This is a genomic window from Microcoleus sp. K4-B3, assembly GCF_036704615.1.
In the GTDB taxonomy this organism is placed as follows: Bacteria; Cyanobacteriota; Cyanobacteriia; order Cyanobacteriales; family Microcoleaceae; genus Microcoleus.
The window spans coordinates 1-57,671 of record NZ_JAUBSF010000027.1; the positions used below are offsets into that span (position 1 = coordinate 1).

Here is a 57,671-nt window from a genome sequence, read left to right on the forward strand (position 1 = left end):
TAATCACTAATGCCAAATCGTATATATTGCCCTTTTTGTCAAGTACAATTTATACCAAATTAGATGAGCTTACCCTGAAGAAACAAGGAAGAGGGAACAGTCCTGGATGCACAAACTCTATCTGTAGGGTGCGCATCGGCGCACAGAAACTCTACCAATAGCGGATTGAACCATTTTTTGCGTAAGTTATAAAGTCAGAACGAAGAGGGAAGAAGGAAGAACAGGACTTACGCTGCATTCGTTCTATTTTTACACTATCTGTAGTAGTAAAGTGCGCCGAAGCGCACCCTACTAATAACTACAGGACTTACGCAACTGGTTAAGGTGAGGGCGTGCTGGCGCCCTCACCTTAACCAGTCCGGGGCACTGACAAGTTGACAGTCGCGACTAACGACCAAACTCAAGCCCGCACGAAGGACGTACAAAAACTGTGTGCTATTCATTGGAAAATTGAGCAATTTCCTAGGGAAATTAAGCAACTAACCGGGAGATAATATTGCCAGTGCCGTCAAGCTAGAATTCCAATAAATCATATTGATTACCATGAACTTGTGTGGGGTTTGGGTTCAAAACTTGAGCAGATAAAACTCGTCAAAGAATATATCAAATTAAACACGGGCTGCTATCAAATTATTTAATTGAGCAACTAAAAATTCCCGATGTTCAGATGTTTATTGTCTAATTTTTTGCTGCTGGTACACGGATCTGTGGCAGTTGCGCAAGTCCTGGTAATATTAAAGATGGATTGAGATAGATTTTCATGGTTTACTGGGAAAGGCAGCATTGCGATAAGTTAAGACTAGCAAAAATGCTTAACGGAAAAAAGTTAAAATCTATAAAGCTGAACATCAGGGTCGCGAGAGCAAAATCCCCAAAATAATAGGTAAAACTGATGGCGACAGACATCCGACACCAGCCGGAAAACGGCTACCACTCAGAACCAACTCAGCCTTCCCTAAGAGAAAATCTGAATAGGCGATCGCTCATGCGTTTGCCCAGAAGCCTGAGTGCCGTCGAAACATCGGGCTTTGGCCTCACAGGTCACGCCAATTGGTTTACCATCGCCACAGCGATCCAAGCAGCGATCGGGCCTAGCGCCATCTTCGTCTGGTTGCCCGGTATCCTCATGGGCATGATGCTCAATCTACAGGTAAAACGCATCGGCGAGTATTTCCCAGACATGGCTGGGGGAACGCCCAACTATACCGCCCGAATGCTGAAAAATTATCCGGGTCTGGGAAGCTATGCAGCGATCGGCTACTTTTTAAGCTGGGTATCAACACTGCCAATTTCTGCGATCGTACTGACGCAGCTTATCAAAGTCAACGTCAATAGTTTAGGTTTTAGCTGTCCTGAAACTTTACTAAATATTACCTTCACGCTCCTACCCTTCATTTTGACATTCAGCGGCACTCGCGCCTTAAGTATTCTGCACGCCTTTTTCGTGTTACCGACAGTCGGCGTACTATCCGTTTTTTCCATTCAGGGTCTATTCTGGTTAGCTTTTTCGTCAAACAGTCCCGGCTTTTTCCCCACTATTTGGCCGGAATTCACCTTTATTGACTGGGCTAAATGGTTTTACTTTGCTACCTACATTTTCTACTGCTGTGACTCCGCCGCCAGTTTCGTAGCGGATAGCCGCAACCCTACTAAAACGTTGCAGTTTCTCAAAATTTCCGCACTGGGGATGCTGCCTGTTATTTTGGGAGGCGCTTGGGTACTGATGCGCTTGGCTACCGCTCCTGGTCTGAAAGATGACGTATTCTTGAATTTATTAGCTGCCTGTCAGGTATTATGGGGGCCCTGGGTTCCCACCCTCGTCACCTTTTTGGTCGTCGCAAGCTGTCTTCTGAGTTGCGCGACAATTGTTTCCAACTGCCCCCGGATGCTGTACCAACTTGCCGTAGATGGGCTTATTTCGCCAACATTCGCAGTTGTATCCCGACGGGGTGTATTTGGATTTGGCCTTGTCTTTGTTTTGGTTCTCAGTTTAATCTGTCTAGCTTGGGGAAATGTGCCTCGGCTTGTGGCGATTACTAATGTTGGCTTGGTTTTCTGCCTGATGATGTTCCATCTCTCACTATGGCTGCGGCGGGATCAGCCAGAAGTTCGGTGGCCTGGCTGGTCGCTGGGCTTTTTCGTAGTAGATGCGGTGGTTCTGGTGGTGGGAGGCTTGGCTTGGGGCTGGCAAGACTTTATCATTGGGTTGTTTTTTCCCCTTGGCGTTTTAGCAGTGGAGGCAGGGATAAGTCGCATTGCCTTTGCCCCCTTCCATCCGTCGTGGTGGATTCGGCTTTACCGCAACACAAGCAAGAGCAAAATGCCAGATTTTGTGGCGTTTCAGGTTGTAATTTTGATCTTGCTGATTGTCAGCGCCGTCGCTGTCGGCTGGATTTTTGGCTTCAAATTATATGCTAACTCTACTGTTGGCTTGAATTTATTCGTAGTGCTACTGGTGACAGTTGCTTTTATTGGGGTGGCAGTTGCCTGTTGGACGAGCTTACCCCAAGTCGTCTCAATGGACGAGGCACGAGAGGGAGCAGAACAGCTATTTACTATTGCCCTTGATGCTATTGTAGTGCTGGATGAAAATGGTGTCATTCGTCAGACTAATCCCGCTGCTGAAAGCGTCTTCGGAATAGAGGCTCGTGGGCTAATGGGGTCTCACCTCAACAAATTACTACCCGGATTAGGGGTTCAGCCAGAGCAGTGGCTCAGTCGCAGCGAACAAACTTTCAATTTGTCCGATGGAGACTCGCGCATCCTCGAAGTTGCCATCTCAAACCGATTCTCTCAAGAAGCTTCCCTTTCCAATCAGGATCTGCAACAATATGTGGCGATCGTGCGCGATATCACCGATCGCAAGCAAGCCCAGGAAGCACTGCAAACAGCTAATGAAGAACTAGAAATCAAAGTCGAGGAGCGTACATCTGAACTCACCCATACTGTCGAGCAATTGCAGAATGAAATTGAAGAGCGCCAGCGGATAGAAGCAAATCTCAGAGCGATGCAAAATCAGATTGTTGTCCAAGAAAAACTAGCTTCTCTGGGCAGTTTAACAGCAGGGATTGCCCACGAAATCAGAAACCCCTTAAACTTTGTCAACAATTTCTCAGAACTTTCTGCTGAATTAACAGAAGAACTGTTTGAAAAAATTGAAAATCAAGCAGAACGTTTAGATCCTGAAACCAGTGAGGATATTGCCGAGCTATTAACCGACCTCACAGCTAATCTTAAAAAAATCAATCAACACGGTCAAAGAGCCGACAAAATCGTTGGCAATATGCTTTTGCATTCGAGGGGACAAAGCGGTCAGTGGGAAGCTACAGATATAAATAGTTTATTGGCCGAATATATCAATCTAGCCTATCACGGGATGCGAGCCAAGGAAGCTGCTTTTAACATTACCATAGAAACCGACTATGACAATGAAATTGGCGAAGTAGAGGTCGTGCCACAAGACATCGGCAGGGTTTTTCTTAACATTATTAGCAATGCTTGCTATGCAGCCTATAAAAAGAAACAAGAAATGGGAGAAGTATTTTCACCGCTGCTTGACGTTAGAACTCGAAATATTGGTTCGGCGATTGAAATCCGCATTCGCGATAATGGCTCAGGTATAAAACCAGAGGTACTCGATAAAATTTTCAATCCCTTTTTTACTACAAAGCCACCAGCGGAAGGTACTGGTCTAGGTCTTTCTATCAGTCAGGATGTTATAGTCCAGCAACATCGAGGAGAACTAAAAGTCGAAACAGAAGTAGAAAATTACACAGAGTTTATAATCACCTTGCCCAAAAAAGTAGCCGAAATTAAGGATTTAAAAAAATGAAAGTAATGGTTGTAGACGACGAGGAAGATATCCAGTCACTGTTCAATCAGAAATTTAGGAAAGAAATCAAAGCAGGGCAAATTAAATTTCAATTTTGCCTATCAGCAGAGGCAGCTTTGAACTACTTAGAAAACCAGGACGAAGCATCTATTGTCTTGATTTTATCGGATATTAATATGCCCGGAATGAATGGGCTAGAACTGCTCAGGATTCTCAAAGAAAAGTTTCCTGCTCTAAAAGTTTTTATGATTACCGCTTATGGAGATGAGACAAATTACCAAACCGCAATAGCTTATGGAGCTGATGACTATATTACTAAGCCTGTTAATTTTGATAGACTAAAAAATAAAATAATTAATTTGGAGTAAACTCACAAAGAAACATATTTAGTAATGGGTAATTGCTAACTGCTAATTGAAAGCAGTCCCTCACTCGAGTTAAAATTGCTAGATTGCATTTTCCTTCTGCCCTTCAAAAGCGCTAGATTTTTATGTTTTTTTTAGCCCATAAAAATTAATATGTCAGCAAAAATACTGTTTGTGGATGATGAACCCGATTTAGAATCTCTAATTTCCCAGAAATTTAGAAAAAAGATCCGGGCGGAAGAATGGCAGCTTTTCTTTGCCCACAATGGCGTACAAGCGTTGGAAAAATTGAAAGAACACCCGGATCTAGATATAGTAGTGACCGACCTTAATATGCCTGAAATGGATGGTCTGACTTTACTCTCTAGACTTAATCAGATAGATATCCCCCTCAAAACGGTAGTTATATCAGCTTATGGCGACATGAAAAATATAAGAAATGCAATGAACTTTGGTGCCTTTGACTTTCTAACTAAGCCAATAGATTTTCAGGATTTAGAAATTACCATCAACAAAACGCTGCGCGATGTGCAACAGCTAAAAGAAAACCAGTATTTGCGGCAGTCAGAAGCTCGCGCTAGAGAACAAGCTCAGGATTTACAACAAACTCTGCAAGAGCTAAAAAAGACCCAAGCTCAACTCATTCAGACTGCAAAAATGTCTTCTTTGGGTCAACTGGTTGCGGGGATTGCTCATGAAATCAACAACCCCGCCAACTTTATCTCTGGCAATATCAGCCACCTCAGTGATTATATCCAAAAACTACTGCGCCTGTTACATCTCTATCAGCAGCAGTATACTCCTCCATGTTTTGAGATTCAAACTGAAATTGAAGCCATAGATTTAGAATTTATGATAGTAGATTTATCCCAAATTCTGGCTTCGATGAAATGTGGTGTTGACCGCATTCACAAGATTGTTTTGTCTTTGCGTAACTTCTCAAGGCTGGATGAAGCTAACATAAAGGCTGTTGACATTCACGAAGGAATCAAAAGCAGCCTGCTGATTTTGGATAATCGACTTCAAAAAACGACAACACGTCCAGAGATTGATGTGATCGAGGAGTACAGCAATCTGCCTTTAGTGGAATGCTATGCTGGAGAACTCAACCAGGTGTTTATTAACATTCTTTCTAATGCGATTGATGCTTTGAATGAGTACAATAAACAACGGTCACTCAATGACATCTCCGCTCTCCAGAGCGCCATTACTATTCGCACTGTTCTGCTAGAGGAAAAATCCAGTGTTGTCATTCAAATTCGGGACAATGGGCTGGGAATGACCGCAGACGTGAAAAACCGTATTTATGAACCTTTTTTTACTACTAAGCCGATAGGTCAGGGTACTGGTTTGGGTCTCTATATCAGCTACCAAATTGTACTGGAGAAGCATGGCGGAGCATTGAAGTGTGTTTCAGAGGTGGGGGAGGGAGCGGAGTTCTGGATTGAAATTCCAATCAGACAAACTAAGGCTGAACTCGACCTTATCTAATCAATCGACCTCTACCAAACTCAGAGTATATTCCAGCAGTTTAGTGGGCCATTGCAGAAATCCGCCTTTTCATCACTACTCAAATAATTTATAATAGAATTTAAAGTATATAAATATTACTCATCTGATAAGTTAATCAATCCAAGGAGTTCAAAAAATGTCACCTACAACCGAAAGCGATCTCAAGATGCCAGCTAAAATATTATTTGTGGATGACGAGCCAGATTTAGAATCTTTAATTTCGCAGAAATTTAGGAAAAAAATCCGCACAGGAGAATACCAAGTTTTTTTTGCACATAATGGGGTAGAAGCGCTTTCAAAGTTGCGAGAACAGCCGGATATAGATATTGTACTGACAGACATTAATATGCCAGTCATGGATGGTATGGCTTTGCTCGCGAAACTTAACGAGCTAGTTACTCTGGTCAAAATAGTAGTTATATCTGCCTATGGCGACTTGGGAAATATTAGAAAGGCGATGAACGGCGGGGCCTTTGATTTTTTGACTAAGCCTATAGATTTTCAGGATTTAGAAATTACAATTAACAAAACATTGTCCCACGTGCAACAGTTAAAGGAAAACGAGCGATCCCGCCAAGAAAGAGAGGAGAAATTGCGGCAATCGGAAGTGCGAGAGCGAGAAAAAGCTATCCAACTAGAAGTCGCAATGCAAAAGTTACAGCGCACCCAATCTCAGCTTATTCAGACTGAGAAAATGTCTAGCTTAGGACAGTTAGTTGCTGGTGTTGCCCACGAAATTAATAATCCTGTTAATTTTATTTATGGCAATTTAACTTATGTCAATGAGTATAGTCAGAAGCTATTAAATTTAATCACTCTTTACGAGCAGCACGAAGCCCATAATCACCCTGAAATCGAAGCTTTAATTAATAACATAGAGCTAGAATTTATCAGAGAAGATCTGCCTAAAATGCTGTCTTCGATGACAGTAGGGGCAGAACGTATCCGTCAGATTGTGCTGACGTTGCGGAACTTCTCGCGCCATGACGAAGCTGAGATGAAACCCGTTAATATTCACGAGGGCATCGACAGCAGTATAGTCATTTTGCAGAGTCGGCTCAAGCCTAAGCCGGATTGTCCACCTATTCAAATTATTCAAGAATACGGAGATTTGCCAAAAATAGAATGTTATGCCTGTCAGTTAAATCAGGTATTTATGAATTTGCTGAGCAATGCCATTGATGGCTTGAATTACTATGACAAAAAACGCAGCTTGGAGCAAATAAAAAAAGATCCTAGTACGATTACAATTCGTACTTCTATGCTGAATGACGATTGGGTAAGAATCAGTGTTAAAGACAATGGGCTGGGGATAACAAGTGACGTAAGAACGCATCTGTTTAGTCCTTTCTTCACAACTAAACCTGTGGGTCAAGGCACTGGTTTGGGATTATCTATTAGCTATCAGATTGTGGTGGATAAGCACGGCGGAGATTTGAGATGTTTATCGCAGCCCGATCGGGGTGCAGAATTTGTGATTGAGATTCCCATTAGGCAACGCGCTCAGGTAAAGAGGGAGGCAACTTAATGAGAATTCAACAAAAAATGAGGGTAAAGCCTGGTAGAATCTAGATCGCGATCGCACTTCCCCAATTTCTCTGTAATGTCTGAAGCCTCCCAAACACCGAACGACTTAGCCGAAGCTCTCAACGGCCTCACCGACCTCAACTTTCAACTGCCATATCCCGAAGACTCCGACCTTCCAGAGTTTGATTTTCAGGGGTTGCTGAACTAAGGTATGAATTAAAGATTTCGGAAGGGCTATAAGCCAAGTAGGGTGAGTTTTGTAACTTTCGAGAAAAGTTGCTTCATACCGTGAATCAGCAACGCCTAATTTCAGTTTCTTGAATTTGGGAAAAGTTTTAACTTTCCTCATTTTTCCTTAACCATAAACATGAGATTAAATCAGCGATACATTACTCCACAACAACTGAGGAGTTAATTTTGAGCGTCTGAGATAGCGATTAATTCGGTTATGGCTGACTGTTTCTACATGGTTGCCACTCGGAGAGTTAGCCTCTAGTTGAGAGAACTGCTTAATCAATATTGAGAGTAGTTAAGTTTAGTGCATTTAAGCAGGTTTAATAATTAAAAAATTCTGATTATAACTGTTGTCAATTGACTGTAAGAGCTGTGAGCGTGTTGTTTTTTTATCAGCGAGTCAGAATGCGAATTGATGGGCGGAAATTTACGCCTTTGGTAGCGGTAGCCTCCGGCATCGCACTCAGCGCGAGTGAAAGTCAATAGCCGATTTTAAGTCGTTTGTCAGCTTGTCAGTATCCCAAACCGCTTAAGGTGATGGGTGAGGGCGTGAGCACGCCCTCACCTTAACGAGTTTCGTAAGTCCTGAACTAATAACTAATGACTAATGACTAATGAATTACCTTCCTCCGACGACGACATTTTTAATCCGCAAATGGGGGCCGCCGACGCTTACGGGTAAACCGCTCTGGCCGCCTTTACCGCAACCGCCGTAGGCATAAACCGAGTCGTTTCCTATAGACTCAATATCCTTTAACGTCTGAAATACATTGCCGCTTAAAGTGACATCGCTAACCGGTTCAGCCAATTTGCCGTCGCGAATCATGAACCCTTGAGCCGCCGCAAAGGTAAACATTTCGCCGTTGGTTTGTCCTCCCAACATCCGCACTGCATACACTCCTTCGTCAATGTCGGCAACCATTTCGTCAAAAGAATGTTCCCCAGACTCGATCGCAGTATTAGTCATCCGCACCAAAGGCATAAAAGTAGCGCTCAGAGCCCGGGCATTTCCTGTCGGACTTTCGCCCATTTTGCCCGCCGTCTCGCGATTGTGCATCCGAGCCGTTAAAACTCCATTTTTAATTAAATGCTTGCACTGAGCCGGCACGCCTTCGTCGTCGTATTTCAAAGTTCCCGGCAATCCCGGCACAGTTGCGTCGTCAATTACATTCAATTGTTCGATCGCCACAGGCTTGCCCAAAGTCAGCAATTCCTGCATTTTCGGGTTTTCGTAAATGCCGTCTGCTTCCGACAAATGCCCGAAAGCTTCGTGAATAAACACCCCCGACAAATAAGGGTCTAAAATCACCGGATACTGACCGCCTTTCACCGATTTTGCCTCTAGTTGGCCCACAGCTCGAACGGCCGCACTCTTAACACGATCTTCAATATTTGTCAACACATCGTAATCCGATCGCGAGTGAATCGACTCAAACCCTTGGCGGACGACACCGCCCTCGCCGCGGGCGATCGCCCCGAAACGCCCCGTCACGTCCAAGCGCTCTTGAGCGATGCAAGTGCCTTGAGAATTCACAAAATAAGTAATCCCGAATCTGTCGCTGTAACCGGCCATTGTCGTCTGAATTCGCGGGTCGTAATCTAACAGCAACTGGTTGTAAGATTCGAGCAATTTCCGCTTTTCGGCTAAAGTAATAGAGCGGGGATCGCGGCCCAATTCCACCGCTACATAATCTTGAATCGGGGTAACCTCTGCGAGTAGAGTTTTTTCGCTGCCAACCAAACGAGACTGAACGACAGCTTCTTCAATGCGGTTTTTTAACTCAGCTAAACCGTTAAAAGTTACAAAACTCCAGCCGCCTTTGTGACAGGCGCGGATGCCGCCGGCGAGACTAAAACTGCGGTTGACAGCATCTAACTGAGGGCCGCGAAAACTAATCGCAGTTGACTCACTTTGTTCGAGCCGAACTTCTAGATAATCTACGCGATCGCGGTAAGGTGCGATCGCTTCCATCAACTGTTCTTGCATCAAATTGCCCCTATGAATGATCCGCCGTAGCGCTGAAAAAAATGATTGCTAACCCTATTTTAGCTAATAATTCCCGTCTTTCGGGTGCGCGCCCCCGCACCACAGCGGTGGGGGAGCGCGCACCCTACCCGATAAATGGCGAGTCAGTCGATTTTAGATTTTAGATTTTAGATTTTAGATCGATCCCGTCCTGAGCTTGCGAAGGAATGAATCCGGGGGCTTATGACCACATTACTTTCGGTCAGTCGATTTGAGATTTAAAACTTTGTCCGTAGAATTGAGGATTAGAGGTTTACACATCGCCGGCGTTCGGCGGGCGTCCTAGAACACAAAAAACTCGCGCCGGCTCGCCAAAAGCCCGGTATCCCGGAAATCTTGCATCTGTCTATAGAATGGAACTAAACTAAATCTATCTAAAGACGTAAAGATCTACCTTAACCGCCGGCAGATGCAATACTTTAAAATTAAAAAATTTCAAATTTCACCCTATTTAGCAGCAATTTCGGCATCAATAGCAATTTTGGTCGGAGTTGGCATTTTAGATCGATCGGAACAACAGCGGTTTTGTCAGTACAACCGCGCTAGCACCCTCGATCGGCTCAGCACAGTCCGTTCTAAGCTCGAAAGCTCTTTGAATTCCCGGCTGTTTTTGATGCGGGGTTTGGGGGCTTACCTTTCCAATAACCCAAATATCACCGAACCCGAGTTTGCAGCGACGGCGAGAATTCTGATGGCACAGCAACCGGGCATTCGCGCCATAACTTTAGTTAAAGGCACCACGGTCGCTTACATTTATCCGCAGGACGGAAATGAAGCGGCGATCGGGGTTGACTTGACGGCGCTACCCGAACAGCGGGAAATGGTCGAAGAGGTCATCAACAGCAGAAAAACTTTGCTTGCCGGGCCCGTGAAATTATTGGAGGGGGACGAGACGTTGATCAGCCGATCGCCGATTTTTCTCACACCCTCCGGCGCCGAGCCCGAAACAGGAGTTTACTGGGGCTTGACAGGCCTGTTCGTGGACAAAAATTCCCTGATTGAGGAAGCGGGACTCAACGACTCCTCAGCGAAGCTGCAATACGCTCTGCGGGGCAAAGACGGGAGGGGAGCATCCGGCGCAGTATTTTTCGGTGACGAGTCAATTTTTCAGGACAATCCCGTGGTGCTGGAAGTGACTTTGCCCAACGGTTCCTGGCAGTTGGCAGCAATTCCGGCAGGAGGATGGCCTGCGAATTCGCCGCATCGGGGGTGGCTGCTCTTTGGAGGCGACTTGCTGGCACTTTTGAGCGGGGTGGGGGTTTTTAGCTGGGTGTACAGCCGTGCGAAACTGCGTTCAAGCGAAGCTAAGTACCGGCAACTCGTTGAGAATGCTAACAGCATTATTGTGCAGTTAGACAGTGAAGGCAAGATTACTTTTTTTAACGAGTTTGGTGAAGCTTTTTTCGGGTATTCAGAAGCAGAAATCATCGGCAAAAGTGCGATCGGCACAATTATACCGAAAACAGATTTCTCCGAGAGTGACCTCGCGGCAATGATTCGAGATTTTTTGGCACAGCCGGAAAAATACTTCCAACACGAAAAGGAAAACATCCGCAGCAATGGAGAAAGGGTGTGGATAGCGTGGACAAATAAACCTTTACTAGATGCGAAGGGAAATTTGGCAGGACTGCTTTGTATCGGGACGGATATTAGCGATCGCAAACAAGCTGAAATCGCCCTGCAAGCTTCTGAAGCGGAACTTAGAGCTTTGTTCGCTGCCATGAACGACGTAATTTTGGTGATTGATATTGAGGGACGCTACCTGAAAATTGCCCCGACAAATCCTGGACTTTTATATAAATCGCCGGCAGAACTTGTCGGCAAAACTCTACACGAAATCATGCTGCCCGATCGCGCCGACTTTTTCCTCAGCGAAATTCTAATTGCCGCCGACACACAGCAGATGCGTTCAATAGAATACAACCTGCCAATTGACAACAAAGACATTTGCTTTGCCACTACCATTTCGCCAATGAAAGAAAACACGGTTCTGTGGGTAGCCCGCGACATTACGGAGCGCAAGCAAGCTGAAAATTGGTTAACCGGTCAAAAACAAATTTTAGAAATGATTGCTAAGGGCGCTCCTCTGGGCGATACTTTAAATACTTTAGTTGAAATAATCGAACAGCAATCTAGAGATGTCATAGGTTCGATATTGCTTCTAGCTCCAGATGGCGAACATTTACTGCACGGAGCCGCGCCCAGTTTGCCCGACAGTTACAATGCTGCTATTCACGGCACAGCCATCGGCCCGGATGTCGGTTCCTGCGGCACTGCTGCCTTTAGCCGCCAACAGGTGATCGTTACAGATATTGCCACCGATCCTTTGTGGGAAAATTATCGAGATTTAGCCTTGAGTTTTGGACTGAAAGCTTGCTTTTCTACTCCTATTTTCTCATCTCAAGGTCAAGTTCTGGGAATTTTTGGAATGTATTATGCCCAACCGCGCAGCCCCCATTTTTTTGAGCTGCAATTGATAGAAGCGGTCATAAATTTAGCAGGTATTGCGATCGAACGCAAACAGGCAGAAGAAAGTCTCAAACAACTCAATCAAGAGCTAGAAAATAGAGTGAAACAGAGAACTGCTCAATTGATGCAAACTGAAGAACGCTGGCAGTTAGCACTCAAAGGCAACAATGACGGAATTTGGGACTGGAACTTGCAAACAGGGGAAGTGTTCTTGTCCGAGCGATTTAAGGAAATCACTGGATACGAACACAGCCAAACTCTCGATTACTTGGACGAATGGAACAAGGGTACGCATCCCGACGATTTAGCCTTAGTAATGCAAGCTCTCCAAGACCATTTAAACAAGAAAACGCCGCATTACATCATCGAATACCGCTGGTGGTGCTATAACAGCGCCTACAAATGGATACTCAGTCGGGGACAAGCTTTGTGGGACGCATCTGGAAAAGCAGTCCGCATGGTTGGTTCAATTACTGACATTACGGAGCCCAAACAAGCAGAGGAAGCACTGCGGGAAAGTGAGGCAAGATTCCAAAAGCTGTCTGCTAATTTGCCGGGAATAATTTATCAATATTTGTTGCGTGCAGATGGATATTTCAGTTTTCCTTACATAAGTGCTGCTTGCCGAGAACTTTTTGAGTTAGAACCAGAAGATGTTCTGAAAAATGCGGCTTTGGTAATAAATTTGATTCATCCCGAAGACCGCCAAAATCATGACGCATCTGTTGCTATTTCAGCCCAAAATCTGCAACCTTGGCAGTGGGAAGGACGGATGGTGCTGCCAAACGGTAAGATTCGCTGGTTTCAGATAAATTCGCGTCCTGAAGCTAAAGAAAACGGGGATATTCTTTGGGACGGCATCGCCGTTGATGTTACCGAGCGCAAGCAAGCTGAGTTAGCTTTGCAAGAAAGCCAGCAGTTCATTCAAAAAGTAGCATCGGCTACTCCCGGTATTTTGTATCTCTACGACTTGGAAGAACAGCGAAATACCTACACTAATAATTCACTGCTCGAGCTTTTGGGCTATATGTTTGACGACCTTACAGCTATGGATTCGCCACTGATGCCTCAGTTAATACACTCCGAAGATTTGTTGACGATCGTGAAACATCACGCGAGCTTTGTAGAAGTTGAAGATGGCGAAATTAGGGAAATTGAGTACCGGATGCGGGCAGCAGACGGTCATTTTTTGTGGCTGCAAAGTCGGGATACTATTTTTAGCAGGAATGCTGACGGTCAGGCTAAGGTAATAATTGGAGTTTCCCAGGATATTACGACTCGCAAGCAAGCAGAGGAAGCACTGCGACAAAGCGAGGGACGAGAAAGAGAAAAAGCTCGAGATTTAGAGTCAGCGCTGCTGGAATTGCAATCTACTCAAACTCAGCTCATTCAAACTGAAAAAATGTCTTCTTTGGGGCAATTAGTTGCAGGCATCGCTCACGAAGTTAATAATCCCGTTAACTTCATTCACGCTAACATTGATTATCTCAAACAGTATACAAAACAGTTGCTCGATCTGGTGACTCTTTACGAACATGAGTATCCCGAACCTAATTCAAAAATTGTCGCTCGCATTCAAGAGATAGATTGGGATTTCATGGCTGAGGATTTAACAAAAATTGTGGGTTCGATGCAGTTAGGAACCGACCGCATCCGTCAAATTGTGTTGTCGCTCAGGAATTTCTCGCGGCTGGACGAATCCGCAATGAAGCCGGTCGATATTCACGCGGGAATTGACAGCACTTTGTTAATTTTGCAGCACCGCTTGAAGAGTCGGGACAGCCGCCCGGAAATTGAAATAATTAAGGAGTTTGGGAAACTACCGCCGGTAGAGTGCTATGCAAGCCAACTCAATCAGGTGTTTATGAATATTATTGCTAATGGAATTGATGCTATTGAAGAACGATATCAAAAGTTATCGGTTCCACGATCGCAGATCGAGAAGGGCCGGATTGTTATTTTCACTGGTGTAACGGCCCAGAAGACTGCGATTGTGGAAATTTCGGACAACGGTACGGGCATTCCCGAGGGGGTAGTCGATCGCATTTTTAACCCGTTTTTTACTACAAAAGCTGTGGGGAAAGGTACGGGGTTGGGAATGTCTATCGCGCACTCGATTGTGGTGGAAAAGCACAAGGGGAAGATTGAGTGTATTTCGTCCACAGGATGCGGAACGACTTTTAGGATTCAGATTCCGATCGACAAAGTGTATAAGTAGTAGCGTGCGTCAGTCGATTTTAGATTTTAGATTTTAGATTTTAGATTGACTCGACAGTGGTAGGGTGCGTCAGTCGATTTTAGATTTTAGATTTTAGATTTTAGATTGACTCGACAGTGGTAGGGTGCGTCAGCAGATCCTGATTTTCAGGCGCACAGCCAGGAGCCATAAGCTGACGCACCCTACAAGTTAACGACTAAGATAGATTGAAGCTGCATCAAACCTTTAATTGTATAAAACTTGACATGATGGGATTAATCCTGGAAGCGCTGGAAGCAATGGGACACAATGTCCGCTGGATGTCTTGGAATTTGTTTTTGGCTTTAGTACCGCTGGGCCTGAGTTTTTTGCTGTTCCGCAAACCCCGATCGCGCTGGCTGCTGTGGGGTACGGCCTTTCTCCTGGGCGCTACTTTTTTGCCCAGCACGCGCCACGTTTTGGCCTATCTGAAGCACATTGTGCAAGATGTCGGCAAAACTTACGTTTTGGGGGCGATCGCGATTACGCTGGCATTGATGGCTGTAGATATCTGGGTACTGCGGCAGCGCGGAGTTCGCTCTCTCCGCTGGTGGGGCGGTTTTTTGGCGTCGATCGCCTTTTTGCCCAATGCGCCCTACGTTTTAACTGATATCATTCACCTGATCGAGCAGATTAAAGAGGGGTACTCGGTGTGGACTGTTGCTCTAGCTTTGATCCCGCAGTATCTGGTGTTTATGCTGCTCGGGTTTGGGGCTTACGTGCTGTCGGTGATGAATTTGGGTTACTATTTGAAGCAACAGGGTTGGAGTAGATTTATCCTGGCAACGGAGATAACTATACACGCACTTTCGGCGATCGGGATTTATTTAGGGCGATTTATACGCTTCAACAGTTGGGACATTCTGACTAACCCCGATGCGCTGGTTAACACCGTAATGAACAATTTGATTGGCAAGCGTCCGGTTTTAGTAATGGCTGTAACTTTTGTAGTAATTGCTGTTTTGTATTGGGTAATGAAACAAGTAATTTTAGGGATGAGCCAGCGGTTTTACAGCAGCCAATCGCAGTCGGAGTTAGCCGGCGACAGCGCGACTTCTTCCAGCTAGATAGATTTGAGATTTGAGATTTGCTCCACAACTAACGTCCCAACTTTTTTTATCTCCTGGCCTAATTTCTCTGCAAATATAGCAACGGGCCTGACGATGAAAACGTTCTTAATTGTTAAAACTTTTGATTTTATTGTCTTGGGCATAAGTGCTTTCAGACCCGACTACCGAAAGACTCAGGCTAGATCAGTCTTTCGGTAATGCCATTTTTTTAGCTTAACTCTTGAATAAATTACTGCGGCAATGGGTAATAAAACTTGATATGTTAGAAGAGTCGAAGTAGTTTTGTAAAAAGCAAAGATGAATCGATTTGACCGTCAGTTGTGGCAGAGATTTATTGCGATCGCCCAGCCTTACTTTTATCCTTTAGAGCCTGGAGGCGGCAGAATTTTTTTAGGATTAGTGGCGCTGTTGTTGCTATTTCTGTTCGCTGCGATGTTTGTGGCTGTCAGTGTTGTCAGTTTGGGTGCTCAAGCCTTTTTTCCAGAGGCTTTTAACGGGGTTGCGGCTGGCTTAGCTACTTTGATCAAAGGAATTATCTACTCACCGACAATTGCGATCGTTGGTTTAATGCTAATTCTCCCGCTGGCTGCTTTTGTCTTTTTCAGAAGCAAGTTGATACCGCGCTGGAAGCAGTGGATAATGTTAGCTCTGCTGCTATTTTTGTCGCTGTCTGTTAGCGGAATTAACGTAGTCATTAGCTATATTAGTAATTTTTTCACGACAGCGCTGGCTGAAAAAGATCAGATTACTTTTTGGCGGTTTATGTGGGTTTATGCTGGAGTTTTTATTATCGGTACCCCGATAGTTGTTATTTACGGGTATACCCAAGATAAACTGGGATTGTACTGGCGAGAGTGGATGACTGATAGTTTCCTGGGTAGTTATTTTCAAAACCGCGCTTATTACGAAATCAATTCTCAGAAGGAAATCGACAATCCCGACCAGCGGATTGCTGAAGATATCAATTCTTTCACTAGCACAAGTTTAGAGTTTTTGCTGCTGATATTGGGGGCAGTTATCGATATTATTTCTTTTACAGGCATTCTGTGGTCTATTTCCAAAGGTCTTTCGATCGGACTAATTATTTATGCTGTCTTTGGCACGACAGTCATGGTAATTTTTGGCAAAAGGTTGATATTTTTGAACTTCAATCAGCTCTCCAAAGAGGCTGACTTTCGCTATGGATTGGTTCACATTCGGGACAATGCAGAATCAATTGCTTTTTACCGGGGAGAAGCACAGGAATCTGCTCAGGTAAAACACAGATTTTTAGAAGCAGTTCGGAACTTTAATTTCCTAATTGGTTGGCAGCGGAATCTGGGATATTTTAGAGTTGGCTATAGATATGCAACTTATATTATTCCCTCTTTATTCCTGGCTTCTATCTACTTTGCAGGTGAGATAAGATACGGCGATATTACTCAAGCTGAATTTGCTTTTCGTCAGGTTTCAGAAGCATTTTCTTTGGTTGTATATAGGATTGAAAGCTTGAGTTTATTTGCAGCGGGAATTAATCGTTTAGCCACGTTTAATGAGTCTCTAAGAGATGAAAAAAGTGCTGTACAACTAGACTTCAGAACAATCGATACAGTTATAAGTTCGCAATTGACACTGGAACACGTTACTTTAGATACTCCGAAGCATCAAAAGACTTTAATTAGCGATTTGTCGGTAGCCGTATCGCCCGGTGAAGGACTGTTAATTGTCGGTCAAAGCGGTGCTGGGAAGAGTTCTTTGCTGCGGGCAATTGCGGGTTTGTGGGAATCGGGAACCGGCCGTTTGGCGCGGCCGGAACTCGGAGAAATGCTTTTTTTGCCGCAGCGTCCTTATATGATTTTGGGTAGTTTGCGATCGCAACTTCTCTATCCCAACAGCAGCAGCGAGGTTGATGAGGAAAAATTGCGCCGCGTTTTGGCATCAGTAAACTTAGCAGATTTGCCGGACAGATTGGGCGGTTTTGATGCGGATTTAGATTGGGCGGAGATTTTGTCCCTGGGAGAACAACAACGTTTAGGTTTTGCTAGATTGTTATTGACGGAACCGAGATACACTATTTTGGATGAGGCGACAAGTGCTTTGGATTTGAAGAACGAGCAACAGTTATACGAGCAGTTGCAAGCCACTAAAACTACGTTTGTGAGTGTCGGCCACCGATTGAGTTTAGTGAAATATCACCAGCAGGTTTTGGAACTTTTGGGCGATGGCGATGGGGGTTGGCGGCTGGTTTCGACGGAAGAATACCGCGCTAGTGCGAAGGTTTTTGACTGATAAAGCGCTGCTTTCATGAATTGTGAATTTACCCGGTTGTGGGTTCGCGGTGGGTGGTGGCGCGGTTGGAGATTTATCGTTTGGTTCTACAGATTAATCGCCGCGCCTCCACCCACCCGACAATAGGTTCTACCGGTAGGATCGCAGCAACAATTTATGGCGATCAACTCCCCGTTCCTCATACCATGTTAGATTAAATATTAAATAATTAAAGAATTGAATAATTGAATAATTGGGAATGACTGATTGTGTATGGGTTTGGATCACTGGCTTAGAGTTGCCTTTTTTCAAACTGGTATCACAATCGATAATTGGGTATAAATATCTAAAAATGCCCAAACAACAAAAAGCAAGCTGAACGTTGGTAGATTCGATTCAATTGCTCGCCCGCGAGAACTCACACAATATAATAGAAGATAGATTTTTAGTATAGGCGAGATTCCTACCTTGACTACTCCGATTCCTCAAAACTTTGTGCAAACGATCGCCAAACAGCGTGGCGTCACAGATGCCGAGTTAGAAACTGTGTTTATGGCTCTCGACGGTCAATCTACGGCTTCGATCGCAACCAAGCTTGGCATTAGCGACATCGCGGTTCGCAAAAGACTCGGCGAAGTTTACAAAAAGTTTCAGATCGGGGGGAACGGCCCTGGAAAGCTGTCGGAATTGAGGCATCAGTTGCTGTTTTCATACCACACAGAGCAGGGAACGAGCGATTTTAGTCGAGGTAAAGGATCTCTATTCAACCTGGCGGCCGGGGGCAGACAGCAAGATTGGGGTCAAGCACCGGATGTTTCGGTTTTTTACGGACGGACTGAAGAATTAACTACTTTAAAGCAGTGGATTTTATCAGATAATTGTCGCTTGGTAGCGCTGCTGGGTTTGGCTGGTAGCGGCAAAACAACTCTGTCGGTGCAGTTGGCAAAACAGGTACAGAATGAGTTTGATTTTGTGATTTGGCGATCGCTGCGATCGGCACCAGCACCATCCGACTTCCTCACTAACTTAATTGAACTTTTTTCTAACCAACAAAAACCCGATGTGCCGATCGACCTCAACGGCAAAATTTCGCGCTTGGTTGAAGAGCTGCGGAAGCACCGCTGTCTGGTAATTTTAGACGATTTTGAAGCGGTTCTCAGACCCGAAGAATTAGCCGGACACTACCGCGAAGGCTACGAAGGATATCGAGATTTAATTGTGCGGCTCTGTGAGGTCAATCACAATAGCTGTGTAGTCGTAGTTAGTTCAGAAGAACCTACGGAACTGGCTTTGCTGGCGGGAGAAAAAGTGCGGTCTTTAAAACCTGTTATTTCCGAGGAAATTGCGCGGGAGATTTTCCAAGAAAAAGGTTTATCTGCTCAAGAGCGAGAGTGGGAAATTTTGTTGGCCCGGTACGGAGGCAATCTGTTAGCGTTGAAGATTGTGGCGATCACGATTCACGAATTTTTCGAGGGGAACGTTTTAAAGTTTTTAGAAGCGACGGCGTTATTTATTGAAGAACATATCAGCAATTTGCTCGAGCAGCAGTTTGATCGAATGTCGAGTTCTGAACAAGAGATTGCTTACTGGATTGCTATTGCTCAAAGCCCGATTTCCCTGGCGACTTTGCGAGAGCAGATGTTGGTCAATTCATCGCTTTCGGATTTGCTGAAAAATCTCGATTCTCTGGGCCGTCGCTCGCTGATTGACAAAATCAGTGAGGGCGGGGAAACTGTTTTTATGCTTCAGCCTTTGATCGTGCAATATGTGAGCGACCGATTAGTGGAGCAGATTCGAGCCGAGGTTTTGGAGACGGTTAAGACGCAAGGAATAGAAAGAATGGGGCTGTTGAAAACTCACAATTTGAGCGTCAATATTGCTAAAGGAAAAGGAGGGAAAGAGGCTCGAAGCCATTCTATTTTAGAATTAGTAAAAAATCGATTGCAAGTGTTGTTTTTGAAGACTACAGGCTCTGAAGAACCGCTCAATATCTTGAAGAAAGTTGCCTCATATCTGGAGGATAAATCGATTCTTGAGGTGGGATATGCTAGGGAGAATCTGGCGGCAATTATTTCGGAACTTCAGTGTTAACAAAAAAGCGATCGCTCTTTGACAAAAGCGATCGCCCAATTTTCAACACAAACAGAATTCGATAAAATTATTTGACAATGCCAAAAATCGATGCAGATTCAGACCCTGTAATTTTGCCCAAAGCAGGCGCTTTTTGAGCTTGGGCAATTCTGGGAACCAAAAGTTGATTCGCATAAATCCGAGGATTGTCTTGAGCGATTTGGATGTAAGATTGACGGACTGTGGCGTTCACTGCCACAGTCTTCGCGTCGTAAACTTGCATCGCCATGTTGGGATAAAAACCAATGCCGACAATCGGTATCAAAAAGCAAAAGGCGATCGCCACTTCCCGAGGTTTAGCATCAATAAACGGTGCATCACCAGGCAAAACGCAACTATTACCAAAACAAACCGCTTCATCCAGATTGTTTCTCTGATTTTGCAAATTTAGATCCTCAAGGTCGCAAGCCGCTAGTGTCCCACAGTTGTAAAATAACTGTCGCAGCATCGAGAGCAAATAAATCGGCGTCAAAATCAGTCCTACTGCCGCCAGGAACACTGTCACCGCGCGGAAAGAACCGCTGTACATATCGCTAGTTGCGACGCCCACAAACACTGACAATTCGCTAGCAAAACCGCTCATTCCGGGGAGTGCCAAAGATGCCATCGCGCCTGCGGTAAACAAGGCAAACACTTTCGGCATGACTTTCCCAATCTCGCCCATCTCGTCCATGATCATTGTATGGGTGCGATCGTAAGTAACGCCAGCCAGGAAAAACAATACTGAGGCGATTAAACCGTGGGAAATCATTTGCAACAGCGCCCCGTTGATGCCCAAATCCGTGAAGGAAGCAATACCCAGCAGCACAAATCCCATGTGAGAAATCGACGAATTCGCTAAGCGGCGCTTCATGTTCGATTGGCCGAAGGAATTCAGCGCGCCGTAGATAATATTGACCACGCCGAGCACCGCCATAATCGGTGCAAAGTAAACGTGTGCTTGGGGAAGAAGTTCCAAATTCAGCCGAATCAGTCCGTATCCGCCCATTTTCAGCAATACGCCGGCCAGAATCATCGACACGGGAGAAGATGCTTCACCGTGGGCATCAGGTAGCCAAGTGTGGAAGGGGAAAATCGCCAGTTTCACACCGAAGGCAATCAGCAGTCCCGCATAAAGCAGTAATTCTAAACCCAGTGGGTAGTCTTTCAAGCCTAGTTCTACCATGTCGAAGGTGGGGGTGCCTCCGCCGTAGAATGCCATTGCTAAGGCAGCTATTAAAATAAAGATGGAAGCGCCCGCGGTGTAAATCAAGAATTTGGTAGCTGCGTAGCGGCGGTTTTGTCCGCCCCAAATCGAGATGAGGAGGTACACCGGAATTAGTTCTAGTTCCCAGACAATGAAGAGTAACAGTATGTCTTGGGCGACGAACACTCCTATTTGTGCGGAGTACATCACCAGCATCAAGAAGTAAAAGAGTCTCGGCTTGCGATCGACTTCCCAGGCTGCAAAGATTGATAGTGTCGTCACCAATCCCGCCAACAGTACCAACGGAACTGACAGTCCGTCAACGGAAACAGACCAGTTGAGGCCTAAAGAAGGTATCCAGGAATATTGCTCTACGATTTGGAAACTAGAGATGCTCGGATCGTAATGAGTCCAAAACACCCAGCACATTAATACAAAATCTGCAATACCTACGCCTAGCGCATACCAGCGAATGGTTTTGCCGTCTGTATCCGGCAGAAAAGGGATGGCGAGGGAAGCTAGGAGGGGTAGGATGACAATTGCGGTCAGCCAAGGAAATTGAGCCGCTACCATATTGAGAATAAATACTTAGTTGGAAGTTACCAAAATTATAATACTAAATTTAATTAAAACTTAAGATTTATTCATAAATATTTTTTATATCGAGACAAATGCGTAGAATAATATCACGAATTGCTACACACGTCAATTGATTTTCGATTTTTGATTTTCGATTCAGGACTTACGCACAACAAAATATAGCGTTTTGTAGGTGCAATCTGGCTGAGGTTGAGCGTATTCTGGTAGATGGTTGGGTAAGCCCTGTCTATTAAGGGCGATCGCAAATTAGCTTTCAATCAGCGTTCAATCTGGATCAACTCCCAATTCGCGCAACTTAGCCGCCAATCGTTGTGCCCTTTGTTTTTCCTGGTCAGCCCTTTGGCTTTCCTGCTCAGCCCTTTGTCTTTCTTGCTCAGCCCTTTGTCTTTCCTGGTCAGCCCTTTGCCTCTCTTGCTCAGCCCTTTGCCTTTCTTGCTCAGCTTGTTCTGAACTCCACAGCAACAAATTACCTACATCATCCCACCAGCGCAGCCAGTTCATGGTTTGTCCCAACCTTTCCCCCGACCAAATCCCCAGATATAGTTCCAATTGTGGAATCCACACCCGCCCCTGCTCATTGGCTGAATGTAAAACATACCGCCCATCTTGCAAATAGCGCACTTCTAAAATACCTTCGTAGGGGTCATAAGTGACATAAGTAGGTACTTGAAGAATCTGTTCGTAAAAGTGGAGTTTGCCATAGGGCGGAGTTGCTCTGACTGATAATTCTCCTCCCTCTGCTTCCGAGAGAAACTCCATCACGATCGCCACATTAGCACCTTCAGTATTAGGAGTATAACTACGGCGAATTACCCCCTCTGCTAGAGGATGCACTTGCGACACATAAAACCAGTCTGGAGCTTTGACAACAATCTTTTTATTGACTGTGGCGACTAACCCCAAATTAGAGGCAATCAGCATTTCTGGCTGGATACATCCTGCGGCTCCCAGTGCATCGGTGAGAGCAGCGGCGAGAGAAGGTTGTTGAATATTTTCCACCGGATCGTCGGGTAATACAAAGTTAGCTGGTAGGGGTTCCCAGGTGACGGTTGGTTTGGCTTTGATAGACGGGGCTTCGAGTACCATTGTATTAACCCTCAACCAGAAATGTTTGTGTAAATTTATCTATATTAACTCAAGTTGCGAGTTATTGTAAAAACAAAGAATGTTGAAAACTGATATAAGTATTCAGAGCGATCGAGATAAAGTCAAGAGCCGATCGGCGAAAGATGCAATTAAAGTACGATCGACCAATTGCGATCGCCATTTTTCCGGTATTCCCCCCTCCCCGTAAAAAGCCCCCGCCAATTGTCCGTAAACCGCACCAGTTGTATCCGCATCGTCGCCCAAATTCACAGCCAACAAACAGCCTTCAGCAAAAGAAGAACTGTTGTAAAACGCCCAAAGTGCCGCCTCCAAAGACTTGACAACATAACCCGTACCCTGAATTTCAGGAGGTTGTCGCAGTTTAAAAGAACCCGCCGCAATCTCATCAATCTCTGCCACCAGCGGATTTGCTGCCCAATATCCAGAAATCGGACAATATCTTTCTGAAAGCAACACATCTTTAGCAACTCCGTTCACCGCCCCCGCAATTAAAGCACCAAAATAGCGGCAAGCATCCACACAAGTAGCAGCACCGTGAGTAGTTCGAGAACTTTCGGCAGATTTTTCTATTACTTCTAAAGGATTTGTAGCATAAAACAAAGGCACGGGAGCCAAGCGCATAATCGAACCGTTTCCAGCAGTCCAAGCATCCGTAGAACCGCAATAAGGTTTTCTTGTATCTTCAAAATTCCAAAGAGCTTGCTGCACCGTATTTCCAATATCAAAACATTCACCAGTGCTGCTCAAATGTCCGTCTGTACTCCACCGCACATAAGTTTCTAACTGATGGACAGGATCGAAACCTTGTTTCTCAATCAAACTTTCAGCCAAACAAAGCGCCATCGAAGTATCGTCCGTCCACTCGCCCGGTTGCAGTCGAAACGGGCCGCCGCCAACCATATCGTTAATAGGCGCAAACGTTCCAGGGCGACAGAACTCTAAAGTTGTTCCGAGAGCATCGCCAACTGCTAAACCAAGAAGACTGCCGCGATAAAGTTCTATTTGTTGCATAACGGAATTGAAAATTAATAATTAGTAAACGCTATTAAACTAAAAATTATTTCTATCTGCATCTGATCTGCGTGTATAACAATCGATGCCAAACTTGTCAAATTCTCTCTTTCCCTCTTCTCTTAATTCTCTTTCTCTGTGTCCTGCATCCTCTGCGGTTCATTCAAAAAGAATCTCGTTCACAATCGATACCAAATTCGTGAACTTCTCTCATTCTCTCTTCTGAACTCTTAATTCTCTTTCTCTGTGTTCTCTGCGCCCTCTGCGGTTCATTAAAACAAAATCTTGTTCACAAACGAAATAGAATTGCCCTAACTACCGTTAAAAATAAAAAAACAAGACTTTCCCCCCAAATGCTGAGCCAAAAGACGACTCAGGCTAATATTGATGTTAACCTGTCCCTACCCGAGATCAAACTGTCCCATGACACCCGATGCCTCCGCCGCAGCCGCTGCTGCCGCCCCTCAATCAACACCCGAAGTCAGCTTGGAGTTACAAGTCCGACTCAAGACAGAAGACGGACAGCTACTGTTGCTACTCCCCCCAGAAACCAACAGCGAACCTGCAACAGCTTCCGCCTCGACTTGGACTGAACTTTGGCAGCAGCTAAAAGTCAGGCTCAATGCAGGAGAACGCTTTTGGCAGCCAAACGCAGAAGTACAATTGATGGGGAGCGATCGACTTTTAGATATCCGCCAACTGCAATCCATCGCCGATGCCCTCTCCGAAGTTGAACTGCAACTCAAACGAGTCCACACCAGTCGCCGCCAAACCGCCGTTGCTGCTGCTACGGCAGGTTATTGTGTAGAACAGCAGCCTCCGGTTTCTTCCCTAAATAAAGCCTCAGCCGAAAAACCGCAATCGCTGGCGGAACCTTTATATTTGCAGATGACAGTGCGATCGGGCGTAGAAATTCGCCATCCGGGCACCGTCGTACTTTTGGGAGACGTAAATCCCGGCGGCTCAGTCATCGCCGGAGGCGATATCCTAGTTTGGGGCCGTTTGCGGGGAGTCGTGCACGCCGGTGCCGGCGGCAACACCAAAAGCGTGATTATGACCTTGCAGATGGAACCGATGGTGATTAGGATTGCTAAGTATGTTGCCAGAGGCCCAGAAACCTCACCCGCTCAGTTTTTCCCGGAAGTCGCCTACGTGACGCCTCAAGGGATTAGGATCGGCAGAGCCTCTGATTTTGACAAATCGCAGTTAGTCGGGGGTAATGAGTAATCGATAATTGGTAATTGGTAATGGCTAATTGTTAATGGGTAATTCTTAATACTATTTCTCTTTAAGCCTGCACTCGATCATTTTTGCCTTGGGTAAATCAGTCACTAAAAGACGATTAGAAAAATCAGTGCAAATTCATAGATAATTAGTAGAACAAGGAGAGTATTGAGTGTTGAGTTAATTCACTGAATAACAGATTACTGCAAAAATCCCAAAGAATAATTACCAATTATTAATTCCCAATTACCAATTATTAATTCCCAATTACTAATTTCCAATCACCAATTCCCAATAAATCTAAAATCGCTTATGGCTCGCATTATTGTTGTTACATCAGGGAAAGGCGGGGTAGGAAAAACCACCTCCACAGCCAATCTCGGCATGGCTTTAGCTAAGCGGGGACGAAACGTTGCCGTAATTGATGCCGATTTCGGTCTCAGAAATTTGGACTTGCTGCTGGGCTTAGAAAATCGGATTGTTTACACGGCATTAGAAGTTCTCGCAGGAGAGTGTCGCTTAGAGCAAGCTTTGGTGAAAGACAAGCGGCAGCCGCGCTTGGTGCTGTTGCCGGCTGCCCAAACTCGGATGAAAGATGCCATCAGCGCCGAGCAAATGAAGCAGCTTGTGGGGATGTTGGGAGCAAAATACGACTATATTTTGATCGACTCTCCTGCTGGAATTGAACAAGGTTTTCAAAATGCGATCGCCCCGGCTCAAGAAGGCATCATTGTCACCACTCCCGAAATCGCTGCTGTCCGCGATGCCGATCGAGTCATCGGCCTGCTGGAAGCCAACAACGTCAAGAAAATCAACCTGATCGTCAACCGGATCAGACCCGCAATGGTGCTGGCAAATGATATGATGTCGGTGCAAGACGTGCGGGAAATCCTCGCGATTCCGCTGTTAGGCGTCGTTCCCGACGACGAGCGCGTCATCGTTTCCACCAACCGAGGCGAACCATTAGTATTGTCGGAAACGGCCTCTTTAGCTGGAACTGCCTTCGACAATATTGCCCGCCGGTTAGAAGGCGAAAAAGTTGAATTTCTAGATCTAAATCCCCGTCGGGAAAACTTCTTCACTCGCCTCCGCAAGTTCTTAAACACTAAAATTATGTGATGTGCTGCAATATTGGCGATCTGTCTTCAAAAGCAGCAACTGCATCACAGAAACTAGCCGAGATTTTCCTCCAGTGATACCAGTTCCCCAAAAAAATGAAACAGTATGTCAACTCCAAACCCTTAGGGAATGAGTGATTCCCCAATCGAAAATCGAAAATCGAAAATCGAAAATGGTATGACCTTTTCTATGCCTAACCCTTGACAAACCCGCCCGACCCATGATATACACACTTCTCGAACGACTTTTCCCGCGCACCCCTGACAACAGCCGCGACGAAGTAAAACGACGCCTAAAACTGGTTCTAGCCCACGATCGCTCAGAACTCAGCCCAGAAATGGTTGAGTCGATGCGCCGAGAAATTCTAGAGGTGGTATCTCGCTACGTGGAAATCGATACCACCGGGTCTGAGTTCTCGCTGGAAAGTGACCAGCGGGCCACAGCACTAATTGCAAATCTCCCGATCCGGCGAGTCAGGCTCGAACATCCATCGGAGAATTTGCCCAAGACTTTGCCCCAGAATCAGCCCGAGTATGTACCTGAGTATGTACCTGAGTATGTAGTGGAAATTCTCCCCGACACTAGAGAGTGATAGGGATTAACATTTTCATCTCAGACAACGAGTTCGATCGGCTCGCCATTAAAATTAAACTATCTCTCTACAATTAAAATATTGTGGGGTGGGAACTCTTAGCGCCCCCCAAATATGTGATTAAAAAGGGGAAAAGCTTGTGCTACCTGAAAACAGATGAAGTTAATCTTCATAACCAATCGCTCTTTCCAGAGGAGCTTGCGTCCCGGACTATCTTAATAACTAATCGCTCTTTCCAGAGGAGCTTGTAACTGAAGTTCTAAGGGTCGGTCGGAGCGAATTTCTAAACCGGGTAACTCGTGTTTGACTAACATTTTTTCGCCTGTTTCAGCAGTGGCGCTCGGCCAAAGTACCCAGCGGCTGCCCAGGGAAAGAGTGTTTAAAGTTGCAGAGTTTTGAGTCAGCCAAATTATCGGCAGTTTCGATCGATTATCGATCGCATCTTCCCCAGCATTAACCGCAGCTAAAGTTTCCAATACTACTCGGTTTCCCGAGACGAGTCCAGTCCCGGCAGTCCAAAGTTTGACGTTTAACAGGCGCTTGCTAGCATAGAAGTACACGGATGCAGCTACAGTTACGGCTCGTTCAAATTCTTCTGGCTGCCACGCCGCAGCGCTGTCGAGAGCAATAATAATTTCTTGACCGCCGGCTGCAACTTCTAACTCTCTCACCCGCAGTTCTCCGTAGCGGGCGCTGGTGCGCCAGTGAATCAGGCGGGTGGGGTCTCCGTGGCGGTAAGGTCTCAGGTTGCGGGTGAGGCCTTCGGTAGCAGCTTGCGATCGACTGCGATTGTAAAATTGCGGGCTGTCTTCTTGACCGATGCGATCGATCAAAGGGCAAGTGCTCAACGGCAAAACCTGTGGATAGACAACCGCCACCGCTTTGACTGGGCGGCTGCGCCGGCACCAAAACAACCCTAAAGGCGCCGCCGTCCTCAAGTTTACCTCTTGCCACCGATAGACGCCCCGCTGCCGGACTTCTAAATAGTATGTATCCCTGTATATACTGTTAGGGTCTATGACTTCGATCGGGCGGACGATTGGTTCTCCCAGTACAAACGGCAAGATGTCTACCACTTGCAACAAAGTCTTAGGTTCGCTGGCGCGATTTTCGATTTCTAGTTCGACGGTGATTCGATCGCCCGCACTCACCGGTTCGATAGTCTGGCGACGGACTTCCAAGGAACGGAGCGATTTTCCCGGCAAAACCGCCGCTACTCCCAACAACGCCAAACCCCCACCGCTAAGCGCGTACAGCCACCCAGACATTGTATTGGTCGCAGACCCAAAAAAGAAAACCGTCATCCCCGAGAGCAGCCAACCAGCGTAGGCGGGGGCGACAGCGCGATTTTCGAGCCAGTCGCCAATTTTGTGACCGATGTTCATAGGAGTTGAAATTGTTAATTACTCGATCGCCCCATCAAGCCTAATTGTAAAATATTCTCAGCATTTAGCACCGAATTAGCTGCGAGCCATTAGATTAGAAATGGGCATTTTTTCGCAATAAATCTACATTGACTGGAGACCAAAAAATGAACCCATTAAACAATCCTACACCCGTTCAACCAGAGGCTCAAGCCCGCCGACGAACACCGCCGCCACCGCCGCCCTTGGCTGCAACACCCGCGCCTCCTGCACCCGCGCCTGCTGCGCCCCCAGCCCAGCAGCGGCCAGTCGAGACACCCGTCAGCACGATCGAACAAATGGTCAGAGATGCCCATAGCGCCTCGGCTTCCGACATTCACATTCGAGTCGGCCAAGTACCTCGATTTCGGATTCGGGGCGTGATGCAAGTAGCAACTACCCACCCCAAAGTAACGCCAGAAATTTTTGAACATTACCTAGCCGAAATTCTCACCCCCGAACAGCGAAAACAGTTTGCAACTACCAAGGAATTAGATTCAGCAATTTTTTACCCGGGCTTCGTGCGGTGTCGGCTAAACTGTTTTGATTCCCTCAGCGGCGGTGCCCTAGTATTGCGGTTGATCAGTTTGGAAATACCTACTATCGATTCCTTGAGGTTGCCAGAAGTTTTCAAAAATATCATTTTGCGATCGCAGGGATTAATATTGGTTACAGGGCCTACTGGTTCTGGAAAATCAACAACAGTAGCTGCGATGATCGACCACCTCAATCAGATGGAGCAAAAGCACGTAGTTACAATTGAAGACCCGATTGAATTTATTCACCCTTCTAAAAAATGCTTGGTCAGCCAGCGGGAAGTAGGCTTGCATACCCACGAGTTTCAGCAGGCTTTGCGGGCAGTTTTGCGGGAAGATCCGGATGTAATTCTAATCGGGGAAATGCGCGATCGCGTTACCATCAATACAGCATTGCAAGCAGCTCAAACTGGTCACTTAGTATTGGGAACTCTCCACACTCGCAGCGCCATTAACGCTATTAACCGGTTGTTGAACCTCTACCCGCCCGAGGAACAACAGGCGATGCGGATTCAAATTTGCGATTCTTTAGTAGCGGTAATTGCTCAACTTTTGCTGCCCACAGTGGACAACCGTCGGGTAGCAGTTCACGATATTTTGGTGAATACACCTGCCATGCACGATTACTTGATGAAAGGTGCTGATGACGAAGCTTTCCGGTTGATGGAACATGATACTTACGAAGGAATGCAGATTATCAACCAGGGTCTTTACAAACTGGTGCTCGAAGGCAGAGTGACGATCGAAGAAGCAGCAAAAACTTCTCCCGAAGCCAGCGATTTAGACCGCCGCTTGCGGACAGGAGGCTACGATGTTGGGGACGCTCGCGGCTTTGAAGGCAGCAAAAAAGAACGCACCGTTCGCGCCTAGTAGCACGACACATACAGGGGTAGGCACAGCAGGACTACCCCACCGCTCGGGTAGCAATTTTTTCAGTGGAGCGAAATATCGGGCGCTGTTGTGAGTATCTTTAGTTGAATTTTAACTATATTTAGTAGCCAGAAATACTTTTTACTTAAATTTTACTTCAGTAGTCAAATTTGATTGAATCAATGTCAAATATATTGTTAAGTTTTTTTAATGTCGGCGCAACTTTACATAAACTTTAAAATTGCGTGAAAACTCGCAGGTGATTACAAAGAAATAGTAAAGATCTGTTCGGAGTATTGCCAACACTCAGTAATTTAAGTTTATAGTTGTAGTGACAAATTTTGGACAGAGAACGTTCGGACTTGGCCGATCGCAAAAATAAGCAGGTTAAAAAAGCGCTTAATAAAACTACAAGTAGGCTTAATACAAGCAATTAGTAGCAGAGCCTATCGCGTGTTTTTCCGATTAAGTAGCTTTCAGTCTAAAAAATCCTAAATCTAGGCAGGCTTTTAAAGATTCTGTCCCTCGAAAATCTGTTTAACAACTCGTTTATCACCAACCGTATTTCTAGAGTTTAAAGGAGCCCAAAAAGTGAAGAGTGCATTTAACCCCTCAGAAGTGTTTGAAGGTGCCAGCAAAGCAGAAATAATCGATCGCATCCAGCAACTAGTTCCCCCGGGTTCCCCGGAACCGCAAGATCCTGAAATCCTAGCGGCCTTACAAACTCTCACCGCACAGCTAATCTCGGCTTATCAAGCCGACGGACAATTAGAAAACGAGCCTTTTAGCGACGTGCGCGATCGCACAATTCACCTATACGCATCCGCAGTCAGTAGCAAAATAAAAGGAAAAACCATCCTCATTACTGGTGGAGAAGGATGTGTCGGCAGTTTCTTAATCGAAAAACTTCTCAAACTAGGCGCAACTAAAATCATTTCCGCAGACAACGCCCGATGTCAAAACCCCGAAGAAAATCTCCCGCTTTTTAACAGAGAAGGTGCTGTAACTTTCTATGCCGCCGACATTCGCAACTTGGAGGCGCTCAAACACATATTTGAGGTAGAAAAACCAGAAATTGTTTTTCACCTAGCAGCCCAACGCCAACCCGGACTAGCTGAAATCAAAATCCGAGAAACAGTTACAACCAGCCTGTTAGGATGTAAACACATCATCCAACTGTGCGAAGAATACGGCGTAGAACACTGCATCTTCTCTTCCACAGGCAAAACATCTCGATATTTTACAACCGAAGTTTACGCCGCCTCCAAAAAGTTTGCCGAATGGCAATTTGCCAAAGCAGCTCAAGAAGGAGATGTCACTTACGGGATGGTTCGCTTTACTCATATGTTGGAAAATAGCTTGTTTTGCGAGCAAATGTCCAAAAAAGTACAGCAAGGTAAAACTGTCAACGTTCACGCTCCCCACCGCTACGTAACCGCTCAAAATCTTGTCGAAGCCGTACATTTATTGCTGAATTCGCTGGTTGTATCCGTTCCCGGAAAACTGAAATTTGTCGCTGTGAGTAATCTCGGGTGGCCGACAGAAACCTTGGAAGTAGCTCTTTATAAAATTCTTGAATCAGGCAAAAATCTGCCGATTTATTTTCAAGGACTTTTGCCGGGATATGAAGAACCGTTTTTCCTTGGACAGTTTGACTGGAAAAAGCCTACAGACATTCACCTCCTAATTAATGTTTTGGAAGATCCTTTTAGAAGGATTGACGATGCTGGCGACATGGTGAGTGTAGAATTAGCTCCTTTTTCTTTGCGCGTGTTAGATAAACAAGTGTCGAAGCTGGAAAGCTTAATCGGCGATCCTGATTTCCCGGAAGTGCAAATCAAGCACGCTCTTGTCGCAGCAGAAAAAGAAGTGATTGCTTCCTCTTTTGCGTGGAGTTCCCCCGAAGACTTGTTGAAGATTTTGCAGTGGGGGATACATCCGAAGAAATTGCAAGGTTACGGAACGGAAATCGCTGACTACAGCGAGATTATCGAACTCCTCCTGCAAGGAATATACGGGCGGCTTAACCAAGAAGTCCTGAACAGTGCTGGAGTTACTGCTGATGAATTTGATGACTTAGTGAAGAGTCTTTCTACGCTGGATTCTATTCAACCAGAAGTGGGATATTTGCGATCGGTGTCGAGATATCTCAGAGAATTGGTACCCCCCGCACATTTCAGCACCAAAAAATCTCAACCTGTTGCTGTCCGCGATGCAGCGTAGCTTGAAAATAGTTGAGTTGGGAAATTGCTTCCTGGCTCGCAACCCACAGGGAGTGAATGAGCTAAAAATCGACTAAGTTTTTAGTTGATTACAAACAGAACACCCAGAAACCTGGTTTCTTTGAGAAACCTGGTTTCTAGGCGTGTTTAAGGTTTATTTAAATTGATCTACTTACCATTTTCAGAATCGACATGATATGATATTATTTACGCTCGCACAACAGCAATTAAATTAATTTGTAGTGAAGACGCCAGTCCTAGTAGTTTTATGAGGAGTTAAGTCATCACTACAAACGTTATAACGGTCATTTTTTCCGGGAATGATATGATGATACTTTAGATAGCGTTGTGCACTGAGTTAAAAAAGATGCAATTAGATTAAATGAACTCAATGAACGCAACAAATAAAATAAAATTAAGGTACTAGAATTGTGGAAATTAATCAGCTACTGTTTTTATTGATTGATGTTGTGCTATTGGCGATCGCCCTGATCCTTCTAATTCCCGTTGCAGTTCTATTTCTAGAATGCAGTGCAGCTTTCTTGTCCGGCTTTCGCCCCACAGCGGAAACTAAAGCGCCCCGCCCCAAAGTAGCAGTTTTAATTCCCGCCTACAACGAAGCAGCAGGAATTGCCGCCACCATCTCCACCATATTGCCGCAGCTAACACCTCAAGACCGCTTGTTAGTGATTGCTGACAACTGCACCGACGCCACGGCAGAAATCGCCCGTAACTGCGGTGCAAGTGCGATCGAGCGCCAAGACACACAACGCAAGGGCAAAGGATACGCACTGGATTTCGGCTTGCGGTCGATCGAATCAGACCCCCCCGAAGTAGTCATCATGGTTGACGCAGACTGCATCTGTCAGCCAGACTCTATAGAAAAATTAGCCCGGGTTGCAGTTGCCGAACAAAGACCAGTGCAAGCGACTTATTTAATGGAACAGCCGCCCAATCCTACTCCGAAAGATTCAATTTCTGCTTTAGCCTTTCTCGTGAAAAACTTAGTCCGTCCCAGCGGATTAAAACAGTTAGGATTCCCATCATTGCTAACAGGTACTGGCATGGCTTTTCCCTGGTCGATAATTCGATCGGTTTCCCTAGCAAGCAGCAATATTGTTGAAGATATGCAGATGAGTTTGGATTTGGCCATCGCCGGACACCCAACAGTATTCTGCCCCGAAGCAAACGTCACCGGGTGTTTGCCACAGCAGCAGCAAGCAGCTAAAAGTCAAAGAACCAGGTGGGAACACGGTCACATACAGACATTGTTAACTCAAACTCCCCGGCTGACAGCAGCTTCTGTCCAGCAAAAACGTTTTGACTTATTGGCGATCGCCCTTGACTTATCCGTCCCTCCCCTTTCGCTGTTAGTAGCTATCTGGCTAGCAGCTTTTGCCACCTCCTTACTAGCAGCAACCTTGGGAACATCCCCGATTCCCGCCGTCTTTTTAGCAGTACAAGGACTGCTGATTTTATTTTCAATTGTTGGCGCTTGGGCAAAATTCGGGCGTGCCTATATTTCTGGATTAACTCTTTTATCTGTACCTTTTTACATCCTTTGGAAAATCCCTTTGTATCTGGGTTTTATCCTGAAGCGGCAAACCAAATGGGTGCGGACAGAACGCGATGTTTAGTATTTGGGTAGTGCCATGAAGGAAAGGATAGAGTAAACTTAAGCTACTATTAGAGAGAAGTGTTTGCCATAGGTGATATGACAGTAGAAATTAATTCTTGCCCCAATTGTGGAGCAGAAGAAGTTAGTCGTAACGGTCAGACTCGGCATGGTAAACAAAACTACAAATGTCGAGAATGTGGTCGTCAATTTGTTCTAAATCCCGCGTGGAAAGCTATGGAGAAAGAACAACATGAGTTAATGCAGCGGATGCTACTTGAACGTATTTCACGGCGGCCGGAATTGCTCGGGTATTACAAGTGTCAGAAGATACAGTGCAGCGGTACGTAAATGCCCGAGCTGTTGTTGTTAAGAAGCAAGTGGAGGTGAGTGACAAGCCAAAAAAGCGCCTGAATGTTCAGATGGATGAGTTATGGTCGTTTGTGGACAATAAAGGCAATCAGCAGTGGGTCTGGCTTGCATTGGATGCCCAGACTAGGGAAATTGTTGGTGTACATATTGGAGATCGTAGCGCAGTATCAGCTCTTGCCTTATGGAATTCCATGCCACCTGTTTACCGTCAATGTGCTGTAATTTATACTGACCATTGGAGTGCTTATGATTCTGTATTGCCCAGTAAGCGTCATTATAGTGTAGACAAAGATAGTGGTTGTACCAGCTAGATCGAGCGATTTAACTGCACCATTCGACAACGAGTATCAAGGGTTGGTGAGAAAGAGCTTATCCTTCTCTAAGAAATTGCAAAATCATCTTGCTGCAATTTGGAGTTTTGTGCATCATTATAATGCTAGTTTACAACTCGCTAATGCCTACTTTTTTTTGAATTCGGTTTTGTTTTATCATGTTGAACCTTTCCTTCAGGGCACTACCAGTATTTGTAGGGTGCGAACCCACATTCCGCACCCTACAGTGTCACACTAAAAATTTTGGTAGCTTGGGGAAATTCGACTGGCGATCGCAACTTTAATTTCGCGACTCAGGGTATAAAAAATGACTAATTTTATTCTCAAAATTTGGACAATAAAAACAAAAAATCTGAAGCTGGAAAATTCCAACTTCAGACTTTTACTAACTCCCCGGGTAGGATTTGAACCTACGACCAATCGGTTACACTTATCCCAACGTTTCCGAAGGGCGCGGACTATTTCATCATCCCTACACATCAGATGTGTTATCTGTAGTGGGATGTCGGGCGCTGTGAGATTTATTGGTTAGGCTCCTCATCTCTAGTCTCTGCACCTTTCCGGCTACTTGCGATCGTAACCGCTGCCTTTCGCCAGACTTGGCTCAAGATTGCCGCCACCCGAAGTGCTGCGGTTTCCTTGAATTCACCCGATTTTTCAGTACCCGTTACCGGGTAGAGCTGCTATGTCACTAGAGCTTTTGGTTGATTCCAAAGGCTTGCATTCATTACAGCCGACCGCTCTGCCACTGAGCTACCGAGGATTGGGGGTTTTTGTTACCCACATTTACTAACAATAGCTGAACTTACTCGATTTGGCAAGGCCTTTGATAAACTTTTTTTTTGTTATACAGCAAGCGGGTTTCCGCAGCTAATGCAGCCCCATTCTCAACTTGGCGAGGCGCTGCTGGGATTCTGGATCGAGGGAACTGGCTAGAAAGCGACTGGAATTGTGTTTGCGGGATTTGTGCTGGCGCTCGCTGCGGCGGGCGGTGGATTCTACATCAGCCGCTAGTTGTTCGGCGGACATCCATTCGGCACCGTAGCCGACTACGGTCAATTGCTGCGCTCGGTCTGAGGTGGCGACAATCATGCGACCTTTGCCTTTGACCGATCGCAACTCGTAGCGCAAACTTGCACAAGATTTTTCAATATAAGTATCTGCTGTCTGACCGAAGTCAGTGTAGTGCACCGATAAATTTTTAGTAATAATTTCTTTAACGCTGGGAGTATCTCGATAGTGCGCGTCAAACACCAGTCGAGCCTCAAAATCTTGTACAGCGCTGTAGTTAACTAAAACCTCTATTAACTCGCGGCGAGCTGTTTCGAGTTCGTCGCGATCGCGCTTCTCTCGGAGTCGAGGCCAAAGTCCAATTATGTTATAGCCGTCTACAAGTAAAACTGCTTGCGATACATAGGGTGACATGGTTCAAGGCTGAAGAGATCCAGCACGTATAGGACATTATTTGCATTGTTCATCAAAGCTTTTGTTCAATAATATTACCTATTGATGTGTAATTGCTAGGTTACATCGCAATAATTAAACCCCCCAGAGCCAGGTTTACCTGAGTTTTGGGGGGTTAGATTAACCTATAAATTTTCCGGCTTATTCGCCAGATTCCAGCGATACGGGCGATCGTACAACTGTCGGCAGGGATATTTTCTCAACAGCAGGAGTACAACCGAGCCACTGCACCGACAACTCCGCAAACTGCTGCGGAGGACCGCTCACGCAAAAACGAGTTGGCAGCGCAGTACCAGCATTCCGCAGCCCCAAAAGCTCCAACTCTCTGGCAGCAGCAGCCACCACCCGCACCGCAGGATCGATCGACGTCACCCCAGCAGGCAAAAGCGAGCGCAGCACAGGAGCCAACAGCGGATAATGAGTGCAGCCGTAAATCAGCGTATCAATGCGCTGCTGAATCAAAGGAGCCAAATATTCCCGAGCCACCTCACAAGTGTAAGGGTCGTAAATCCGGTTTTGTTCCACCAGCGGCACAAAAGCCGGACAGCTAACCTGCCACACCAGGCAAGAATCGTCCATCTCCAAAATCGCATTTCGATAAGCATTGCTAGCAGCCGTAGCAGGAGTTGCGATGACCCCGATCCGCTTGCCTTGCTGGACCGCAGCCTGCGCCCCCGGCAGAATTACTCCCAGCACTGGGATATCAAATTCAGCCTGCACCATCTCCATCGCCAAAGCAGAACTGGTGTTGCAGGCCATAATCACCATTTTCACATCCTGTTCCACCAACCAGGCCATAATTTCGCGGACAAACTCCACAATTTCTGACGGCGTGCGAGTACCGTAAGGCAGCCTCGCGGTATCTCCAAAATAAAGTATCGATTCGTTGGGCAATTGTCGGTACAACTGGGTCAAAACAGTCAAACCGCCCACGCCGCTGTCAAAAATACCGATTCTTTGTTGTCCAGAGTCTGTTGTCATTTGTTAGTTGTCAGTAGTCAGTTGGCAGTTGTCACTTGTCACTGGGCACTAGGCACTGGTCCGTTGGCAGTGGTCAGTTGTCAGTTGCTACCAATAACAAATAACAAGTAACCAATTACCAATTACCACTCCCTCGGGCAATATATTATCTTTGTTGAAGATAAAGCAAAATGCCGCGAGCGATCGAAGCCGCCATTTGACTGCGGTAAGCTGGGTCAGAAAGCCTAGCAGCATCCTCAGCACCGGTCACAAAACCAACCTCCACCAAAACAGAAGGCATAGAAGTCTTCCTCAAAACATAAAATCTCGCCTGCCGCACCCGGCGGTCAGTCGCCCCCGTCCCCTGCAAAATACTGCCGTGAATCACCCGGGCCAAATCTTCCCCGTTCTCGAAATAATAAGTCTCAATCCCGCTAATATCCGGCCGACTCATATTAATGGAATTAGCGTGAATGCTGACAAACAAAGTAGCATTCACCCGTTCTGCCAAAGAAACTCTCGGTTCTAGGTCGATTTCGCTGTCGTCAGTCCGAGTCATCACCGCCTGCACCCCCTGCTGTTCCAGCAGCCTCGCCACCTGAAACGAGATATCCAAAACAATCTCCTTCTCCTGAATGCTTTGAATCCCGACTGCCCCGGGATCGCGGCCACCGTGACCCGGATCGATCGCTACCACGGCGCGGCGATTAGAAGCTTGCGGCAAATCGCCCGTTCCGAAAGTCCTTCTCGGCAAAGGCTGGGGGCTGGGAGTGCGAGTCAAAGGCTGCTGCGCGCTAGCATTCGATCGCAACTGCAAAGACAGCAACTGCGGACTCGGCCTCGTCACCCTGCCTACCTCTACCCCCGATCGCGGCTGCACCCAGATCACCACAGTCTCCGCATCTTCTTGGCTGGCAGTAAACGATACAGGACTGTTGGCATCGAGCTGAGGAATTTGCCCCGCCAGAGAACTAGAAGCGATCCTGATCCAGTAAGCTCTCGACCCTTGGTCCCACCCGCTGGTATAGGAGACTTGGCGGTCAGTTCTCACCACCAGTTGCGTGCCGTTACTAGCTAAATCAATTGACTGAACTCTCGCTAAATTTCCTTGAGCTTGTCTGGCTGGAGGATCTACAGTCAGGCGACGGGAAGCCGAGGGCTGTCTTACACTTGCAGGCAATAGCACAACCCCGCCCAAATTGCTCACAGACGCCCGCCACTCAGTATTAGGACTCTTCATCCGCAAAGTCACGCGGGTAACGGGCGGGTCTGTTGGCAGTTGCCGCACTTCAATCTTGTCAACCCCGTGCTTGCCGTTCGTTTGAGGCTGTTGGCTGCTCAGCCCCGGAGCTAAAGTAGCTCCTTCAATATCGAGGGTGGCGATGTCCCCGGCCCGACTTTGTTGAAAATTAATTTGGGGGCTGCCGCCCGCAGTGCCGACTAAAAAACCGTCCGCCGTCACCTGAACGTTCTGAACTACAGTCGCCTCGGCCGACTGGGCTTGGGGTGCTGAAGGTTGAACCGATAACCTTTCTCCCCCAGGCTCTGAAATCGGGTTTCTATCTCCTCCCCGCACCGGCGTTGGCAAATCCACTGTCCACTCGCTCGCAGAAATCCCCCGGAATTTTACTTGCTCGGGGTCTAGAGTAAACCCGTCTCTGATCTCGACCACAATTCTGGTCGTATCGTTGTCAAACTGCCCTACCCGCACCGATTCGATCGCCCCTGAGAGCGGTTTGCTGACCGACGGACGGCCCAGACTCGTCCCCGGTAAGTCAATCACCAACCGCGTCGGGTTGAAAATCAGTTGAGCCTTGGGTTGTACTCCCCCGTCTGTTGTAATGTAGAGCCGGTTCTCTGAAGCATCAAACCGCCAAGATTGCAGTCTAGCTGCTTCGGCGGCCCCGGCGAGCAAAAATACACTTAAGAAACTCGGTAGTAGCCAGTGGAATTTCACGACAGTTTTTTCCTCGTTTGCGTTACTGCCAAAAGCTGGTAGGGCGCTGCTTGTTCGATCGGCTTTCAGCAGTTAGCCGCCAGCAGACCGGGGGCGATAGGCCGTCAGTTGTTGGCTAAATTGACTTTTTTATGCGTTAACAGGCTCCGAAATGCCAGAATCTGGCATTTTTGAACTTTCCCGTATACTTGGGGGCGATCGGTTATAAGGTGACTGAAAGATTGCTGGTACAAGGGAAGGTATTTATTTTAGGAAGAAGAAACAAGGCGTCTCTTGAAGCTAGAAGGTACAAGTTAGAAGGTAGAATTTTACGGATCTTCCAGGGAGGGGTTTCATAGCTCTTTAATATTGGCGAAGCTCGTTACGGCAAGGGTTATAATCCGCTTTACATTTGCGTTTTATTTTAACTTTTCATAAAGCACCCCAACAACTTAACAACCTATCTCGGGAACAATCCGGATTTCCAAGATTAATTCGACTTTTGAGGGCAGCCAAAGTTAGTCCCAGACCAACTGGCATATCCTTTTGGACAAGCCTTGTTGCTGAGACTTTGACAGTCAAGTACAACTACATAGCGCCCCTTCTCTCTTTTTTTCTTGAATTTTTAGAGTCAGGGATTTTCGGTGCTGCTTGAAACTTCGTTGGGCGATCGCGACTACGCCCGCCAAGGTGACACTATGATAGCTAGTCCATGCTGTCAGCAGTAACCGGAGAGTGTTGTGTCTTACTTTGGCGGGCAATGCTTTGTCATTAACACTCTTTTTGAGTGCACGATGGACAGCCAGAGCTTTGGTTGGTTGAGGGGGGAAAAAGTTTTGACGGTAGATATAGTTATCGCAGTTGTAAAGTTTTTTGGACAGCAAAAACAATAGATCGGCTTCTGGATAAAACCTGTCTTTTAGTTTGACGATCTGCCTTTCGACTAACTGCATGGCTTATATATATACTACCAGTTAGAGAAGATACACTATCTTGGCGATTGTGTCAATCTCTGAATTTATGAAAAAAGCGACCCTAAAATAAAGTAGATAAATGACCTCACAGAAAGACGGAAACTTGCTTTCCCAAAGGATTTGCCTCAAGCAAAAAGGTTGTTGAGGTTCGTTCAAGCCTCCATGAGAGGCCCTAAAGTCAATCTCAAATCTACTGACTCTCCAGTGAGGGAAGTTTTGTAATATAGCAACCACACCTGACGGTTAGGACGTTCTTAATTGCTCAAACATAAAAGGCCGATCGCAACTTCGGTCTTCCTTCTTCCTTCAACATCTGCTATACCATACCACCGAGTGCGATCGAGTTCTAACCACTTTATTTTTGAACGGGATAGATACTCGCAAGTTATTTTTGTCCATTAGGAACGCACCGCCCCCTGTCTAATCAACATCGCTGCAATTCGCTCTCGCCCATAGGTGCAAAATTCCCGCTCATCCAGTTCAAAATTGCTTGATTTACTTGTTCCGGGCATTCATCCTGGGGACAGTGGCCCGCATTATCTAATTCAACTAGCTCTACATAATTGGGATTGCATTCGACAAATTGGTGGGGCCGGGCAAACCGAGGGGGAATCATCCGGTCTTGTTTGCCCCAAATTAACAGCATCGGGATTCTTAAATTTCGCATTACAGTCTTGACACTGGGGCAAAATTGTGAACTGCCTACAGCTTTAAATAAAGCGCAGAAGGCGCGGGCTGCTCCCCGATCGCCCGCAGGCCCTGCTAGAATTTCCACTAATTCGTCGGTAACAGCTTCGGGGTTGGAGTAGGCAAAGCCAACCCAGCGGCGGACAAAGGAAGGCTTGCGGGCAAAATAAAACAAAGGCCTGAGCAAGAGCGGAGAAACAAACAAACTTTCCACAGCTTCGATCGCCGGGAGCAGCCATCCAGGCACCGCCTCGGCTCGCACAGAGGGGTCTGGGAGGCTAATCATCACCGTGCCGGCCACCATGTCCGGGTGAGCCGCCGCTGCGGCCAAACAAATCAGCGAGCCGATCGAGTTTCCTGCCAAGACTACCGGCTCTCTGATAAAAGTCTGCCAAAAATCATAAACTTGATCGACCCACAAAGACACAGAGTAGTCGATAGGAGCTTTTTGCGAAGCGCCAAAGCCCAACAAATCCAAGGCGTAAACCGTTTGGTTTTCGGCGAGTTGGGCGAGATTTTGTCGCCAGTGACCGATCGAAGCTCCAAACCCGTGCAGTAAAATAATCGGCGTTCCCGAGGCGCGGGGGGCAATTCCCCCGGCCGCAGAATCTTTAGATTCGATCGCGCCTTGATTTCGCCCCAAAGCAGGCCGCAAAAAACTGTAGCGAGTTTGCCAACCCCGCCACACCCAGTCTCGTTGAGTTCCCACCCGTTGGTGCCACAGCAGAGAATTTGTCAATTTTGCCTCAGCTCGCAACATAAATTTACACTTGCTTATACCTATTCTACAAGGCAAATCCGGCGACTTGGGGGACTGGCGAGACCGGGCGAGATGGGGTAAAAAAGCCGTTTTACCTCATCATTAACCTTTTACCTTGAATTTTTGGCTGTTTTGTGATCGATCGGGCAAGCGGGCGGGCGATCGTGTGTGAAGTTAAAATAAAACTAGACAGAAACTCAGCCAGACTGAGTAGAATAGCAAGTATTGTAAGAATTCATTTACGATCGTCCAAATATTCCCCAACGCTTTAGCGGAGGGGACACAGGGCGCGGTAGTACGTCCGGTAAGGGTAACACTTTACAAAACAGTTCGATCGTCCAAGTGAAATATGGACTGTTCAAACCTGTAACTATCAAGAAGCTTCGCTATTAAACTACTGCTTGTAAAACCATTCATGCCTGTGATTGAAAGAAGACAAAATCGCAACCTACCCCAGATCAACGAAAACATTCGATACCCCAAAATCCGGGTGATCGATACCGACGGCGCGCAACTAGGGATCTTGACGCCCGCAGAAGCGCTGCGCCTGGCAGAGGAAAAAGAACTGGATCTCGTACTTGTCAGCGACAAAGCTGACCCGCCCGTATGCCGGGTCATGGACTATGGGAAGTACAAATTCGAGCAGGAAAAGAAAGCGCGAGAAGCAAAGCGGAAGCAGCACACTGCTGACGTGAAGGAAGTGAAGATGCGCTACAAAATTGAAGAACACGACTACCAAGTGCGCCTCAAACTAGCAGACCGCTTTATCAAATCTGGGGACAAAGTAAAAGCCACGATTATGTTCAGAGGTCGGGAAATCCAACACAGCAACCTAGCAGAGGACTTGCTCAAGCGCATGGCCACAGATTTGCAGGAAATCGCAGAAGTGCAGCAAGCCCCGAAAAAAGAAGGACGCAGTATGATGATGCTGCTGTCGCCGAAGAAAGTATAAATAGATAGTCATTAGTCATCAGTCATCAGTCAATAGTAATAGACTGGTGACAAGAGACTAATGACCCCGCCCAAAAACGGATAGAAGTTTCCGACTCCTGTCGTGGAGGGCCAAAAATTTCCGACCCTAGTTCGCTCTTTCAGATTCGTCTGTGGAGTAAATCTAAAATCTAAAATCTAAAATCTAAAATCGACCGACTGGCGATCGCTCTCCTGGATGCCGGAACTCGGTGACACGCTACCACAAATCGGGATATCAACGCACGAGAAGCATGGAAAATTTTCAAATCAGCGCTTGGGCGGGAGCAGGACAAAAAGTGCTGCGCTCGCTCAACCTGCGATCGGAAGAAGTAGAGCGAACCGTACTGATGTTCCTCGTCTACACTCTAACCTCCGTCGGGCTGATCTGGCTGGAACTGAGCACGGTAGGTCTGTTCCTAGACGAGTACGGTGCCGACAAAATGCCTTTTATCTACATAGCCAGCGCCTTTATCGGTTCGGGCTTGGGATTTGTCTACTCGTGGCTGCAAAAAATCCTGCCGCTAAGGCGCACCGTCGTAGTGGTTCTGGGAATGATGTCGGTACCGCTATTTTTGTTTCGATTCGGCATCGGCTACGAAAATACTAAGATAGCTGGGATAAGCATTGCTTTTATTACTATTTTTTTGATGTGGCTGTGGGTGGAAGCTTGCTATGTCCTGAACGACCTTAACACTTCCATCACCTCCAACCAACTGTTTAATATTAGAGAAATCAAGCGCACCTATCCCCTAGTCAGCAGCGGCTATCTAGTGGCTGGAGTAGTCAGCGGGTTTTCTCTGCCTGTTTTGCTGCACGTAGTCGGACTAAAAAACGTTACCCTCATATCGGGGTTGATGGTGGCGACAGGCTCCCTGTTGCTGTACTACCTCACGGAAAAATACTATCAAGCATTTCCGGAAACAGCTCATTGGACAGATGACGATGAAGACGACGACCAACAAGAATTTACCGCTCGCAAAGTTACAGGCCCGCTGCAAAAATACGCCGTACCTCTAGTCAGTTTCTTCGTCCTCGCAGAAGTCCTCTATGTCCTGGTAGATTTCCAATTCTACAGCCAGCTAGAATACCAAAACCCGGGGGACGGAGCTAGCTGGATCGCTAGCTTCCTGGGCATTTACGAAGGCATACAAGGCCTGTTTCAAGTGGCGACTCAGTGGTTCGCATCCAGTCGCTTGGTAGAAAGAATCGGTGTATTCGTGACGGCGGTGATTTTGCCCGCGGGTATCGCGATACTTGGGGTGCTGACCATAGGAGCATCCCTGGGCCAGCTAGTATCTGTGTTCATCGGACTGATATTGCTGAGATTTTTAGACGAACTGCTGCACTACACGCTGCTGGAAACCGTTAGCCCGGTTTTATTCCAACCAATTCCTGACAATATTCGATCGGGCATTCAAACTCTGGTCAACGGTGTGGGCGAACCTTTGTCCTGCGGAGTTACAGGAGTTGGCATCCTGATTATGCTGTGGGTGACAGACAAGATACTCCCCCGCCAAGACGAAAAGGCATTTCACGACCAGCAAAGCTTGATATTTATTGGCGCGATCGTAATATTGGCACTGTTGTGGGTGTTTGTCGTATGGTTGATCCGCTCTCAATACGTGGGTTTGTTGGTCAAAAGTGCGGAGCGGGGGCGCTTGGGCGTCACAGACGTTGACCTCAAAGCTCTCAAGCGCGCAGTGGTAGAAACTCTACAAAAGCCGGGGGGCGAAGATGAAAAGCGCTCTTGCATAGAACTCCTGACGCAAATTGACCCCAAAAATGTCGGAGAAGTTCTGGCTCCCATCCTCGATTCGCTGTCCCCAGGTTTGCAGCGCCAGAGCTTGGAAACGATGCTGCAACACCCGAACCCCGCATATTTACAAGCTGTCCGCGCACTATCGCAGCAATCCTTGCCGCCGGAGGTGCTGGCCTTGGCTTTGCGCTACATCTGGCTGACGGAAGCTGAACCGAATATTGACAGCTTGCGGCCTTACTTGCAGCCGACCGTCGATCCGGTGGTGCGGGGTACGGCGGCTGCTTTAATTATGAGAAGGGGCGATCGCCAGCAAAAGGCAGAGGCTACTAACACGCTGCGCCAAATGCTGACGCACAAACAAGAGCGGGAACGTGTTATGGGGACGCGGGCTCTGGGAGAAGCTGATTATTTGCAAGGACTGCGCCTGCACATCCCCAATCTGTTGCAAGATGAATCTCTGCGAGTGCGCTGCGCTCTGTTAGACGTGATTTCGTCTACTCATTCGGAAGAATATTATCCTTCGCTGCTGCGCGGACTCGGTTACAAATCGACTCGGGAAGCAGCTTTGCAGGCTATAGTCAAACTTCACAACGACGCGATTCCTTTGCTGGTGTATTTGGCTGAGGACATCCACAAGTCGGATTTGGTCAGGTTGCAAGCTTGGACGGCTCTGGGTCAAATTGGGACTCCGGAGGCGATAGACATTTTGGTCAGCAATTTGATGACGGCTTGGGGAACTACCAGGCGCAACATCCTCCGCATCCTGTTGAAAATGCCTTCGGAAGCGGGGATAGAAGGCGCTCTAGACCGCATCGGCCGCAGCGGCTTGGAAACTCTCATCGAACAGGAGTTAATGTTTATCGGTCAAATTTATGCAGGTCTAGTAGATTTGTCTGGGGTAACAACCTACGGCAATTTCTCCGATCGGGATGCCAACAGCACCGGAGCACCTGGGAACGATACGGCTCAATTGTTGCAGCGGGCTCTGGCGGGGTTGGAAGCTGATGCTAAGGAGCGGTGTTTTTTGCTGATGAAGTTTCTTTATCCGCTGGACACAGTACAAGCCGCTGCTTTCAACCTCGCTTCCGGCCAACCTTCTTTGGTTGCTAGGGGATTGGAAATTCTCGACAATACTGTGGATATAGCTAGGAAGCGATCGCTGATCAATTTGTTGGATCAGCACTCGGAAAGAGAAAAATTGAGCAATCTCTCCGAATTGATGGTTTACAAACCTCTAGCCCCTAGCGATCGCTTGCGTCGCTTGCTAGAATTGCGCCACTTCCTTTCGGATTGGGCTTTGGCGTGCTGCTTTCACTTGGCGAGGGAAGCGCGCTGGAGCCTTACCGCTCAACAAACTCTTGTCTGTCTGCAGCACCCGACGGGTTTTGTCCGCGAAGCAGTGTTAGCCTATTTGAAAATAGCCTCGCCGCGGGCTTTGGTCGAATTGTTGCCGAGGCTGCAAAATGATCCCGATAATTTGGTATCCGCTCAAGTTGAAGAGATGATGGCAGAGTTGGGGACTGGGGGAAAAAGGTAAAGAAGGAAGAAGGAAGAAGGAAGAGGGAAGAAGGAAGAGGGAAGAGGGAAGAAGGAAGAGGGAAGAGGGAAGAGGGAAGAGGGAATAAAAAGAAACTATGCCCAATGCCCAATGCCCAATGCCCAATGCCCAATGCCCAATGCCCAATTCCTCTTCCTTTGTTTAAATTTAAATAAATCACTGCATCGCATTATGTTAACCAGCGTCGAACGCCTATTGTTTGTCAGGGAGGTTCCGATTTTTAAGGAACTGCGGGATGATTTTCTCGTGCGTCTAGCATCGGTAATGGATGAACTTTCGTTTCCTTCCAAGCACAGGATTTTTACGGAAGGACAAGAAGGTCGATCGCTCTATATTTTGGTATCGGGAACGGTGCGAGTGCATATAGGCGATCGGGATTTGGCACAGTTGAAAGCCGGGGCTTGTTTCGGGGAAATGTCGCTGTTTGATGCAGAACCTCGATCGGCTTCTATTTCTACTCTCGAACAATCCGAGTGTTTGATGCTGACTCAAATGCAGCTTTATGATGCAATTGATGAAACGCCGGGAATTGCTGTAAATATTATTCGCTTGCTGTCGCGCCGGATTCGCGAGTTGAATCAAAAGTTGAATGCGAAAGAGGCAATGATGCCGCCTACAGATACTGTGAGAGTTGCTGAAATGCGATAAAAATTGGGAATTGGGAATTGGGAATTGGGAATTGGGAATTGGGCTTTTATAGCATTGGGCATTGCGGATAGTTTATTTTTATTCCTTCTTCCTTCTTCCTTCTTCCTTCTGTTATAAAACAATTAAAAACCCGGTTTCTGCTTGAAGAAATCGGGTTGTGGAAATCGATGGTGAAGCGCGATTTGCTGTCTAAACTATTCGGAAAATAAAAGGGTAGCGGTAAGGTTGGTTAGGATCTTGCAAAACGTGGAGGATAGCCATTATTGTCAGTCCCCAGTGCAGCAGATAACCTATTGGTACTAGGATAAAGCCAGCAAGACCGAAAGTGACGACAGTTAACACCACAATCACGGTGCTGTACAGCCATACATTAAGGTGAAAATTGATGGCTTCTGTGGCATTTTCTTTGACAACGGGGTCATCTGATACTAACAATACAGCGATCGGCGCTCCGATCGAGAACACTAACGTGCTGAAAAAAATAGCCCCGTGGCACACCAGTGATAGCAGCTTCCGCTTGTCGGAGTCGTACATATTACTTTTCTTCCTTGACTTTAGTGATAATTTTACCTTTAATAGCCACTCTAGCACAGGCTATAATGGCGATCGGGTGATGATTCCCCTACCTAATTTGTAATGACAACTGAACTCGAAACTGAACTGCTAACTGCTGTTGAGCGCCGGCGCAACTTTGCTATTATTTCGCACCCCGACGCGGGGAAAACTACTTTGACAGAAAAGCTGCTGCTTTACGGAGGTGCAATTCACGAAGCAGGTTCTGTGAAAGCGCGGCGGGCTCAGCGACACGCTACATCTGACTGGATGGCGATGGAACAGCAGCGGGGAATTTCTATTACTTCTACTGTTTTGCAGTTTGAGTATCAAAATTATCACATTAATCTGCTAGATACTCCGGGACACCAAGATTTTAGCGAAGATACTTATAGAACTCTGGCGGCGGCTGACAATGCGGTGATGCTGGAGGATGCTGCTAAGGGTTTGGAACCGCAAACTCGGAAGTTATTTGAAGTTTGTAAGCTGCGAAGTTTGCCTATTTTTACTTTCTTTAATAAGCTCGATCGCCCTAGCAGAGAACCTTTGGATTTGTTGGACGAAATTGAGAAGGAATTGGGGTTGCAGACTTATCCGGTAAATTGGCCGATCGGTACGGGCGATCGCTTTAAAGGTGTTTTCGATCGCCGAGGGCGCAAAATTCACTTGTTTGAGCGGACTAAACACGGTTCTCGCGCTGCTGTTGATACTGTCATCGAATTGGGCGATCCGCGCATTGAAGATTTGTTGGAACAAGACCTTTACTATCAGCTCAAAGAAGAGTTGGAACTGCTGGATGAGTTGGGAACTGAACTCGATTTAGATTTAGTTCGGGCTGGAAAAATGACGCCTGTTTTCTTTGGCAGCGCGATGAGCAATTTTGGGGTCGAACTGTTTTTAGAGGCGTTTTTAGATTACGCTATGAAGCCGATCGCCCGCAAGAGCAGCGCGGGAGACTTGCCCCCAACTTATGAAGACTTTACCGGGTTTGTGTTTAAATTGCAAGCGAATATGGACCCGAGACACCGCGATCGCGTGGCGTTTATTCGGGTTTGTACGGGCAAATTTGAAAAGGACATGAACGTGACTCACGCTCGCAGTGGTAAAACGGTGCGTTTGTCAAGACCTCAAAAGTTATTTGCTCAGGATCGGGAGTCGATCGAGGTTGCGTATCCGGGGGATGTGATCGGTTTGAACAATCCGGGGGTATTTGCGATCGGGGATACTATTTACACCGGCCAAAAACTCGAATATGAAGGAATTCCCTGTTTTTCTCCCGAACTTTTTGCTTTTTTGAGAAATCCCAATCCTTCTAAGTTTAAGCAGTTCCGCAAAGGCGTTTCTGAGTTGCAGGAAGAAGGCGCAGTGCAAATTATGTACTCGGTTGATGAGTCGAAACGCGAGCCAATTTTGGCTGCTGTCGGACAACTGCAATTTGAGGTGGTGCAGTTCAGAATGCAGTCGGAATATAATGTGGAAACGACGATCGATATGTTGCCTTACAGTGTAGCTCGTTGGGTTGACGGCGGTTGGGATGCGCTGGAAAAAGTTGGGCGGCTGTTTAATACGGTGACGGTGAAAGATACTTGGGGAAGGCCTGTTTTGCTGTTTAGGAATGAGTGGAATTGCCGGCAGGTGGAAGGAGAACACCCTGTTTTGAAGTTAAATGCGATCGCCCCTGTGGTGTCTGGTTTGGCTGTTAGCGAGGAGTAGGGCTTACGCATGGAACCCAGAAACCGGGTTTTTTTACGAGAAGACGCATTACATACCGTAAATTCGGTAAAAAACCCGGTTTCTCTGTCGGATTGCGTAACTCCTGTTAATCTTCTTCCTAATTCTTCCTTCGTGTCCTTCGCGTCTTCGCGGTTCAATCATTTTAAGTATTTATCCACCAAACGCTCTTCTAACATGAGTGCAACTTCGACATCTGTTGGGGGTCGCTTATCAGTTTTTGCTAGCCCTCTGAGTCGCTTGGCCGAACCTTTGCGATCGCCAAATCGGAGTTTAACTTCAGTATCATTTGTCTCCATAAATGCTCTCTCGGCTAATAGCTTCATCTGAAAGAGTGGGGAGATTTAGGGTACGATGACTGTCAACCAATTCCTGAAATGCTATTGACCATTCTGTTGGGGTAGCTGTTTCGTAAAAGGGACGTTGTTGAGGTTCTATTAGCCGTTTGAGCATCGCATCTAGTAATGGTTTAATCTGAGCCGGCGTGCGGTTGGTGATTTTTGCCAAAACCTGAGTAATAGTCTGTATGTCTTGTGGGTGAGATTGCTGAAGATCGTGCAGCATAATTATCCTGGGGCTCTCTTTGTCTAGTTATAACGCTAAATCCTCAGCCCGTCCCAAAACCTCCCAATCCCGATCTTCAATCCAAAATCCAAAATCTAAAATCCAAAATCGATTGACGGCGGCCCCCCTCTGCGGCTACGCTTTGAAGTGAGAGGTTGCTTGCTTGTAGAGGAGGCAGCCCGCGTCGCCCAAAAATCTAGTTGCACTGCCCAAAGCTGCGCTAACAGCAATGGACAGCATCACCGCCAAACTGGGACAAGCAGTCTGGAGGCTCCGAGAATCTTAACATTCTCTGTAGCCGCCCTGCTATGTGTTGAAATGCGGGGCGGCTGGGTTTTTGGGTTTTTCTAGAAAACCCAAAACCAGGAGAACATATTATGTCACAGGAATTCGTGCCTGACGACAACAGATCCCAATGCCCAAATGACGACTCAGCAGCAGTATGCGAACAGGAAGTGGTGCTGTTAACGGTTGTCGGTTCGCCCAAAGGTGTCCGGGAAACCATACTCACTTTGTACCGACTGGGATTTGCCGAAGTGGGCGATTGGAGTCCCGTACAGCGTGCCGCTAATCCGAAGCAGGTGATGAGCGTGCTGATCCGTCGGAAGCGGGCTGATGGTACATCGCCGAGAAAATCTGGGCGGTAAGCTGCAAGGTTAAGTTCTGTTTAGGACTTACGCGCGTGGTCAGAAACCGGGTTTTTCCCTTGAATACTGCGTTGTGAGGCACAGATTCGACCAAAAACCCGGTTTCTTTGAGGAATGACGCATGGGTGGCTAGAAACCGGGTTTTTACGAGAATACTTGGTTGTGATTCGTAGATTCGGCCAAAAACCCGGTGTCTTTGGTCGGAGTGCGTCAATCCTACAACAGTGAAAGCCTTGGAATAAAGAGGGTATTAAAGCATGATTGGGTATTATCATAAAATAAATCAACTCTAAAGATGCGCCTTGACACAGTGCTGCAAACACCGAGCAAAGACGACTTCTCCAATGTTGTAGAGCCAACACAGGAGCTATATCAATAATGACAAATAACGATCCAAATAGGTGGCTGCGCTACGATTCAGAGAGGGATATCTCTCGACACAGCGCCACCAACCCGCAGAAATGTCGGGATATGCAAAAGAAGTATGGCTGGAAACTAATCGACATTGAGGAAATCGAAAATAAGTACATTTTTGAAGTTGATTGCGTGTTCAAAGGGAAAACAAAATTTCCCAACTATATCGAAGAAAAGGAGGAAGAGTGATGCAAAAATACATTATTTTTCAGGCTGAGTCAGGTGAAGATGAAGGCTGGAGACAGAGAAAACTCCAACACAGCCAAGCTCTAACTTTTATTATTGCAGAAAACTGGGATTCTTCTCAGGAACCGATTCCTGAACCGGGATATCGCCCTGTAGAATTTGTGCGGGTGGAGTCAGAACACGATCCACAGGAACACGCACACAATACTCACTATCGCGTCAGCGATTGGGAAGTTGTGCGGGTGCAAACATACACGCCTGATATTCCAACTCCGATGAGCGAGTATGACGTAATTGTGATGTGTTACTGTCGGTACAACCCGATCGATGCTCCTCTCAAACCGATGCCGAAACGACAGGTATCGATCGATTCTTTTGGTGGCGATGAGGTGGCTTACAAGCAATACCTGGAATCGGAAAAGGGCAAGAATTATGCGCCATCAGGTATCAAGTCTTAGGGCTGACGCGCGGGTGGTCAGAAACCGGGTTTTTCCCTTGAATAATTCGTTGTGATGCGTAGATTCTGCCAAAAACCGGGTTTCTTTGTCGGAGTGTCGCCCAATTCGTAAGGTGCGTCAGTTGGAAAACCCTAATTTTTATGAGTAAACTAAAGACTGACGCACCCTACAAGCTTATCTCAAACGTTCTAATAACTCTTTAGGTGATAGAATTGGTAAGCTGGAATCAGCGAAATCTCCTGCATCGCGGGTTACAATAGCCTCCAAGTTATCTGACAGCGCACAAGCTAACTGCACGGCATCTTCAAAATCGGTTAAATTAGATGCAAATGCTATTTCCAAAACGTGGCGATCGACGGCAGATACTTTCATTAATGCTAGTGTTTCAGCAATAGCTTGCCTAGCGCGATCGAGGCTGCGAGTTTGCCTTCTGACAATGTAGAAGATATTTGTTAAAGTTGTTGCCGTTACATATCCCTCAAGTTGCTCTTTTTCGATCGCCTCAAATAAAGCATCAGCATCTTCTACAAACGGTTCTCGTTCTAGCAAACTATCAAGGATAATGTTGGTGTCTATTAATACCTTCATTTTAGGTATTTCTCCACCAAACGCTCTTCTAACATGAGTGCAACTTCGGCATCTGTTGGAGGTGGCATATCAGTTTTTGCTAGCCCTCTGAGTCGCTTTGCCGCACCTTTGCGATCGGGCCGCAATCTGAGTTTAATTTCCGCATCTGTTGCGGGTGGTGTATCAGTTTTTGCTAGCCCCGTCATGGGTTCCACAAAGTCATCTAGCAGAGGTTGGCGGGGTCTGAGTTCCTGTCTGATGGACTCAACAATCGCGTTGACTAGAGCTAATCTGTCGGTAACTGATAGTTTGTGCGCTTCTCGGCTTAATGGCAGCCAAGGAATTTGCGGTATTTGGGATTCGTTCATATTTTTTATATTTTGATATTTTCTGGGTCTATTTTAGCAAATTTAGGGCTTACGCGCGGGTGGCCAGAAACCGGGTTTTTTCCTTGAATAATTCGTTGTGATGCGTAGATTCAGCCAAAAAACAGATTTCTTTAAACGTTTTTATTAAAATAAACTGATAATACCGCTATTAGAAGTGTCACTTAAAGCTGCGATCGCATCATAGTTCTCTCTTAGTAGCCTCTCGATATCCCGCGTCGAGCAATTTCCGCGCCGTATCCAAATTACCTTCGGAGGAAATCCCAACAATAGACTCAATTCGCTAAAATCCGCATCCTTGGTAACGACAATATAGTCATGCTGACGAGCATACTCCCAAACTTCGCGATCGGGTGCGGTAGGTAATCCAATTGCATCAACATGAGCGGAATCTGGATAAAGATCAGCAAGGAGATTGACAAGACGAGGAGAGAGGTTTTGGTCAAATAACAGTAGTTTCATCACCCAACAACTAACATAAACTGCTCTCGTTTCGCAGCGAAACTCAAGCAAGCTAAAATATCCTGTTGCGTGAGATAGGGAAAATCCTCTAGGATTTCTTGATAAGTCATCCCAGAAGCGAGATATTCCAACACGTCATAAACCGTAATTCTCATACCTCGAATACAAGGTTTACCACCTCGCTTACCCGGTTCGATCGTAATGATCTTAGCGATGTCTTGTTCTGACATGGCATTTTTCCTTTAGCTACTGTTTTCAATTTTAGCATCAAAAAATAGCGATCGGTACTTACCCCGCAGTTTCTTTGAGGGCTGACGCATGGGTGGCCAGAAACCGGGTTTTTCCCTTGAATACTTGGTTGTGATTCGCAGATTCGGCCCAAAACCCGGTTTCTTTGTCGGAGTGCGTAAATCCTGTGAACTTTCGGTGTAAGTTAACTCGACACGTCCTCCTCCTTAATGTCGCGTCTTTACTCATTTCGATCGAGGTAACTGCTGACAGTATCGTCACCCAAATTATCGAGAAGTTGTTGCAGCGCATCGCGGCTATTGCGAACCAGATCGTTGTTAGGAGCAATGGCTAAAGAGCGATCGAACATTTCCAGCGCCTCTTGCCAATTCTTGAGTGCTTCCTGTCTCTCAGATAATTTTTCTTGCAAATCACCCAGACATCGCAGCGCATTTCCTTTGTTGGTGAGAGCAGCGATATCATCCGGTGCAATAAGTAACACAGAATTACAGGCTGCGATCGCCTCAAAGTAAGACTGTTTTGCCGCCTGAAATTCACTTAGCTGTGATTGCAAATAACCCAGACTTTGCAGCGCAATCCCTTTATTATTGAGAGGAAAAATATAATCCGGTGCAATAAGTAAAGCAGAATTATAGGCAGCGATCGCCTCAAAGTAAGACTGTTTTGCCGTCTCAAATTCACTTATCTTTGCTTGCAAATCACCCAGACTTCGCAGCGCATTCCCTTTTTTGTTGAGAGCATTGATATAATCCGGTGCAATAAGTAAAGCAGAATTACAGGCAGCGATCGCCTCAAAGTAAGACTTTTTTGCCGCCTCAAATTCACTTAGCTTTGCTTGCAAATAACCCAGACTTGTTAGCGCACTCCCTTTATTCTTGAGAGCATTGATATAATCCGGTGCAATAAGTAAAGCAGAATTACAGGCAGCGATCGCCTCAAAGTAAGACTGTTTTGCCACCTCAAATTCACTTAGATTTGCTTGCAAATAACCCAGACTTGTTAGCGCCTTCCCTTTGTTGTTGAGAGCACAAACATCATCCGGTGCAATAAGTAAAGCAGAATTACAGGCTGCGATCGCCTTAAAGTAAGACTGTTTTGCCGCCTCAAATTCACTTAGCTTTGCTTGCAATTCACCCAGACTTTGCAGCGCAATCCCTTTGTTTTTGAGAGCCATGATATAATCCGGTGCAATAAGTAAAGCAGAATTACAGGCAGCGATCGCCTCAAAGTAAGACTGTTTTGCCGCCTCAAATTCACTTAGCTTTGCTTGCAATTCACCCAGACTTTGCAGCACCTTCCCTTTGTTGTTGAGAGCCATGATATAATCCGGTGCAATAAGTAAAGCAGAATTACAGGCTGCAACTGCCTCTAAATATTCTTGTTTTGCCTCTACATATCGAGCAAACTGAGCATAGTAATCTCCCTCCGATCGCGAAACTCTACCAAGCCAATAATCACTTTTAATCCACAACTCATCTCTAACTTCCAGCAGCGCCTCGCATTCCTTATAGCGACTCTTTCTCAAAGCTTCATCAAACACCTCTTTCCATTCTTCTACACCCCGCTGCCAATCCAAGCGATTAGCATGAAAAATTGCCTCCGCCGCATTCCCCACTTCTCGATAATGCCCCTCTAAAACCTCATGAGCCCTGCGAGTTTTCGGATGATCCCGATCGGCATCCAAACGCCGCAATAAATCGTGAATCCGATACCAGTTATCCCCCCGCTTCTGCGATTTCCACACAAAGGAAAAACCCGTCAACATCTCAAAATTTGCACTGCTTGCCTGGAAGTGGCAACCAGATCCCAATTTTACGTACAAATCCTCATCAAAAGCGCGGCCAGCACTCAGCGAATGCACGGCCGATCGCACTTCGCGATCGACATAACTCAGCAACCGATCTGTTAATTCCGCAGTCTTGTTTTCCAACTTCGGAATCCGCGCAAAATCCGACGACAGCAACTCAATTCCCCGCCTTCTTTCTGCCAGCACCGCATCCGCGCACAAACCCAAATAAAACGGATGTACCTGCAAATTCTCCAAATTATCAGCGGGATTGACGCTGGCATATTTAATTACAGCATCTGCCAAATCTGCCTTGTCAATCTTCACTTTGTGCAAGTAATCCCTCGCATCATCCGGCGACAAATGCCACACCAATTGTGCATCTATATAATCTGCGGGAATCGGAAACCTTGACGCATTCGGCCACCGCAATTGCGTCACCGGACACTCTCGCCCCGCCACAACAACTACAATCCCCAATTTGTAATCCAATGCCCTCAACAACCGCCGAAACCACTCATCTTGATACCAAAAAGTTGCGCCTTGAGAATTGCGTTTTTCATCCCACATTTTCTCGTGAGTATCGAACAGCATCACGAGGCGATCGGGTTTATATTTGCCAGCCATTGTCGCATTCAAATCCCCAGCAAACAATTTCGGCAAATAGTCGGTTAACTCAGTATCAATATCTAGACGGCGAATTTCCTCCGCCTTTTCATCGCTGACGCCCAAGCGATTTTGAATTAATTTCATCGCCCGCTTAATCCCGCCCAATTTATCTATCCCTTTGAGCACCGCTACAGCTTGCGCCACCACCGGAAAATCTGCAAAAGTTTCAATTATAGGTACCACCAATTCCGCCACATCATCGGGGAAAAGTTGGTTGAGAGTTGCCTGTGATTCGCCTTTGTTCAGCAAATACCAAAAGCAAGCAAAGTCATAATTTGGAAATTTAAATTTATATTTCTTAGTGGCTGCTGCCAGATTTCGGCGCAGCATCAGCAAGCCGTAAAATCTATCTTGCGGTTTATCTTCTTTAATCGGTATCAATCCGAAATCGTGTCTGACTGCGGGTATGGGAGTGTAGGTCTTAGGTTCAGCATAGCGGACAAAATCAGCAACTTGGGCGGCTTGTGATTCTGGGATGTCGTGCAATTGTTTCCACACCTGCGGCGAAAATCTTTTGCAGCAGTGAAACTGCAAGTGTTGTAGCAGCAAAGACTTGCCGTTGCCTCCATCTCCGTAAAAATACAAAATTTGTTGGCGCGCGGGGTCTTCGTTTAAATAAAAGGCAAATCGGCGGGTAAATTCGTATCTGTCGGTAAAAAGTTCCAGTTTGCGATCGTCGCTAATAGATTCGCTTTCAAAATCTTCGTCGTCAATTGGCATATTTGTTCGGGTGTGGTATGATTTATGGGTGTTTGGTGGGATGTTGGGTTTGGGCTTTGGTTTTATTTTAGCGCGTTAAACCCGCATTCCGGCAGGGATGTCAGCCCAGCCTCAAACCGAAAGTCATTGCTATGAGGAGTGATCGGTTATAATTCAGGGTGTACAATACGCACCTTACCCCTAACCAACTAAAAAACTTTGTATATCCAAAACTTTGGATAGTTTTTGATTGCCAACCGTAGAATAAGTAGGTCGGCGCGATTACACTAAACTATGTCAGAGTGTGTAAACAGGGCACGCGAGTGCTGCGATCGCGCATTATGGATATTTTACAATAGTTTACATAGTTGCCTTTGACAGCGCCGACCTACTTAAAGGTTTCAGAGCAATTAGGCAGTTTAGCTACTTTCAGGAAAATCAAGCGCTTCAGGCTACAATCTAAAAAGAGTCTGCCATCTTGTAAATCAGCAAGTTAACAGTTTTTATATGTTTATTATTCTCCCAATTATTTGCTGGTGTTTAATTTTTGTAATTTTTTATAACTTCCATAGGTGCTGGCGGGTTGCCATCTTGGAGGCGTCAATATTATGGGGAGTTTTAGTAGCGGGAATCACCGAGTTTTTGAGTTCAATAAGGTTCCTTAACTTTAGTGGAATATTTGCTTTTTGGTTGTGGCTGGATTTGATATTAGGATTTATTGTAGTTAGAAAAGTAAGACTAAAAATTTTTTCTGTCAATTTTCAGAATATAAAAATACATCCTTTCTTGACTCTGCTTTTAACTGGTGTAGCTTTCATAACTTTGACAGTAGGTTTAATTGCTGTAGTAGCACCGTCAAACAACTGGGACTCTTTGGATTATCATCTGCCGCGCGTAGTTCACTGGATACAAAACCGCAGTGTTGAACACTATCCGACAAGCTACACGCCACAGTTATACAGTGCTCCTTGGTCGGGATTTGCTGTGATGCACTTGCACATTTTAAGCGGAGGCGATCGCTTCGCAAATCTTGTGCAATGGTTCAGTATGGTTGGTAGTCTAATTGGAGTATCGCTGATTGCTAAACAACTGGGAGGTGACTTACGGGGCCAAGTTTTTTCTGTGGTCTTGTGTGCAACTATTCCTGTGGGAATTCTCCACGCATCTAATGCTAAAGATACGTATGTAGTTGCTTTCTGGTTAGTTTGTTTTGTTTACTACGTTGTATCGACAATAAACGAAAAAATAACTTGGAATCATATATTGAAAATGAGTGCCAGTTTGGGACTTGCTATTTTTAGTAAAGGCACAGGATATATATATGGACTGCCATTTTTTCTCTGGTTTGTATTGATGGATTTTCAGCGAGATCGCAGACAAGTCTTTAAGCATATTTTTGCGATCGCTGCGGTGATTTTGCTGATTAACTCCGGTCACTATCTCCGGAATATAGAATTATTTGGCGCGCCCACTTCTACATATCCATACAAATGGAGTCCTGATGCCTATGGAATCCCTATTTTTATTTCAAGCATAGTGAAAAATGCTAGCTTGCACATGGTTATACCATTGGATTTTATTAATACCGATGTCCTGGATAAAGCAATACATAAACTCCACGAAATACTAGGCGTGGACATTAACGATCCGCGTAATACATTTGGTTCAAATTTTAATTTGCAAGCCCTCGTTCCAACTTTTGAAGACACAGCAGGCAACCCCATTCACTTCGGGCTATTATTGATAGCTGCGGTGGTGTGTCTAAGCAGTCGCAATTTGAGAAGCAATAAATATCTTGTCAGCTATCTAACAACTATATTCTGCTCATTTTTGTTATTTTGCTTGCTGATAAAATGGCAAATGTGGCACAGTCGCCTGCACTTACCTATTTTTGTGCTGATTTCCCCATTTATTGGTATAGTTTTCTCAAAAATTTATCATAAAAACATAGGAAATGTTATTATGATAATTCTCATACAGACATCATTAGTATATGTTTTATTAAACGAGTTTAGACCGATATTAGGAGAGCAAAATATATTCAACACTAACAGAATAGATCAATATTTGAGACCTGTTAGGAACGAGAAAAATAATTATACAAATGCAGCTAAATTTGTGACCCAAACGGAATGTAAAAATATTGGACTATCTTTATCAAGTATGGAGTATCCTTGGTGGATTCTTTTGAATAAACCTCACCAAGCGAGCCGCATTGAAAACATTAATGTCAAGAATATATCAAGCGTAAAAAACAGATTTTATCCCTACAATAATTTTATGCCTTGTGCTATTATTTCTGTGGAATCGGCGCCAAGCGAGGAGATTTATACCGCAGGAAATAGCTATATGAGAGGGTGGCATTCAGGAGGTTCAGGGCAGAAAATTCAGGTATTTGTTAGGCGATAATAAGCTAATATCATTGCGGCGGTCTTATGTGTTGTGGAAATAATTTATGTCTTCGTTAGTCGTCTGAAAACAGGAACGCGCAAGATATGAACAAGCTCAATTAACAGCCGAAAGGTTGGCTGAGCAATTGCGATAGGCAGGAATTGAACCAGATATTTAAGTAGAATAACTTAAAAAAAGAGAACACCGAGAGCCGCGACTTTTTAAAGCAGTCGGGGTTCTAATATATATATGAGTTACGCATAAATAACAAAGAAACCGGGTTTTAGAAACTGGGTTTTTCAGTTTAGTTAAAGCGTTAAATGCAGTATTTCCCTAAAAAAAACCGATTTCTGCG

At 46.0% G+C, this 57,671-nt stretch carries 42 protein-coding genes and 1 pseudogene; 25 read left to right on the forward strand and 18 right to left on the reverse strand.

The window, feature by feature from the left end; translation table 11 throughout:
• The first annotated feature begins 892 nt into the window (after nucleotides 1-892).
• From QUA78_RS14130 to QUA78_RS14150, 5 genes are all read left to right on the forward strand, one after another.
• On the forward strand, nucleotides 893-3,832 hold the full coding sequence (locus QUA78_RS14130; protein ID WP_333304010.1) for an ATP-binding protein: 2,940 nt from the start codon (nucleotides 893-895) through the stop codon (nucleotides 3,830-3,832).
• Nucleotides 3,833-3,837: 5 nt separating this feature from the next.
• Entirely contained in the window at nucleotides 3,838-4,200 is a 363-nt protein-coding gene (locus QUA78_RS14135) for a response regulator (RefSeq protein WP_333398877.1), read from the forward strand.
• A gap of 150 nt (nucleotides 4,201-4,350) precedes the next feature.
• Nucleotides 4,351-5,688, forward strand: coding sequence for a response regulator (locus QUA78_RS14140; protein ID WP_333304012.1), 1,338 nt, complete (start codon nucleotides 4,351-4,353; stop codon nucleotides 5,686-5,688).
• A 187-nt stretch (nucleotides 5,689-5,875) separates the two neighbouring features.
• The gene (locus QUA78_RS14145; protein WP_333304021.1) at nucleotides 5,876-7,237 is read left to right on the forward strand and encodes an ATP-binding protein; all 1,362 of its coding nucleotides are present in this window, start codon (nucleotides 5,876-5,878) and stop codon (nucleotides 7,235-7,237) included.
• 75 nt (nucleotides 7,238-7,312) lie between these two features.
• A complete protein-coding gene (locus QUA78_RS14150) occupies nucleotides 7,313-7,444 on the forward strand; it encodes a hypothetical protein (protein WP_333304013.1) in 132 nt (43 codons plus the stop codon).
• A gap of 645 nt (nucleotides 7,445-8,089) precedes the next feature.
• On the opposite strand, the gene QUA78_RS14155 is transcribed toward QUA78_RS14150, so the two are convergent.
• A complete protein-coding gene (locus QUA78_RS14155; RefSeq protein WP_333304014.1) occupies nucleotides 8,090-9,457 on the reverse strand; it encodes a TldD/PmbA family protein in 1,368 nt (455 codons plus the stop codon).
• A gap of 448 nt (nucleotides 9,458-9,905) precedes the next feature.
• Between QUA78_RS14155 and QUA78_RS14160 the strand changes: the two genes are divergently transcribed.
• The 4 genes from QUA78_RS14160 to QUA78_RS14175 all read left to right on the forward strand — a co-directional run bounded on the left by QUA78_RS14160 (nucleotide 9,906) and on the right by QUA78_RS14175 (nucleotide 19,609).
• Nucleotides 9,906-14,183 (forward strand): PAS domain S-box protein, encoded by a 4,278-nt coding sequence (locus QUA78_RS14160; RefSeq protein WP_333304016.1) that lies wholly within the window; start codon nucleotides 9,906-9,908, stop codon nucleotides 14,181-14,183.
• A 245-nt stretch (nucleotides 14,184-14,428) separates the two neighbouring features.
• Nucleotides 14,429-15,268 (forward strand): DUF1361 domain-containing protein, encoded by an 840-nt coding sequence (locus tag QUA78_RS14165; protein ID WP_333304017.1) that lies wholly within the window; start codon nucleotides 14,429-14,431, stop codon nucleotides 15,266-15,268.
• 300 nt (nucleotides 15,269-15,568) lie between these two features.
• Nucleotides 15,569-17,539: an ABC transporter ATP-binding protein/permease gene (locus tag QUA78_RS14170; RefSeq protein WP_333304018.1), complete on the forward strand. Its 1,971-nt coding sequence runs from the start codon at nucleotides 15,569-15,571 to the stop codon at nucleotides 17,537-17,539.
• Between the two features lie 447 nt (nucleotides 17,540-17,986).
• Nucleotides 17,987-19,609: an NB-ARC domain-containing protein gene (locus QUA78_RS14175; RefSeq protein WP_333304020.1), complete on the forward strand. Its 1,623-nt coding sequence runs from the start codon at nucleotides 17,987-17,989 to the stop codon at nucleotides 19,607-19,609.
• Nucleotides 19,610-19,676: 67 nt separating this feature from the next.
• Here the strand turns inward: QUA78_RS14175 and QUA78_RS14180 are convergent, their stop codons facing one another.
• From QUA78_RS14180 to QUA78_RS14190, 3 genes are all read right to left on the reverse strand, one after another.
• On the reverse strand, nucleotides 19,677-21,407 hold the full coding sequence (locus tag QUA78_RS14180; protein WP_333398878.1) for an NAD(P)H-quinone oxidoreductase subunit 4: 1,731 nt from the start codon (nucleotides 21,405-21,407) through the stop codon (nucleotides 19,677-19,679).
• Nucleotides 21,408-21,698: 291 nt separating this feature from the next.
• The gene (locus QUA78_RS14185) at nucleotides 21,699-22,520 is read right to left on the reverse strand and encodes a Uma2 family endonuclease (RefSeq protein ID WP_333301345.1); all 822 of its coding nucleotides are present in this window, start codon (nucleotides 22,518-22,520) and stop codon (nucleotides 21,699-21,701) included.
• 102 nt (nucleotides 22,521-22,622) lie between these two features.
• Nucleotides 22,623-23,552, reverse strand: a complete 930-nt coding sequence (locus QUA78_RS14190; RefSeq protein WP_333301347.1) for an ADP-ribosylglycohydrolase family protein — start codon at nucleotides 23,550-23,552, stop codon at nucleotides 22,623-22,625.
• A 423-nt stretch (nucleotides 23,553-23,975) separates the two neighbouring features.
• Here QUA78_RS14190 and minC point away from each other — a divergent pair, with 423 nt between their 5' ends.
• The 3 genes from minC (at nucleotide 23,976) to minE (ending at nucleotide 26,487) form a co-directional block, all read left to right on the forward strand.
• A complete protein-coding gene (minC, locus tag QUA78_RS14195) occupies nucleotides 23,976-24,779 on the forward strand; it encodes a septum site-determining protein MinC (RefSeq protein ID WP_333301349.1) in 804 nt (267 codons plus the stop codon).
• A gap of 309 nt (nucleotides 24,780-25,088) precedes the next feature.
• Nucleotides 25,089-25,895, forward strand: coding sequence for a septum site-determining protein MinD (gene minD, locus QUA78_RS14200; RefSeq protein WP_172190817.1), 807 nt, complete (start codon nucleotides 25,089-25,091; stop codon nucleotides 25,893-25,895).
• 220 nt (nucleotides 25,896-26,115) lie between these two features.
• Nucleotides 26,116-26,487 (forward strand): cell division topological specificity factor MinE, encoded by a 372-nt coding sequence (gene minE, locus QUA78_RS14205; RefSeq protein WP_333301351.1) that lies wholly within the window; start codon nucleotides 26,116-26,118, stop codon nucleotides 26,485-26,487.
• Nucleotides 26,488-26,702: 215 nt separating this feature from the next.
• On the opposite strand, the gene QUA78_RS14210 is transcribed toward minE, so the two are convergent.
• Nucleotides 26,703-27,872, reverse strand: a complete 1,170-nt coding sequence (locus QUA78_RS14210; RefSeq protein WP_333301353.1) for a DUF58 domain-containing protein — start codon at nucleotides 27,870-27,872, stop codon at nucleotides 26,703-26,705.
• 146 nt (nucleotides 27,873-28,018) lie between these two features.
• Between QUA78_RS14210 and QUA78_RS14215 the strand changes: the two genes are divergently transcribed.
• From QUA78_RS14215 to QUA78_RS14230, 4 genes and pseudogenes are all read left to right on the forward strand, one after another.
• Nucleotides 28,019-29,296, forward strand: a complete 1,278-nt coding sequence (locus QUA78_RS14215; protein WP_333301355.1) for a PilT/PilU family type 4a pilus ATPase — start codon at nucleotides 28,019-28,021, stop codon at nucleotides 29,294-29,296.
• A gap of 591 nt (nucleotides 29,297-29,887) precedes the next feature.
• Nucleotides 29,888-31,519 (forward strand): polysaccharide biosynthesis protein, encoded by a 1,632-nt coding sequence (locus QUA78_RS14220; protein WP_333301357.1) that lies wholly within the window; start codon nucleotides 29,888-29,890, stop codon nucleotides 31,517-31,519.
• Between the two features lie 430 nt (nucleotides 31,520-31,949).
• Nucleotides 31,950-33,155, forward strand: a complete 1,206-nt coding sequence (locus tag QUA78_RS14225) for a glycosyltransferase (protein ID WP_333301359.1) — start codon at nucleotides 31,950-31,952, stop codon at nucleotides 33,153-33,155.
• A gap of 77 nt (nucleotides 33,156-33,232) precedes the next feature.
• Nucleotides 33,233-33,949 (forward strand): annotated as a pseudogene (locus QUA78_RS14230) (IS1 family transposase); the annotation flags it as partial.
• Between the two features lie 758 nt (nucleotides 33,950-34,707).
• On the opposite strand, the gene QUA78_RS14235 reads toward QUA78_RS14230, so the two are convergent.
• The 5 genes from QUA78_RS14235 to QUA78_RS14255 all read right to left on the reverse strand — a co-directional run bounded on the left by QUA78_RS14235 (nucleotide 34,708) and on the right by QUA78_RS14255 (nucleotide 40,618).
• The gene (locus tag QUA78_RS14235) at nucleotides 34,708-35,262 is read right to left on the reverse strand and encodes an NYN domain-containing protein (protein ID WP_333187949.1); all 555 of its coding nucleotides are present in this window, start codon (nucleotides 35,260-35,262) and stop codon (nucleotides 34,708-34,710) included.
• Between the two features lie 180 nt (nucleotides 35,263-35,442).
• On the reverse strand, nucleotides 35,443-36,282 hold the full coding sequence (gene murI, locus QUA78_RS14240) for a glutamate racemase (protein WP_333301361.1): 840 nt from the start codon (nucleotides 36,280-36,282) through the stop codon (nucleotides 35,443-35,445).
• Nucleotides 36,283-36,427: 145 nt separating this feature from the next.
• Nucleotides 36,428-38,218 (reverse strand): N-acetylmuramoyl-L-alanine amidase, encoded by a 1,791-nt coding sequence (locus QUA78_RS14245; RefSeq protein WP_333301363.1) that lies wholly within the window; start codon nucleotides 38,216-38,218, stop codon nucleotides 36,428-36,430.
• A 557-nt stretch (nucleotides 38,219-38,775) separates the two neighbouring features.
• Nucleotides 38,776-39,150 (reverse strand): hypothetical protein, encoded by a 375-nt coding sequence (locus QUA78_RS14250; RefSeq protein WP_333301365.1) that lies wholly within the window; start codon nucleotides 39,148-39,150, stop codon nucleotides 38,776-38,778.
• 445 nt (nucleotides 39,151-39,595) lie between these two features.
• Nucleotides 39,596-40,618 carry an alpha/beta fold hydrolase gene (locus QUA78_RS14255; protein WP_333301366.1) on the reverse strand — a complete coding sequence of 341 codons (1,023 nt, stop codon included), beginning with the start codon at nucleotides 40,616-40,618 and terminating at the stop codon, nucleotides 39,596-39,598.
• A gap of 415 nt (nucleotides 40,619-41,033) precedes the next feature.
• On the opposite strand from QUA78_RS14255, the gene infC reads away from it, so the two are divergent.
• The 3 genes from infC (at nucleotide 41,034) to QUA78_RS14270 (ending at nucleotide 45,555) form a co-directional block, all read left to right on the forward strand.
• A complete protein-coding gene (gene infC, locus QUA78_RS14260) occupies nucleotides 41,034-41,570 on the forward strand; it encodes a translation initiation factor IF-3 (RefSeq protein WP_006635262.1) in 537 nt (178 codons plus the stop codon).
• Nucleotides 41,571-41,841: 271 nt separating this feature from the next.
• Nucleotides 41,842-44,886, forward strand: a complete 3,045-nt coding sequence (locus QUA78_RS14265) for a HEAT repeat domain-containing protein (protein WP_333301368.1) — start codon at nucleotides 41,842-41,844, stop codon at nucleotides 44,884-44,886.
• A 192-nt stretch (nucleotides 44,887-45,078) separates the two neighbouring features.
• Nucleotides 45,079-45,555 carry a Crp/Fnr family transcriptional regulator gene (locus QUA78_RS14270; protein ID WP_333301370.1) on the forward strand — a complete coding sequence of 159 codons (477 nt, stop codon included), beginning with the start codon at nucleotides 45,079-45,081 and terminating at the stop codon, nucleotides 45,553-45,555.
• A 189-nt stretch (nucleotides 45,556-45,744) separates the two neighbouring features.
• Here QUA78_RS14270 and QUA78_RS14275 read toward each other — a convergent pair whose 3' ends face one another.
• Nucleotides 45,745-46,089 carry a DUF4870 domain-containing protein gene (locus QUA78_RS14275; RefSeq protein ID WP_333301372.1) on the reverse strand — a complete coding sequence of 115 codons (345 nt, stop codon included), beginning with the start codon at nucleotides 46,087-46,089 and terminating at the stop codon, nucleotides 45,745-45,747.
• A 102-nt stretch (nucleotides 46,090-46,191) separates the two neighbouring features.
• Between QUA78_RS14275 and prfC the strand changes: the two genes are divergently transcribed.
• A complete protein-coding gene (gene prfC / locus QUA78_RS14280) occupies nucleotides 46,192-47,820 on the forward strand; it encodes a peptide chain release factor 3 (protein WP_333301373.1) in 1,629 nt (542 codons plus the stop codon).
• Between the two features lie 158 nt (nucleotides 47,821-47,978).
• Here the strand turns inward: prfC and QUA78_RS14285 are convergent, their stop codons facing one another.
• The gene (locus QUA78_RS14285) at nucleotides 47,979-48,137 is read right to left on the reverse strand and encodes a hypothetical protein (RefSeq protein ID WP_333301375.1); all 159 of its coding nucleotides are present in this window, start codon (nucleotides 48,135-48,137) and stop codon (nucleotides 47,979-47,981) included.
• Complete coding sequence (locus QUA78_RS14290; RefSeq protein WP_333301377.1) at nucleotides 48,124-48,402, reverse strand: hypothetical protein; 279 nt, start codon at nucleotides 48,400-48,402, stop codon at nucleotides 48,124-48,126. Before QUA78_RS14290 ends, QUA78_RS14285 begins: the two co-directional genes overlap by 14 nt.
• Nucleotides 48,403-48,561: 159 nt before the next feature.
• Between QUA78_RS14290 and QUA78_RS14295 the strand changes: the two genes are divergently transcribed.
• From QUA78_RS14295 to QUA78_RS14310, 4 genes are all read left to right on the forward strand, one after another.
• Complete coding sequence (locus QUA78_RS14295; RefSeq protein WP_333301378.1) at nucleotides 48,562-48,753, forward strand: hypothetical protein; 192 nt, start codon at nucleotides 48,562-48,564, stop codon at nucleotides 48,751-48,753.
• A 26-nt stretch (nucleotides 48,754-48,779) separates the two neighbouring features.
• Nucleotides 48,780-49,049 carry a hypothetical protein gene (locus tag QUA78_RS14300; RefSeq protein ID WP_333301380.1) on the forward strand — a complete coding sequence of 90 codons (270 nt, stop codon included), beginning with the start codon at nucleotides 48,780-48,782 and terminating at the stop codon, nucleotides 49,047-49,049.
• 378 nt (nucleotides 49,050-49,427) lie between these two features.
• Nucleotides 49,428-49,652, forward strand: a complete 225-nt coding sequence (locus QUA78_RS14305) for a hypothetical protein (RefSeq protein ID WP_333301382.1) — start codon at nucleotides 49,428-49,430, stop codon at nucleotides 49,650-49,652.
• Nucleotides 49,652-50,107, forward strand: a complete 456-nt coding sequence (locus QUA78_RS14310) for a hypothetical protein (RefSeq protein ID WP_333301384.1) — start codon at nucleotides 49,652-49,654, stop codon at nucleotides 50,105-50,107. The genes QUA78_RS14305 and QUA78_RS14310 overlap by 1 nt, the downstream gene beginning before the upstream one ends.
• A 174-nt stretch (nucleotides 50,108-50,281) precedes the next feature.
• Here the strand turns inward: QUA78_RS14310 and QUA78_RS14315 are convergent, their stop codons facing one another.
• The 5 genes from QUA78_RS14315 to QUA78_RS14335 form a co-directional block, all read right to left on the reverse strand.
• Nucleotides 50,282-50,695 carry a PIN domain-containing protein gene (locus QUA78_RS14315; protein ID WP_333301385.1) on the reverse strand — a complete coding sequence of 138 codons (414 nt, stop codon included), beginning with the start codon at nucleotides 50,693-50,695 and terminating at the stop codon, nucleotides 50,282-50,284.
• Nucleotides 50,692-51,042, reverse strand: coding sequence for a hypothetical protein (locus tag QUA78_RS14320; protein ID WP_333301387.1), 351 nt, complete (start codon nucleotides 51,040-51,042; stop codon nucleotides 50,692-50,694). The genes QUA78_RS14315 and QUA78_RS14320 overlap by 4 nt, the downstream gene beginning before the upstream one ends.
• Before the next feature lie 144 nt (nucleotides 51,043-51,186).
• Nucleotides 51,187-51,522, reverse strand: a complete 336-nt coding sequence (locus QUA78_RS14325) for a DUF5615 family PIN-like protein (protein WP_333301389.1) — start codon at nucleotides 51,520-51,522, stop codon at nucleotides 51,187-51,189.
• Complete coding sequence (locus QUA78_RS14330; RefSeq protein WP_242725088.1) at nucleotides 51,522-51,752, reverse strand: DUF433 domain-containing protein; 231 nt, start codon at nucleotides 51,750-51,752, stop codon at nucleotides 51,522-51,524. Before QUA78_RS14330 ends, QUA78_RS14325 begins: the two co-directional genes overlap by 1 nt.
• Before the next feature lie 239 nt (nucleotides 51,753-51,991).
• Nucleotides 51,992-54,946 (reverse strand): hypothetical protein, encoded by a 2,955-nt coding sequence (locus QUA78_RS14335; protein WP_333301390.1) that lies wholly within the window; start codon nucleotides 54,944-54,946, stop codon nucleotides 51,992-51,994.
• 486 nt (nucleotides 54,947-55,432) lie between these two features.
• On the opposite strand from QUA78_RS14335, the gene QUA78_RS14340 reads away from it, so the two are divergent.
• Nucleotides 55,433-57,334 (forward strand): glycosyltransferase family 39 protein, encoded by a 1,902-nt coding sequence (locus QUA78_RS14340; RefSeq protein ID WP_333301391.1) that lies wholly within the window; start codon nucleotides 55,433-55,435, stop codon nucleotides 57,332-57,334.
• The last annotated feature ends 337 nt before the right edge of the window (nucleotides 57,335-57,671 follow it).

What these genes read in the sequence shown, in the direction of transcription:
- QUA78_RS14130 (WP_333304010.1), top strand. Translation starts at nt 893, where the DNA reads ATGGCGACAGACATCCGACACCAGCCGGAAAACGGCTACCACTCAGAA.
- QUA78_RS14135 (WP_333398877.1), top strand. Translation starts at nt 3,838, where the DNA reads ATGGTTGTAGACGACGAGGAAGATATCCAGTCACTGTTCAATCAGAAA.
- QUA78_RS14140 (WP_333304012.1), top strand. Translation starts at nt 4,351, where the DNA reads ATGTCAGCAAAAATACTGTTTGTGGATGATGAACCCGATTTAGAATCT.
- QUA78_RS14145 (WP_333304021.1), top strand. Translation starts at nt 5,876, where the DNA reads ATGCCAGCTAAAATATTATTTGTGGATGACGAGCCAGATTTAGAATCT.
- QUA78_RS14150 (WP_333304013.1), top strand. Translation starts at nt 7,313, where the DNA reads ATGTCTGAAGCCTCCCAAACACCGAACGACTTAGCCGAAGCTCTCAAC.
- QUA78_RS14155 (WP_333304014.1), bottom strand. Translation starts at nt 9,457, where the DNA reads ATGCAAGAACAGTTGATGGAAGCGATCGCACCTTACCGCGATCGCGTA.
- QUA78_RS14160 (WP_333304016.1), top strand. Translation starts at nt 9,906, where the DNA reads ATGCAATACTTTAAAATTAAAAAATTTCAAATTTCACCCTATTTAGCA.
- QUA78_RS14165 (WP_333304017.1), top strand. Translation starts at nt 14,429, where the DNA reads ATGATGGGATTAATCCTGGAAGCGCTGGAAGCAATGGGACACAATGTC.
- QUA78_RS14170 (WP_333304018.1), top strand. Translation starts at nt 15,569, where the DNA reads ATGAATCGATTTGACCGTCAGTTGTGGCAGAGATTTATTGCGATCGCC.
- QUA78_RS14180 (WP_333398878.1), bottom strand. Translation starts at nt 21,407, where the DNA reads ATGGTAGCGGCTCAATTTCCTTGGCTGACCGCAATTGTCATCCTACCC.
- QUA78_RS14185 (WP_333301345.1), bottom strand. Translation starts at nt 22,520, where the DNA reads ATGGTACTCGAAGCCCCGTCTATCAAAGCCAAACCAACCGTCACCTGG.
- QUA78_RS14190 (WP_333301347.1), bottom strand. Translation starts at nt 23,552, where the DNA reads ATGCAACAAATAGAACTTTATCGCGGCAGTCTTCTTGGTTTAGCAGTT.
- minC (WP_333301349.1), top strand. Translation starts at nt 23,976, where the DNA reads ATGACACCCGATGCCTCCGCCGCAGCCGCTGCTGCCGCCCCTCAATCA.
- minD (WP_172190817.1), top strand. Translation starts at nt 25,089, where the DNA reads ATGGCTCGCATTATTGTTGTTACATCAGGGAAAGGCGGGGTAGGAAAA.
- minE (WP_333301351.1), top strand. Translation starts at nt 26,116, where the DNA reads ATGATATACACACTTCTCGAACGACTTTTCCCGCGCACCCCTGACAAC.
- QUA78_RS14210 (WP_333301353.1), bottom strand. Translation starts at nt 27,872, where the DNA reads ATGAACATCGGTCACAAAATTGGCGACTGGCTCGAAAATCGCGCTGTC.
- QUA78_RS14215 (WP_333301355.1), top strand. Translation starts at nt 28,019, where the DNA reads ATGAACCCATTAAACAATCCTACACCCGTTCAACCAGAGGCTCAAGCC.
- QUA78_RS14235 (WP_333187949.1), bottom strand. Translation starts at nt 35,262, where the DNA reads ATGTCACCCTATGTATCGCAAGCAGTTTTACTTGTAGACGGCTATAAC.
- murI (WP_333301361.1), bottom strand. Translation starts at nt 36,282, where the DNA reads ATGACAACAGACTCTGGACAACAAAGAATCGGTATTTTTGACAGCGGC.
- QUA78_RS14250 (WP_333301365.1), bottom strand. Translation starts at nt 39,150, where the DNA reads ATGCAGTTAGTCGAAAGGCAGATCGTCAAACTAAAAGACAGGTTTTAT.
- QUA78_RS14255 (WP_333301366.1), bottom strand. Translation starts at nt 40,618, where the DNA reads ATGTTGCGAGCTGAGGCAAAATTGACAAATTCTCTGCTGTGGCACCAA.
- infC (WP_006635262.1), top strand. Translation starts at nt 41,034, where the DNA reads ATGCCTGTGATTGAAAGAAGACAAAATCGCAACCTACCCCAGATCAAC.
- QUA78_RS14265 (WP_333301368.1), top strand. Translation starts at nt 41,842, where the DNA reads ATGGAAAATTTTCAAATCAGCGCTTGGGCGGGAGCAGGACAAAAAGTG.
- QUA78_RS14270 (WP_333301370.1), top strand. Translation starts at nt 45,079, where the DNA reads ATGTTAACCAGCGTCGAACGCCTATTGTTTGTCAGGGAGGTTCCGATT.
- QUA78_RS14275 (WP_333301372.1), bottom strand. Translation starts at nt 46,089, where the DNA reads ATGTACGACTCCGACAAGCGGAAGCTGCTATCACTGGTGTGCCACGGG.
- prfC (WP_333301373.1), top strand. Translation starts at nt 46,192, where the DNA reads ATGACAACTGAACTCGAAACTGAACTGCTAACTGCTGTTGAGCGCCGG.
- QUA78_RS14285 (WP_333301375.1), bottom strand. Translation starts at nt 48,137, where the DNA reads ATGGAGACAAATGATACTGAAGTTAAACTCCGATTTGGCGATCGCAAA.
- QUA78_RS14290 (WP_333301377.1), bottom strand. Translation starts at nt 48,402, where the DNA reads ATGCTGCACGATCTTCAGCAATCTCACCCACAAGACATACAGACTATT.
- QUA78_RS14300 (WP_333301380.1), top strand. Translation starts at nt 48,780, where the DNA reads ATGTCACAGGAATTCGTGCCTGACGACAACAGATCCCAATGCCCAAAT.
- QUA78_RS14305 (WP_333301382.1), top strand. Translation starts at nt 49,428, where the DNA reads ATGACAAATAACGATCCAAATAGGTGGCTGCGCTACGATTCAGAGAGG.
- QUA78_RS14310 (WP_333301384.1), top strand. Translation starts at nt 49,652, where the DNA reads ATGCAAAAATACATTATTTTTCAGGCTGAGTCAGGTGAAGATGAAGGC.
- QUA78_RS14315 (WP_333301385.1), bottom strand. Translation starts at nt 50,695, where the DNA reads ATGAAGGTATTAATAGACACCAACATTATCCTTGATAGTTTGCTAGAA.
- QUA78_RS14320 (WP_333301387.1), bottom strand. Translation starts at nt 51,042, where the DNA reads ATGAACGAATCCCAAATACCGCAAATTCCTTGGCTGCCATTAAGCCGA.
- QUA78_RS14325 (WP_333301389.1), bottom strand. Translation starts at nt 51,522, where the DNA reads ATGAAACTACTGTTATTTGACCAAAACCTCTCTCCTCGTCTTGTCAAT.
- QUA78_RS14330 (WP_242725088.1), bottom strand. Translation starts at nt 51,752, where the DNA reads ATGTCAGAACAAGACATCGCTAAGATCATTACGATCGAACCGGGTAAG.
- QUA78_RS14335 (WP_333301390.1), bottom strand. Translation starts at nt 54,946, where the DNA reads ATGCCAATTGACGACGAAGATTTTGAAAGCGAATCTATTAGCGACGAT.
- QUA78_RS14340 (WP_333301391.1), top strand. Translation starts at nt 55,433, where the DNA reads ATGTTTATTATTCTCCCAATTATTTGCTGGTGTTTAATTTTTGTAATT.